This window comes from Streptomyces sp. NPDC107521, assembly GCF_055598485.1.
In genome coordinates this window covers 1-57,671 of record NZ_JBVKAT010000022.1, presented here as the reverse complement: position 1 = coordinate 57,671, position 57,671 = coordinate 1, and the positions used below count along the sequence as shown (strand labels likewise).

At 73.0% G+C, this 57,671-nt stretch carries 48 protein-coding genes, 2 tRNA genes and 1 pseudogene (1 of these 51 running past the window's edge); 27 read left to right on the top strand and 24 right to left on the bottom strand.

Annotated features, from left to right (window positions below; genetic code table 11):
* Both ACZ7LB_RS26750 and ACZ7LB_RS26745 read right to left on the bottom strand, forming a co-directional pair.
* Positions 1–190: the beginning of a 3-carboxyethylcatechol 2,3-dioxygenase gene (locus ACZ7LB_RS26750; protein WP_471471774.1), read on the bottom strand. Its footprint begins 746 nt before the window's first position; 190 of the gene's 936 nt are visible here — the first part of the coding sequence; the start codon lies at positions 188–190; the stop codon falls past the left edge of the window.
* A 37-nt stretch (positions 191–227) separates the two neighbouring features.
* On the bottom strand, positions 228–1,586 hold the full coding sequence (locus tag ACZ7LB_RS26745; protein ID WP_471471773.1) for an MFS transporter: 1,359 nt from the start codon (positions 1,584–1,586) through the stop codon (positions 228–230).
* 220 nt (positions 1,587–1,806) lie between these two features.
* Here ACZ7LB_RS26745 and ACZ7LB_RS26740 point away from each other — a divergent pair, with 220 nt between their 5' ends.
* Entirely contained in the window at positions 1,807–2,484 is a 678-nt protein-coding gene (locus ACZ7LB_RS26740; protein WP_471471772.1) for a TetR/AcrR family transcriptional regulator, read from the top strand.
* Positions 2,485–2,821: 337 nt separating this feature from the next.
* Here ACZ7LB_RS26740 and ACZ7LB_RS26735 read toward each other — a convergent pair whose 3' ends face one another.
* The gene (locus tag ACZ7LB_RS26735) at positions 2,822–3,550 is read right to left on the bottom strand and encodes a YqeB family protein (RefSeq protein ID WP_471471771.1); all 729 of its coding nucleotides are present in this window, start codon (positions 3,548–3,550) and stop codon (positions 2,822–2,824) included.
* 502 nt (positions 3,551–4,052) lie between these two features.
* Here ACZ7LB_RS26735 and ACZ7LB_RS26730 point away from each other — a divergent pair.
* From ACZ7LB_RS26730 to ACZ7LB_RS26720, 3 genes are all read left to right on the top strand, one after another.
* Entirely contained in the window at positions 4,053–4,622 is a 570-nt protein-coding gene (locus ACZ7LB_RS26730; protein WP_471471770.1) for a GNAT family N-acetyltransferase, read from the top strand.
* Positions 4,619–5,521, top strand: coding sequence for a PaaX family transcriptional regulator C-terminal domain-containing protein (locus tag ACZ7LB_RS26725; protein ID WP_471471769.1), 903 nt, complete (start codon positions 4,619–4,621; stop codon positions 5,519–5,521). Before ACZ7LB_RS26730 ends, ACZ7LB_RS26725 begins: the two co-directional genes overlap by 4 nt.
* A 233-nt stretch (positions 5,522–5,754) precedes the next feature.
* Positions 5,755–5,955: a type II toxin-antitoxin system VapB family antitoxin gene (locus ACZ7LB_RS26720; protein ID WP_471471768.1), complete on the top strand. Its 201-nt coding sequence runs from the start codon at positions 5,755–5,757 to the stop codon at positions 5,953–5,955.
* A 297-nt stretch (positions 5,956–6,252) separates the two neighbouring features.
* On the opposite strand, the gene ACZ7LB_RS26715 is transcribed toward ACZ7LB_RS26720, so the two are convergent.
* A complete protein-coding gene (locus ACZ7LB_RS26715; protein WP_471471767.1) occupies positions 6,253–7,050 on the bottom strand; it encodes a thymidylate synthase in 798 nt (265 codons plus the stop codon).
* A gap of 504 nt (positions 7,051–7,554) precedes the next feature.
* Here ACZ7LB_RS26715 and ACZ7LB_RS26710 point away from each other — a divergent pair.
* A complete protein-coding gene (locus tag ACZ7LB_RS26710; RefSeq protein ID WP_471471766.1) occupies positions 7,555–8,094 on the top strand; it encodes a GNAT family N-acetyltransferase in 540 nt (179 codons plus the stop codon).
* Between the two features lie 258 nt (positions 8,095–8,352).
* Here ACZ7LB_RS26710 and ACZ7LB_RS26705 read toward each other — a convergent pair whose 3' ends face one another.
* Positions 8,353–9,591 carry an eCIS core domain-containing protein gene (locus tag ACZ7LB_RS26705; RefSeq protein ID WP_471471765.1) on the bottom strand — a complete coding sequence of 413 codons (1,239 nt, stop codon included), beginning with the start codon at positions 9,589–9,591 and terminating at the stop codon, positions 8,353–8,355.
* Between the two features lie 1,291 nt (positions 9,592–10,882).
* Between ACZ7LB_RS26705 and ACZ7LB_RS26700 the strand changes: the two are divergent.
* The 4 genes and pseudogenes from ACZ7LB_RS26700 to ACZ7LB_RS26685 form a co-directional block, all read left to right on the top strand.
* Positions 10,883–11,413 (top strand): annotated as a pseudogene (locus tag ACZ7LB_RS26700) (carbohydrate binding domain-containing protein); the annotation flags it as partial.
* 213 nt (positions 11,414–11,626) lie between these two features.
* Positions 11,627–12,547 (top strand): chitinase, encoded by a 921-nt coding sequence (locus tag ACZ7LB_RS26695; protein ID WP_471471819.1) that lies wholly within the window; start codon positions 11,627–11,629, stop codon positions 12,545–12,547.
* 392 nt (positions 12,548–12,939) lie between these two features.
* On the top strand, positions 12,940–13,146 hold the full coding sequence (locus tag ACZ7LB_RS26690; RefSeq protein WP_471471764.1) for a hypothetical protein: 207 nt from the start codon (positions 12,940–12,942) through the stop codon (positions 13,144–13,146).
* Between the two features lie 211 nt (positions 13,147–13,357).
* A complete protein-coding gene (locus ACZ7LB_RS26685) occupies positions 13,358–13,882 on the top strand; it encodes a hypothetical protein (protein ID WP_471471763.1) in 525 nt (174 codons plus the stop codon).
* A 240-nt stretch (positions 13,883–14,122) separates the two neighbouring features.
* Here ACZ7LB_RS26685 and ACZ7LB_RS26680 read toward each other — a convergent pair whose 3' ends face one another.
* The 4 genes from ACZ7LB_RS26680 to ACZ7LB_RS26665 all read right to left on the bottom strand — a co-directional run bounded on the left by ACZ7LB_RS26680 (position 14,123) and on the right by ACZ7LB_RS26665 (position 17,754).
* Positions 14,123–14,644 carry an FBP domain-containing protein gene (locus tag ACZ7LB_RS26680; RefSeq protein WP_471471762.1) on the bottom strand — a complete coding sequence of 174 codons (522 nt, stop codon included), beginning with the start codon at positions 14,642–14,644 and terminating at the stop codon, positions 14,123–14,125.
* Between the two features lie 122 nt (positions 14,645–14,766).
* Entirely contained in the window at positions 14,767–15,189 is a 423-nt protein-coding gene (locus ACZ7LB_RS26675; protein WP_471471761.1) for an RNHCP domain-containing protein, read from the bottom strand.
* A gap of 1 nt (position 15,190) precedes the next feature.
* On the bottom strand, positions 15,191–15,598 hold the full coding sequence (locus ACZ7LB_RS26670) for an RNHCP domain-containing protein (RefSeq protein WP_471471760.1): 408 nt from the start codon (positions 15,596–15,598) through the stop codon (positions 15,191–15,193).
* A 665-nt stretch (positions 15,599–16,263) separates the two neighbouring features.
* Entirely contained in the window at positions 16,264–17,754 is a 1,491-nt protein-coding gene (locus ACZ7LB_RS26665; protein ID WP_471471759.1) for a SulP family inorganic anion transporter, read from the bottom strand.
* Positions 17,755–18,175: 421 nt separating this feature from the next.
* Between ACZ7LB_RS26665 and ACZ7LB_RS26660 the strand changes: the two genes are divergently transcribed.
* The gene (locus ACZ7LB_RS26660) at positions 18,176–18,589 is read left to right on the top strand and encodes a MerR family transcriptional regulator (protein WP_471471758.1); all 414 of its coding nucleotides are present in this window, start codon (positions 18,176–18,178) and stop codon (positions 18,587–18,589) included.
* A 429-nt stretch (positions 18,590–19,018) separates the two neighbouring features.
* Here the strand turns inward: ACZ7LB_RS26660 and ACZ7LB_RS26655 are convergent, their stop codons facing one another.
* Both ACZ7LB_RS26655 and ACZ7LB_RS26650 read right to left on the bottom strand, forming a co-directional pair.
* Positions 19,019–19,933 (bottom strand): hypothetical protein, encoded by a 915-nt coding sequence (locus ACZ7LB_RS26655; protein WP_471471757.1) that lies wholly within the window; start codon positions 19,931–19,933, stop codon positions 19,019–19,021.
* Positions 19,934–19,941: 8 nt separating this feature from the next.
* A complete protein-coding gene (locus ACZ7LB_RS26650) occupies positions 19,942–20,646 on the bottom strand; it encodes a papain-like cysteine protease family protein (protein WP_471471756.1) in 705 nt (234 codons plus the stop codon).
* Positions 20,647–21,013: 367 nt separating this feature from the next.
* On the opposite strand from ACZ7LB_RS26650, the gene ACZ7LB_RS26645 reads away from it, so the two are divergent.
* Entirely contained in the window at positions 21,014–21,973 is a 960-nt protein-coding gene (locus ACZ7LB_RS26645) for a hypothetical protein (RefSeq protein ID WP_471471755.1), read from the top strand.
* A 171-nt stretch (positions 21,974–22,144) separates the two neighbouring features.
* On the opposite strand, the gene ACZ7LB_RS26640 is transcribed toward ACZ7LB_RS26645, so the two are convergent.
* A complete protein-coding gene (locus ACZ7LB_RS26640) occupies positions 22,145–22,693 on the bottom strand; it encodes a DapH/DapD/GlmU-related protein (protein WP_471471754.1) in 549 nt (182 codons plus the stop codon).
* A gap of 189 nt (positions 22,694–22,882) precedes the next feature.
* On the opposite strand from ACZ7LB_RS26640, the gene ACZ7LB_RS26635 reads away from it, so the two are divergent.
* The 8 genes from ACZ7LB_RS26635 (at position 22,883) to ACZ7LB_RS26600 (ending at position 31,678) form a co-directional block, all read left to right on the top strand.
* Positions 22,883–23,854: a LysR family transcriptional regulator gene (locus ACZ7LB_RS26635; RefSeq protein ID WP_471471753.1), complete on the top strand. Its 972-nt coding sequence runs from the start codon at positions 22,883–22,885 to the stop codon at positions 23,852–23,854.
* Positions 23,855–24,136: 282 nt separating this feature from the next.
* Positions 24,137–24,209 (top strand) — tRNA-Arg (locus ACZ7LB_RS26630).
* 57 nt (positions 24,210–24,266) lie between these two features.
* On the top strand, positions 24,267–25,421 hold the full coding sequence (locus tag ACZ7LB_RS26625) for a leucine-rich repeat domain-containing protein (protein WP_471471752.1): 1,155 nt from the start codon (positions 24,267–24,269) through the stop codon (positions 25,419–25,421).
* Complete coding sequence (locus ACZ7LB_RS26620; protein ID WP_471471751.1) at positions 25,418–27,358, top strand: ankyrin repeat domain-containing protein; 1,941 nt, start codon at positions 25,418–25,420, stop codon at positions 27,356–27,358. The genes ACZ7LB_RS26625 and ACZ7LB_RS26620 overlap by 4 nt, the downstream gene beginning before the upstream one ends.
* Positions 27,355–28,554, top strand: coding sequence for an AAA family ATPase (locus tag ACZ7LB_RS26615; RefSeq protein ID WP_471471750.1), 1,200 nt, complete (start codon positions 27,355–27,357; stop codon positions 28,552–28,554). Before ACZ7LB_RS26620 ends, ACZ7LB_RS26615 begins: the two co-directional genes overlap by 4 nt.
* A gap of 13 nt (positions 28,555–28,567) precedes the next feature.
* The gene (locus ACZ7LB_RS26610; protein ID WP_471471749.1) at positions 28,568–29,806 is read left to right on the top strand and encodes a vWA domain-containing protein; all 1,239 of its coding nucleotides are present in this window, start codon (positions 28,568–28,570) and stop codon (positions 29,804–29,806) included.
* A 419-nt stretch (positions 29,807–30,225) separates the two neighbouring features.
* The gene (locus ACZ7LB_RS26605) at positions 30,226–31,425 is read left to right on the top strand and encodes a cytochrome P450 (RefSeq protein ID WP_471471748.1); all 1,200 of its coding nucleotides are present in this window, start codon (positions 30,226–30,228) and stop codon (positions 31,423–31,425) included.
* A gap of 49 nt (positions 31,426–31,474) precedes the next feature.
* The gene (locus ACZ7LB_RS26600) at positions 31,475–31,678 is read left to right on the top strand and encodes a ferredoxin (protein WP_471471747.1); all 204 of its coding nucleotides are present in this window, start codon (positions 31,475–31,477) and stop codon (positions 31,676–31,678) included.
* Positions 31,679–32,339: 661 nt separating this feature from the next.
* Here the strand turns inward: ACZ7LB_RS26600 and ACZ7LB_RS26595 are convergent.
* Positions 32,340–32,414 (bottom strand) — tRNA-Leu (locus tag ACZ7LB_RS26595).
* Between the two features lie 322 nt (positions 32,415–32,736).
* Between ACZ7LB_RS26595 and ACZ7LB_RS26590 the strand changes: the two genes are divergently transcribed.
* Positions 32,737–33,096: a DUF6204 family protein gene (locus ACZ7LB_RS26590; RefSeq protein ID WP_471471746.1), complete on the top strand. Its 360-nt coding sequence runs from the start codon at positions 32,737–32,739 to the stop codon at positions 33,094–33,096.
* Positions 33,097–33,250: 154 nt separating this feature from the next.
* Here ACZ7LB_RS26590 and ACZ7LB_RS26585 read toward each other — a convergent pair whose 3' ends face one another.
* The 11 genes from ACZ7LB_RS26585 to ACZ7LB_RS26535 all read right to left on the bottom strand — a co-directional run bounded on the left by ACZ7LB_RS26585 (position 33,251) and on the right by ACZ7LB_RS26535 (position 48,969).
* Positions 33,251–34,060, bottom strand: a complete 810-nt coding sequence (locus ACZ7LB_RS26585) for a hypothetical protein (RefSeq protein WP_471471745.1) — start codon at positions 34,058–34,060, stop codon at positions 33,251–33,253.
* A 728-nt stretch (positions 34,061–34,788) separates the two neighbouring features.
* On the bottom strand, positions 34,789–39,585 hold the full coding sequence (locus ACZ7LB_RS26580) for a tetratricopeptide repeat protein (protein ID WP_471471744.1): 4,797 nt from the start codon (positions 39,583–39,585) through the stop codon (positions 34,789–34,791).
* A 4-nt stretch (positions 39,586–39,589) separates the two neighbouring features.
* Positions 39,590–39,907 (bottom strand): trypco2 family protein, encoded by a 318-nt coding sequence (locus ACZ7LB_RS26575; RefSeq protein WP_471471818.1) that lies wholly within the window; start codon positions 39,905–39,907, stop codon positions 39,590–39,592.
* A gap of 362 nt (positions 39,908–40,269) precedes the next feature.
* Positions 40,270–41,670: a cellulose binding domain-containing protein gene (locus ACZ7LB_RS26570; protein WP_471471743.1), complete on the bottom strand. Its 1,401-nt coding sequence runs from the start codon at positions 41,668–41,670 to the stop codon at positions 40,270–40,272.
* 174 nt (positions 41,671–41,844) lie between these two features.
* Positions 41,845–43,122: an MFS transporter gene (locus tag ACZ7LB_RS26565; RefSeq protein WP_471471742.1), complete on the bottom strand. Its 1,278-nt coding sequence runs from the start codon at positions 43,120–43,122 to the stop codon at positions 41,845–41,847.
* Positions 43,123–43,128: 6 nt separating this feature from the next.
* Positions 43,129–43,509, bottom strand: a complete 381-nt coding sequence (locus tag ACZ7LB_RS26560) for a DUF2237 family protein (protein WP_471471741.1) — start codon at positions 43,507–43,509, stop codon at positions 43,129–43,131.
* Positions 43,506–45,047 (bottom strand): amidase family protein, encoded by a 1,542-nt coding sequence (locus tag ACZ7LB_RS26555; RefSeq protein WP_471471740.1) that lies wholly within the window; start codon positions 45,045–45,047, stop codon positions 43,506–43,508. Before ACZ7LB_RS26555 ends, ACZ7LB_RS26560 begins: the two co-directional genes overlap by 4 nt.
* Positions 45,044–46,288, bottom strand: coding sequence for a YlbE family protein (locus ACZ7LB_RS26550; protein WP_471471739.1), 1,245 nt, complete (start codon positions 46,286–46,288; stop codon positions 45,044–45,046). The genes ACZ7LB_RS26555 and ACZ7LB_RS26550 overlap by 4 nt, the downstream gene beginning before the upstream one ends.
* 248 nt (positions 46,289–46,536) lie before the next feature.
* Complete coding sequence (locus ACZ7LB_RS26545; protein ID WP_471471738.1) at positions 46,537–47,235, bottom strand: GntR family transcriptional regulator; 699 nt, start codon at positions 47,233–47,235, stop codon at positions 46,537–46,539.
* Positions 47,232–48,191: a polysaccharide deacetylase family protein gene (locus tag ACZ7LB_RS26540; protein ID WP_471471737.1), complete on the bottom strand. Its 960-nt coding sequence runs from the start codon at positions 48,189–48,191 to the stop codon at positions 47,232–47,234. Before ACZ7LB_RS26540 ends, ACZ7LB_RS26545 begins: the two co-directional genes overlap by 4 nt.
* 4 nt (positions 48,192–48,195) lie before the next feature.
* Entirely contained in the window at positions 48,196–48,969 is a 774-nt protein-coding gene (locus tag ACZ7LB_RS26535) for a maleate cis-trans isomerase family protein (protein ID WP_471471736.1), read from the bottom strand.
* Between the two features lie 290 nt (positions 48,970–49,259).
* Here ACZ7LB_RS26535 and ACZ7LB_RS26530 point away from each other — a divergent pair, with 290 nt between their 5' ends.
* The 7 genes from ACZ7LB_RS26530 to ACZ7LB_RS26500 all read left to right on the top strand — a co-directional run bounded on the left by ACZ7LB_RS26530 (position 49,260) and on the right by ACZ7LB_RS26500 (position 56,219).
* On the top strand, positions 49,260–50,747 hold the full coding sequence (locus ACZ7LB_RS26530) for a nucleobase:cation symporter-2 family protein (protein ID WP_471471735.1): 1,488 nt from the start codon (positions 49,260–49,262) through the stop codon (positions 50,745–50,747).
* A 185-nt stretch (positions 50,748–50,932) separates the two neighbouring features.
* Positions 50,933–52,138, top strand: coding sequence for an aromatic ring-hydroxylating oxygenase subunit alpha (locus ACZ7LB_RS26525; protein WP_471471734.1), 1,206 nt, complete (start codon positions 50,933–50,935; stop codon positions 52,136–52,138).
* 258 nt (positions 52,139–52,396) lie between these two features.
* Positions 52,397–52,591 (top strand): ferredoxin, encoded by a 195-nt coding sequence (locus ACZ7LB_RS26520; protein WP_471471733.1) that lies wholly within the window; start codon positions 52,397–52,399, stop codon positions 52,589–52,591.
* 6 nt (positions 52,592–52,597) lie between these two features.
* The gene (locus ACZ7LB_RS26515; RefSeq protein WP_471471732.1) at positions 52,598–53,833 is read left to right on the top strand and encodes an NAD(P)/FAD-dependent oxidoreductase; all 1,236 of its coding nucleotides are present in this window, start codon (positions 52,598–52,600) and stop codon (positions 53,831–53,833) included.
* Entirely contained in the window at positions 53,830–54,309 is a 480-nt protein-coding gene (locus tag ACZ7LB_RS26510) for a hypothetical protein (protein WP_471471731.1), read from the top strand. The genes ACZ7LB_RS26515 and ACZ7LB_RS26510 overlap by 4 nt, the downstream gene beginning before the upstream one ends.
* A 78-nt stretch (positions 54,310–54,387) precedes the next feature.
* Entirely contained in the window at positions 54,388–55,146 is a 759-nt protein-coding gene (locus tag ACZ7LB_RS26505; protein ID WP_471471730.1) for an enoyl-CoA hydratase-related protein, read from the top strand.
* A 464-nt stretch (positions 55,147–55,610) separates the two neighbouring features.
* Positions 55,611–56,219: a GNAT family N-acetyltransferase gene (locus ACZ7LB_RS26500; protein ID WP_471471729.1), complete on the top strand. Its 609-nt coding sequence runs from the start codon at positions 55,611–55,613 to the stop codon at positions 56,217–56,219.
* The last annotated feature ends 1,452 nt before the right edge of the window (positions 56,220–57,671 follow it).

Here is a 57,671-nt window from a genome sequence, read left to right as displayed (position 1 = left end):
GGGTGATCAGGGAGTAGAGCTGGCCGTTGAAGTGGTCGGGCCCGAACACCACGACCAGATCGGGGTCGTACGCGGTGACGAACCCCCTGATCTCGTCGAGGGCGGCGGTGATCTCGGCGAAGGTCTCCCCACCGGGGTCGACACTGCCGAAGGAGGGAGCGTGGGAGAGCGCGGTGACGGCCAGCGTCATGGTGCGGTTCCCCTTTCTCTGGAGTGGCGGACAGCTGCTACGCGGAGGTGTCGGCGAGCGGGGACGGGGTGGCGTCCGGCGCCTCGGAGCGGCGCAGGCGCAGGTGCAGGGCCAGGACGCACAGACCGGCGACGAGCATGGGCAGCGCGAAGACGGTGAAGGCCGTGCCCATCCCCAGGCCGGCGTCGAAGGCGGCGCCGCCGGCGATCGGCGCCGCGATGCCGCCGAACCGTCCGACGCCGATGACGACTCCGAATCCGGTCGAGCGGGCCAGCGTCGGATAGAGCGTCGGGACGATCGCGTAGAACGCGGCGGTACCGGCGCAGACGAAGAAGGACGCCGTGAACAGGGTCCACCAGGCGGTCGGCATCCCGGGGCCGGCGATGCCGAACAACGACAGCGCGGCGGTGGCCAGGACGAGGAAGACCGGGGTGAGGAGGCGGACGTTGAACCTGCCGCCGAGGAAGCCGAAGACGACGTTGCCGAGGATGCCGCCGACGCTGAAGGCGGTGACGAGCCGCGGGGCGAGCGCCGGGTCGTCGTTGGCGGTCGCGACGGTGCTCGGCGCCCAGTTGGTCATGAAGTAGAAGCTGAGCATGTAGGCGACGTACCCGAGGATCATCAGCAGTGTGGAGACGCCGGTCCGGCCGGTGAAGACGGTGCGCAGCGAGCCCTTCGCCGTGACGCCCCTGGATTCCGGCTCCGGGAGCGCGTCGAGCGCGGGGCGGCGCATCTTCCCGAGGAGGACGTTGAGCCGTCGCAGCGAGTCCGTGCGGCGGCCCTCGGAGAGCCAGACGAGCGACTCGGGCAGGAACGCGAAGGTGGCCACCGCTGCGGCGGCGCTCAGGGCGAACCCGATCCACCAGGCGAACTGCCAGCCGTGCGTGCCGAGCATCGGCCCCACGAGCAGTGAGCCGAGCAGCCCGCCGATGTTGATCGCGGCGGCGTAGACGGCCATCACCAGCGCGTACACGCGCTTGCCGGTGTACTCGGCGAGGATGACACCGACCACGGCCACCAGGGCGCCGACGCCGACGCCGGTGACGACGCGGCTCAGGACGAGCGGGCCGGTGCCGGTCTCGGGGGTCGCGAACGGGCCGATGAACATGCCGGCCGCGATCGTCACCGTGGAGACGACACCCATCCTGCGTCTGCCGATGCGGTCGGCGAGGGGCGCGACGACGATCGAGCCGATCAGCATGCCGATCAGGGCGCCCGACATCACGAGCCCGAGTTCGGCCTTGGAGACCCCGAAGTCCTTCTCGATGTACGGGGCGGCGAACGACGTGAGCGAGACGTCGTAGCCGTCGAGCACGATCAGGGCGATCGCGATGACGACGGCGCGGATCTGCAGACCGCTCATCTTCTCGTGAGCGATGTGGTCGGTGATCCTCATGAAGGTCTCCCTGTCTCGGGATAGGGCGGGCACGCGCCATCGCAGTGGCCGGCCGGGAGGAGCGGACCGCGCGCCGGGCCGCGGTCCGTCGAAAGCATCCTGGATGAGTGGTTCTAGAGCCTTGGTTCTAGAATGGGCATTACCATGACGAGCGGCCGGCGCCGGTGTCAAGAGCCGGTGCGGATTTGGTAGAACTGCAGTCCGAAGAGGAAGGGGACCGATGGCCACGAGGCGGAAGACACACCAGGCGTCCGAGGTGTCGAGGCGGGCGATTCTCGAGGCGGTGCTGTCCCGCGCGGTCGAGGCCGGGTACGAGGGGACGACGATGGCCGACGTCGCCCGCGCGTCGGGCCTGCCGATCGGATCCGTCTACTGGCACTTCCAGAACAAGGAGCAGCTCTTCGTCGCCCTGCTCGACCACTGCTTCGAGGTCTGGCGGGAGAGTTACGCGTCCGTCCGCGACATGCGCGAGTTGTTGCGACGCACCATCGGTGACTCCGCGGCGGCTTCCGGAAGCCTCGCCGACCCGGCCGCCGCGTTCTGGAGCATCGGCCTCGTCTTCGCCTTCGAGCGGAGGCTGGAGGACAACCTCGCCCGGCAGAGGTACCTCGCCATCCGCGAGGAGATGTTCCGGTTCATCGAGTCCCGGGTCCGGGCCTCCTACCCGGAGCTGGCGGAGGACGTCGCGGCGGAGCTGGCGCACGACGTGACCATCATGGGGCGTGCCCTCACCGACGGCTTCCGGGTGGCCGCGGCCGCCGGTGACGACACCGACTTCGCCCGGTACGCCGAACTGGCGGCCGACGCGTTCGAAGCCATGGTCGCGGCCCGACTGCGGAAGAACGGACGTGAGGACGATCCCGGCGGCCCGGACCCGCGGCAGCGCCCCGCCCGCTGAGCAGCCGCCCGGGCTGTCCACGCCTCGGAGCCCGTACCGGACCCGTCGGCCGCCCCGCCCCGTTCGTCTCCTCCCGTACGTCCGCCCCCCGCTCCGCCGCACACATGACCGCGTCCGCTGCCGGCGGGGCGGCCTCCGCTCCCGGAGGTCGCGGGGGCCGTGCCGCCGGGGCCCGTGGTGCCGGTGGTGAGCGGCCGCTGGACAGGGCGGCCGCAACCGGGCCGGGCGGCCCGGGTCCGCTCAGGCGCCTCGCGCCGTCGCGCGTGGTGCCCGGCCCGACGGGGCGGGAACGCGGCGTGAAGGGGCGCCGCGCCGTGCCCTCGTCGGGGCTTCGAGCTCACGGTCCGCGGCGGTCGCCCTTCCGGCCGTCCGTCTGCTGGACGAGCCGCCACCACTGCCTCTTGTCCGAGTCGCGCACGACCACGCCGAGCTTCGCCAGTTCCTCTCGCAGTTCGGCGATGTTCTTCTCGTCCCGTTTCCTCAGGGCCTCGGTCCGTGCCTTCAGGAGCGCGTTGCCGCCGACCGGCAGACCCGGCATGTCCTCGACCCATCGCCGGTAGGCGTCCCGGTAGGGATCCCCGTGCGGCAGCCACGGGTACCCGTGTGCTCGAAAGCCCTCCGCGAGCCTCACGACCGACGGCAGGTCCGCGCCCTCGTTCTTGCGCTCAACGGCCAGTTCCTCGCCCCGTTCGCCGAGCACCACCAGCTGCCTGCCGTCGGCGAACACCCCGTGGACGGCGGCTCGGGGAACCCGGTGGCCGGAGTCGCCGCGATCCGTTGTGACCTGGTCGTCCTCGATGGTGACGGTCACGTAGCCGTGCTCGGCCATGAGCACGAGGACGCCACCGGCCAGGGCGCCGATCAGCAGACTCACCAGTGTCACCGCCGGTTCGGGCGCGCTGTTGACGAGCTCGACCGGCCCCTCCCACGGAATCCAGGGCCAGGACGCGGCCGAGTTCGCCAGAAGTTTCAGCAGCCATCCCGCCGCCGCCCCCAGGACCGGAAATCCGGCCGCCACCAGAACGCGATGGGACGTCTTCTGCCGAATCACGGTCTTCGCTTCCATGCCGGGCATGGTGATGTGTCCTTCCTCTTCGGTCGGTGGACGGAAGTGACGTGCGAAGGCGTTCGCGGCCGGGTGGCCGGCCACCCGGGTCCGGCCACGCGGGCGCCACGCTGGTGTCGACGGCGCGGGCGGGGCCCACAACGGCGACTCCAGCGGGCCGTGGGCGTGGCGTCACGGGTGCCGGGTCGGTGTCCGCGAGGGCGCCACGCCGTCCGGCCGCCCTCCCTCGCCGGGCACAGGCGCCCGGGGCCCGCCGTATGTGGTGCCATGCTCGCTGCACTTCGTAAAACTATCGTATCGATAACGGTCGTTCCTGGAACGAGCGTACTATGGTCGTCGCCGAGGAGGGCGCTGACGCCGACGCCGCAGGGGCGAGGGCGGCATTCCGGCCTCGGGAGAAAGAGGGAAGGCGGACATGGGCCCATCGCGGAAATCGACGGACCAGTACGGCAGAGGCGCTCCCCGCCTGTGCCGGAGAATCCCCGAAGGGACCGAGCGGCAGGTGGCCGCCCTGTACTGGGAGGCGTTCGGGCGCAAGCTGGACACCGCACTCGGCCCGCCCGGGCGGGGACGGGCGTTCCTCGCCGCCCATCTGCACCGGGACCGCGGCATCGTCGTGCTCGACGACACCGGCGGTGTCATCGGCGTCGCCGGCTACGACCTCAAGGGCCGCGCACTCCTGGGCGGTTCGGCGCGGGACGTGCTGGCCCGCTACGGCCCCCTGCGAGGAGTGCCCAGACTCATCCTTCTCGCCCTGTTCATCCGGAAGCCGACCCGGGGCGAACTCGTGATGGACGGGATCTGCGTGGCCTCGGCGCATCGCGGCGCGGGCATCGGCGGCCTGCTGCTGCGCGAGGTCGCCGCCGTGGCCGCGGAGAGCGCCTGCTCGCGGATCCGGCTCGACGTCATCGACGTCAATCCGCGCGCCCGGGCCCTCTACGAACGCCACGGCTTCCGGGCCGTACGCACCCGACGGACGCCCTTCCTCAAGAAGCTGATGGGGTTCGGCGCGGTCACCACCATGCTCCGGCCCGTCACCCCCGATGACCTGAGTGGAGGAAGTCCCCGATGAACCGCCAACCGCAGGACCACGCGACCCGCCCGGAGATCCCCACGAGGCTGCTCGTGCACGCCCTGGTCCGCGAGGACGGGACCGTCGACGCCGGTGAGCTCTACGCGGTCGCCGGGCTCCTCGGGATGAGCGACCAGCAGGTCCGTCTGTGCGTCAAACGCCTGGTCGCCGAGGGCCGGTTCACGCAGGACGGCCGAGGACGCAGGGCGGTGCTCCGGACCGTCGGCGCCGCCACGACCGACGCCATCGCCCCCGACGCCGACCACGTCCGCCACGCCTACCGGCAGGACCATGGACTCGCCCCCTGGGACGGCACCTGGCACCTGTTCGCCTTCGCCGTACCCGAAGAGCGCCGTGCCGCTCGCAACACCTTGCGGGAGACCCTGCTGCACCTGGGCGCCGCCCCGGTCCACGGCGGTCTGTACGTCGCGGCCAACCCCATCGCCGAGGTGATCGAAAACCAGGCCCGTCATCTCGGCCTGCTCGACGCTGTCACCTTCCTCACCAGCACCGACCTGCGCATCGGGGAGATCGACGAACCTCGCCCACTGGCCGCCGCCGTCTGGCCACTGGAAGAGATCGCCCACCGGTACGAGCGCCTGACCGGCTTCGCCGAGTCCTGCGAGGGCCGGCTCTCCCACGGAGCGGACCTGTCCGGGACCGAACGGCTCACCCTGGCCGTGGAACTCGCCGCGGAGTTCGGCCGGGCCATGACCCCGGACCCGCTGCTCCCCCCGGAACTGCTGCCCCGGCCCTGGCCCGGCAGCCGTGCCCGGGGCCTCGTCCGGAAGTGCTGGGCCGGTCTCCGGGCGCTCCCCGTCGTCGGGGACGCTCCGGCACCGCTGCCTCGTCTCTTCCGCCTGTACGACGAGGCGGTCGCTCGGCCTCCCGGGCGGTGACGCGCAGAGGCGCGAGTCCGTCGCCGCTCGGCGAGACAGGCCGTGCGCCTGGCCGCGACCCGCCGAGCCGCTCGGAGGGCCCACCCGGGACCGCGAGGCAGGCGCCGGCCCCCGTGGCGGACGCGTGGCGATGATCCGGACGGACCGGGGGTCCTCACCGGGATCGGATCCTGAGCGCGAGCCACGCAACGATGAGCGGCTAGAGTGCGGAAGCGGATGCGACAGGGGGCACGGTGGCCAAGGTCAACATCAGTCTCGACGCGGAACTGGTAGTGGAAGTGATGGTCCTGGCGGGGATCGGATCACCGCAGGACGCGATCGAGGCGATCGTGCGGGACTACATCGCCCGTGGCCACCGAACGGAGGCCCGCACCGAGCTCAAGGAGCAGGGCCTGCGCGAGCTCGACGTCAAGCCGCAGGAGCCGCAAGGCTGAGCCCCGCCACGCCGTGTCGCCGCTCAAACCGCAGGCGACGCCTCCAGGCGTCCGCCGGGACGGGCGGCGAGGGGCAGGCGGTCTCGCGATCTCCACCGGGACGTCGCGGGGGAGCCGTGGGGTCGTGCGTGCGCGCCGCCGTGATCCGCTCACGTTCGGGGGGCGCATGGAAAGGCGGGAGGACCCGGTGCGGGGGTTGCCTCGCCGTGCGCCATGCCTCGGGCGGCCGTCAGCAGGGAACCGCCGTGTCCGTGCCGGTCGCGCCGTTGGCGGCCGGCGCCCGGACCGGTCCGGCGTTCACACCGCGACCGGGGCCTTGATGGCCGGGTGGTGCTGGTAGCCGAGCACCTCCACGTCGGAGTAGGCGTAGTCGAAGAGCGAGTCGGCCTGCCGCAGACGCAGCCGGGGGAACTCGAACGGGGCGCGCGAGAGCTGCTCGGCCACCTGATCGACGTGGTTGTCGTAGATGTGGCAGTCGCCGCCGGTCCAGACGAAGTCGCCGGGCTCCAGACCGGTCTGCTGCGCCACCATGTGGGTGAGCAGGGCGTAGCTGGCGATGTTGAAGGGGACACCGAGAAACAGGTCCGCGCTGCGCTGGTACAGCTGGCAGGAGAGCTTGCCGTCGGCCACGTAGAACTGGAAGAAGGCGTGGCACGGCGCGAGTGCCATCCTGGTCAGCTCGGTGACGTTCCAGGCGGAGACGATCATCCGGCGGGAGTCCGGATCGCGGCGCAGGATGTCGAGGATCCCGCTGATCTGGTCGATGTGGCCGCCGTCCGGAGTGGGCCAGGAGCGCCACTGTGCTCCGTAGACCGGGCCGAGCTCGCCGTTCGCGTCGGCCCATTCGTCCCAGATGGTGATGCCGTGCTCTTGCAGCCAGCCGACGTTCGAATCGCCGCGCAGGAACCACAGGAGCTCGTACACGACGGACCGCAGGTGGACCTTCTTGGTGGTCACCAGCGGGAACCCCTGCGAGAGGTCGTAGCGCAGTTGGTGCCCGAAGACACTCCGGGTGCCGGTGCCCGTCCGGTCGGCCTTGACCGCCCCGGAAGTGAGCACCAGCCGCAACAGGTCTTCGTACTGGGTATCCGCCACGGCCGTCGAGTCTACCGGCCGCTTGCCACGGGCACCCGGCGGCATGGCTCGCCCGTGTGCCCGGACCCGGGCGGGCGGCTGCGGCCGAACGGCGGATTCGTGTGCGGCGACGTGCCGGGCGGCGGCGGCGGCGGGACGACGGCCTCGGCCCGGTGGCGGGAGAGGCGTCACCGTGGGCGTCGGTCGTCGACGGGGCAGGCGGGGGACACGTCCGGTGCGGTGCCCGGGTACGCCTCGGCCTGTTGCCGAGGAGTGTGACGCCCGGTGGATGTACGTGGCCCGTACGGCGGTCCTCCCGGCCTACGGGTGCGCCCTTGGGGGTGGGGGAGCGGGCCGCTGGAGGGCCTGCGTGACCGGGTCACCCGCGACCCGACCCGGCCGATCACCATCACCGACCTGAGGGAGTTCGCGGAGCAACGAAAGCCCCGCCCTCATGTGAACGGCCGTAGCGGCCCAGAGGAAAAGGGATTGCCTCGGGGGCGGTGCTCACGTTGGCTGGGCAGCATGGCTGAACTGCGTACCGATCGTCTCGTGCTCCGTCGGTGGCAGGATGCCGACCTTGAACCGTGGGCGGCGATGAACGCCGATCCCGAGGTTCGGGAGCACTTGGGCGACCTGCTCACCCGTGAACGGAGCGATGCCTCCGTGGCACGGTTCCAGGCCGAGTTCGACCAGCGGGGTTATGGATGGTGGGCAGTTCAATCGCAGGCCACGGGCGAGTTCATCGGCTTCGCGGGCTTGGACCAGGTGGATGACGGCATGCCGTTCACGGGGGTCGAGATCGGTTGGAGGCTCGCTCGCTCCGCCTGGGGCCGGGGATACGCCACCGAAGCCGCCCTGGCCGCTCTGGCCTTCGGCTTCGAGACGCTGGGACTCCCCGAGATCCTTGCGGTGACGACTGCCGCGAACCTCCGCTCCCGAGCCGTGATGCGCCGCATCGGCATGACCCGCGACCCGGCTGACGATTTCGATGACCCCACCGCGCCCGAAGGGCCGCTGCGTCCGAACGTGCTGTACCGAATCGCGCGCGGCGTGAGGGACTGACGCCCTCGGCCCGGTCGCTCGGCCGGGCTGCGGCGGTGAGCGAACGTACGGCCCAGCGGATTCCCTTGTCGATGCGGATGCATGGCTCCGCGGCGAAGGCGCCTCCCGGTCCGCCGCTTCCCGGCCAGGTCGGACCATGGCGGAAGATCCGGTACCCATGCGCAATGGCATGGCAAAACGCCGCGCGTGCCGACCGGGGAATCCGCCAGTTCCAACGGCCACCGACTGTGCGGCAAGGCCCTTGCAGGCCCGTACCGGTCAGTCCCTCACCTCGAATCGGTTTGCCGAGGACGCCGGACGAACGTCGCCGGACACCGTGATGTGGCCGGTCGCCTTCATGGCCTCCACCGCCGCCTGCGAGGCATCGAGAACATCCGCCTGTGACTGGCCGGGAACAAGGGGCGCGTAGAGGCCGCGACAGATCAGCTCCAAGTCGAAGTCGTACTGGTTTCCGGCGGCCTGGAGTCCGGCGGTCACCAGACCGATCAGCTCCTCGGTGCAGCCCGTCGGCTTGTTCGACGTGGTCGGCAGCGCACCGCGGGCGGTCGATGTGCAGGGCGACTTGGTGACGTTCAGGACCAGGTGGTTCCTCTGCCCGGGCGCGAACATCCCGAGGTTTTCCCGGATCATGCGCAGCGCCACGTCCTCGGCGTGCTCGTTTCCATGTGTCTGGGACTGGTTGGACTTCGTGACAGCGAGATCGATCAGGTCGCCGTCATTGGTCTTGTACATGATGGAGAGGAAGGTGGACTGGCCCGAACTCTGCCACTGCTGGGGTGCCATGTTGTCCGTGTTGTTGACCCCGAAGCGCGTCGGCATGCGCTGAATGTTCTGGCTCGCCGAGGATTCACGTGGAGCGGCGGGACTCGCCATCGCGCTCTGCCGAGCCGGGCGGGCCATCACTCGTGTCGCGTTGGCCTCGGCCTCGCGTTCGTGGCGGTCGGTGGGGTCGGAGACCCTGAGTCCGTGGCCGTCGTCGGTTCCGGCGACGGGGCCTCGGCGCTGCTGGACGACATGGGTGAGTTCGTGGGCGAGAGTGTGCTCGTCGGCGCCGCCGTCGCCGATGACGACGTGGCTGCCGGAGGTGTAGGCGCGGGCGCCGAGTTCGGCGGCGGAGGCCCTGGCCGCGGCGTCGTCGTGGATGCGCACATCGGAGAAGTCGGCGCCCAGCCGGCTCTCCATGTCGGTGCGTGTCGCGTCGTCCAGGGGACGTCCGCCGGTGCGGAGGATGTCATGGACGGCGGAGCGCTGCACTGCGGGCTGTGCCTCCGCCGCCTGTTCGGTCCGTCCGTGACCGCAGCCGGCGCCGTGCCGGTGCTGTTCCTGGGCCCGGAGGTGGCCTGCCGCTCGGAGCATCTGGACGACGGCCGCGTTGCCCACGGTGCTCTGGAGGGCGAGGAGACCGGCAGCTCCACCACCGCTCCGAGCGGGAGCCTTGGCGGCGGCGTGGGCGGGCTCTCTGCCCTCGGGAGTACGAGCCTGGGCGTTGGCGTGCATCGCATCCTTTCGCTGGCTGCCGCTCGTGGTGCTGGGCCGCGGAGCATGGCGGGCAGGGGCTGTCGGTGCGCTCTTCAGGGTAGTGCACGAGGTTTCGGGCGGGGCCGATGTTTCCCACTCCCGGCCACCGACCATGATGCGTCCTCTGGGCCACGCCCCGGAAGGTCACGGCGTGCGGACAGTTGTACGACGCCGCCTTCGCGGAGCAAGAGCCGTGCGCGGAAGGAGCCCGAAGAACGACGATGCCCGCCTCATACAAGCTCCATGCTCTGTACGTACTTTCCTTCTTCCCTCAGTGGACTTCGGTGACGTCCTGCTCGGAGAACGCCCTGACGGAGTCCACGGGACGACCGGAACGCCGGTGGACTACCCGGGCGGTCGTCCTTTCGCCCGGGCGGACGACGAGCGGAGCGAGCTGGATCAGGTACGGGCGGTTTCGTCGGGATCACCGGGTGGTCCAGGGAAAGACGTCCGCGATGTGACGTCCGGCCAGGTGGATGGCGGCGGTCCCCGGCGGCGGGCAGCGATGCCGCCCCATGGCTTCCAGGGGTTGACGCACCGCTCGGCCGTGTCGCGCTGTTTGTTGGCCTCGCGGGCGACGGCCGGAGGTCCGCCGCCACGGCTGCCGCGTCGTCGCCGGTGACCCTGCTGGTCCGCCGGGCGGGATCACCGCCCGGATGCCGCGCTCGTACAGATGGTCACGGATCGCGCGGGGAGTGGGCGTCGTCCGCAAGGACCACGTCGGGCCTCGTGCGGGGGCGCCCGCGCTGTCGGGGTACGCGCGGACGGGCCATGACGTCCGGAAGGCGACCGCGTCGCCAGGCCGCCTCGTACAGGGGTGACCCGCGGTCGGCCGGCGATGCCGCACGTGTCGACGCCGATGGCCGGTGCGCCGTCGCCCGGCAGGGGACCGAGGGCGCTGCCGGGGATGGTGTGAATGCTGATGACCCGTCAGAACGGGCCGGGCATACGGCACGTGCGACTTCCCCATGAGCGGATGGAGTTGTCCTCCCTCCCCTTCCGTCCGGACGGCACGACGTGCTCCCGGACAGGCCGCATCCTCGCACCGGACCGGGCCCGCGTTCAAGAGATTTGCCGGGCGGTGCCCGGTCTGTCAAGTTCCGGCAAGTGGTACACCAGGCGGTAGTTCGCCTTTGGTCCAGACCTATTGACGGGCCTCGCCACCCCTTCTACGATCCCGTCGATCACCGCACTGCGTCTCTCCCGTTCATCCGGGGCCGTGCGTCCACGCCCCCCTCACGCACGCTCACGCCCACGGCACGTGGCGAGAATGGAGCACAGCATGTTCCGTCGGAGGACTCATGATCTGCCCGAGGCGGATGACGGGCATTCGGCCGCCGTCCGGAATCGGCGCGACTCGACCGTCCTGATCCGTACGCTCGCCGGGGTGAGTGCCGCCGCCGTCATCGGCGCCTGCGTCACCCTGGTCGGTTCCGGCTCGGCCGGCGCCGTCGCCGACACCAACCTGGTGACCAACTCCGGCTTCGAGAACGGCCTCTCCGGCTGGTCCTGCGCCAATGGGTCCGGCGCGGTCGTCAACAGCCCGGCGCACTCCGGCTCGTCCGCGCTGAAGGCCACTCCGTCCGGCCTGGGCAACGCCCAGTGCACCCAGACGGTCAGCGTGAAGCCCAACTCGAAGTACACGCTGAGCGCCTTCGTCCAGGGCAGTTACGTCTACCTCGGCGCCACCGGCACCGGTGCCGCCAGCGAGCCGCAGACCTGGACGCCCAACTCCGCGTCGTACAGCCAGCTGAGCGTCGGCTTCACCACCGGTGCGAACACCACGTCGGTGACGGTCTACCTGCACGGCTGGTACGGGACGCCCGCGTACTTCGCGGACGACGTGTCGCTCACCGGCCCCGGTGGCACGACGCCCCCGCCGACCTCCGAGCCGCCGACCTCGGAGCCGCCCACTTCCGAGCCGCCGACGTCGGAGCCGCCGACCTCCGAGCCGCCGACGTCGGAGCCGCCCAACGACGTCACCTGTGCCACGAAGCCCAAGCCGACCGGCAAGGTGCTTCAGGGCTACTGGGAGAACTGGGACGGCGCCTCGAACGGCGTCCACCCCGGTATGGGCTGGGTTCCGATCACCGACAGCCGGATGGCGCAGCACGGCTACAACGTCATCAACGCCGCCTTCCCGGTGATCCGCTCGGACGGAACCGTCCTGTGGGAGGACGGGATGGACGCGAATGTCAAGGTGTCGACGCCGGCGGAGATGTGTGAGGCCAAGGCCAAGGGCGCCACGATCCTGATGTCCATCGGCGGCGCGGCCGCCGGCATCGACCTGTCGTCGAGCAAGGTCGCCGACCGCTTCGTGGAGACGGTCGTCCCGATCCTCAAGAAGTACAACTTCGACGGGATCGACATCGACATCGAGACCGGTCTGTCCGGCAGCGGGAACATCAACACCCTGTCCGCCTCCCAGTCCAACCTGATCCGCATCATCGACGGCGTGCTCGCCAAGATGCCGGCGGGCTTCGGCCTGACGATGGCGCCCGAGACCGCGTACGTCACCGGCGGCAGCGTCACCTACGGGTCCATCTGGGGTTCGTACCTGCCGATCATCAAGAAGTACGTGGACAACGGCCGCCTGTGGTGGCTGAACATGCAGTACTACAACGGCAGCATGTACGGCTGCTCGGGCGACTCGTACGGGGCCGGCACCGTGGAGGGCTTCGCCGCTCAGACCACCTGCCTCAACAACGGCCTGACCATCCAGGGCACCACGATCAAGGTGCCGTACGACAAGCAGGTGCCCGGCCTGCCGGCGCAGGTCGGCGCGGGCGGCGGCTACATGGCGCCCAGCCAGGTCAGCCAGGCGTGGAACAAGTTCAACGGCTCGCTCAAGGGCCTCATGACGTGGTCCATCAACTGGGACGGCTCGAAGGGCTGGTCCTTCGGCGACAACGTCAAGGCCCTGCAGAACCGCTGATCCCGATGCGTCCGGCCCGCCAAGGGCCGGACGCATCAACCTGACGCATCCTGACCGGAGTTGTCCGTCGCCGCGAGGCGGCCGGGCAACTCCGGAGGCGCGTCCGGGCCACCGCGGCCCCGCCCCGGCCCGATCCGAACGAAGGGCCCAGGGCGACCGTCCACCACCAAGCGCCCGGACTCCTCCATCACGTCACCCCACGGATCGGCCCGACGACGGCCACGACTCCGGCCCCAACCGCGTGAACGCGCGAACGCCGGATCCCGCCCGCGATCTCCCGCAGGGGCGCCCGGACACCAAGGGCCCGGCGTGATCCAAACGAGAGGCCCTACGTCGACGCCGGATCGGAGGAGCCTCCGTCCGAGCGCATCGCGGCCTGTGTCGCGGCACTGGTGGAGCGGTGGTGCGACATCACCGAGGACGAGGGCGACACCTCGCCCTGGTCGACCGGCCCGTTGATCGGCGAGGCCGTCGGACCGCTGGTCCACGTCCCGCTCGGGCCGAGCACGGCCGAGGAGGAGTCGGCCCACGCCGCGGCTCTCGCGGAGTCCATGGGGCTGGTCTGTTCCGACGTCCAGCAGGACCGGCTCAGGCCCTGAGAGGGATCGCCGGCCGAGGACGGCCGGTGGGTGTCCGGTCGCGCCGACGAGACCGGGGCCCCGCGCGGCCCGCGATCCGCAACGGTGCCGCGGCGGTCGGCGGTTGACAGCCCGGGGGAGGGTTCCGCCCCCGGCTCGTCGCTCGGTCCGGGAAGCGGGCGGGCTGTTCCGGACCGGCCCTCACGGGGGGCGGTACAGGCACCATGGGGGAATGGGAGCATCGGAAGCGCCGTCGGACATCGAGTTCTCCACGCGGACGGGTCGCACCACGCAGGGCGAGGTGGCGTGTCGCCATCGGGCGCACGAGATCCACCCGGAGGACCTGCCGATGATCGCGGCCGAGGCGCTCGCGGCCGGACTGGACACTCCCGCGCTGTGCGAACTGGCCGGTCTGCCCCGTGACGCGGACCCCCGCGACCTGCGCGACACCTTCGAGCGGGCGCTCGCCGAGGCGGCGATCGAACTGCCCGCCCCGGGTCTGGCACGGCGGCACGCGCTGCGGCGATTGGCGACCGGGCTGGTCGAGGGGGACGTCGCTCCCGCGGATCTGGTGAGCGACGACTGGTGGGAGGTGGAGGTCGAAACCGCCGAGGAGGAGTCGTTCGTCGCGCTGATCCCGCAGTGCGAGTGCTGTGTCGAGTACACGCTGGGACTCGACCAGCCCTCGTGGGCACGGGAGTTGCGGATCGCGGCGCTCGCCCTGACGTCGTCCCCGCCGATCGGCCCCGGCTGCTGACGCCGACCGGACGGCATGCCTCGTCGGCACGCTCCGGTGCCCCGGGCCCGGGCCCCGGGACGTCGGCGGACGGACGTCCCGGGCGGCCCCGGGTTCTGGCGGGCCCGGGGCGCCCCCCTGCCCCGGTCCCCGCTGCCGGGCGGCTGCGGACCGCTGCCGCAGGGAGGGGCCCAGGAAGCTCCCCCCGGCCCCTGGCGCGGGACCGGGAGGGGAAGCGCACCGCCTCCGGCGGACCTGCCGCTACCTTTCGCGTCGCGGGCCCGGTCGGCCTTCGGAGACCGAACGGATGAAGGTGATCGCGCGCGAACGCAGACCTTCGCGCCGCGCCGCGGTGACGTCACCGGTGGGAGGGCCGAAGCCCTGGCGGATCGACGTGGAGTTCACCTTGACCGCGCAGTCGAGGTCGGTGCACAGGAGGAGGCCCACCGCGTTGAGACGCTCGCGCTTGTCACGGGACGGGCGCTGGGCGGTGAACAGCGAGACCTCGTTGAACCGGCGGCTGGAACGGCACAGATCGCACATCACCGCGCGGGAGCCGAGGGCGGCCTCGTTCGGCGCCTGCCGCAGCAGCACTCCCAGCGCCCGGCCGTCGGCCTCGGCGACGAGATAGGCCCGCCTCGGGGCGCGCAGATCCCGCCATCCGAGGTAGTCGATGCGGTGCCACCGGACGTCGTCGAACCAGGCCGGCAGGCGGAGTCGCTTTTCGGCGGGGTCCGGGTTCACGATCGCGTCGCGAACCTCTTCCCTGGACAAGGGGCGCATGGCTGCTCCTGACAGGTCGTGCACGGGTGTGCCCGTGCGGCGAGAAGGAGGAAGGGAAAGGGAGAAGGGCGTGGGAAGGCGTCGGGCGCGCTGTCACCCGACGCCGGGAGGCACGGCCCGGGTCACGCGGGCAGCGAGTGACGACCTGCCCATGTGTCCCGCAGCGGCTTGAGGGCCAGCCGGACCAGGGCCAGAGCGTTGTCGTCACCCGCGATGCGGTTGGCGCCCAGCGCCCCGCACGACAGGCACCGGTGGATGATCAGCCATTCGCCGTCGGGCCGTACCGACATGCTCAGGGCCTCCATCCGGCCGTGGCAGTCCGCGGCGCGGTCGCCCGGGACGCGCCCGTCGACGTGCAGGCTGACGAGGCAGTTCGGGCAGTGGTTGCGGTGCGCGGTGCCGGGCGCGTCGAGTGGCACGTCGAGGCGGCAGCCCACGCAGCGGAAGTCGCGGGCGCGGTGGCCGCCGCGCCCGTGCAGGACGTCCTTCCGCCGTTGCGGTCTGCGGGCACCCGGTACCCGTCCGCGTACGTTCTTGCGCGGCACGTCAGCTCCCCGTCTGTCCGGAGCGGCGGACGGGGCCGAACGCTTCGAGGGGGAAAGGGGGTTGCGCGAGGGGCCGCACGGCCACGTGCATCAGGACGAGCTGGTTGTCGTCCGGGTGGACGGGGCTGGAGGTCAGCTCGGCGCAGCGCGCGCAGCGGTGGATGACCATCCAGTCGCCGGCGCGCGGCACGGCGACGGAGATCGGCGACATCCGGCCGCGGCAGTCGCGGGCACCGTTCCCGACGGGGTCGAGGACGTGCCGGGCGTGCAGGCACGACGGGCAGTGGCGGCGCGGTGTGCCGTCATCGGCGACGGCGGACGCCGTCAGGCCGCACCACGGGCAGGCGAAGGTGCCGGCGCGGAGGATGTTCTGAGGGGTGCTCGATGAAGGGTTGCTGCGGGTGGACACCCGGGATGCTCCTTGCTGAGAGGTCGTGATGACAGCAAGAGCAGGCCGAGCGGCCTCGACGAGAGGACGACCAACTCCACACACGCCCGGGCAGGGCCTTGGGCGCGGAAGGCGGAGACTGGGTCAGGGCACCGGAGACGCACGTCCGGTCACCGTCCGGAGGGGACGGCTCTGAGGGACGGGTGTTACGCGGTGTGGCGAGGCGCACTCGGCGCGGGCCGGGTCACAAAATCTCTTTTCCAGGGCACACAGCCCCAAGCAGACCGAAGGAACGCCGCCACCGTAACAACGGCTCCGGAGCGGGCGCCAATGAATTACCGACGCGGGCCCGTCGGGACGGAGCCGCCCCGGGCCGCGGGCTATCCGGCCCCCGATGGCCGTCCCGCCCCCGCCGGTGCCCGTATCCCGGCGGCGGAGGGCTCTCACCGGCCCTCGGCGCACCGGGCCGGGCGCGTCCTGACGGCGCGTACGCCTCGCCGGAGGCGCACCGGCGCCGCCGAGGAGCCCCCGCCGTGCCCCGCCGCGCCCCGGCGAAAGCACCGACGCGGCCACGGCGTCGCGGCACCGCCCGCCAACGAGGGCCACCGTGCGGGGTCACCGCCGTAGGGGAGCCCCCCGTACGGGAGGAGCCGGTCCCGGAGCGGGGCGCCGGACCGTTCCCGGAGTCAGTGGCCTCCGGTGAGTTCGCCCGTGAGCCTGCCGTGGAGGTCGGCGCTGGGGTCGTTGAGCCCGGTGATCTCGACGGTCTTGCCGCGCCGGCGGTACTTGGCCTCGACGGCGTCGAGGGCGGCGACGGAGGACGCGTCCCACATGTGGGCGGCGGAGAGGTCGATGACGACCCGGTCGGGGTCGGTGGCGTAACGGAACTGGCCGACGAGGTCGTTGGAGGAGGCGAAGAACAGCTCTCCCGTGACCCGGTAGACGACCGTGGTGCCGTCGGGGTCGGTCACGGAGGTGACCCGGGTGAGGTGGGCGACCCGCTTGGCGAAGACCACCATGGCGGTGACGGAGCCGACGACGACGCCGATGGCGAGGTTGTGGGTGGCCACGACGCAGACGACCGTGATCACCATGACGGTGATCTCACCGGCGGGCATCCGTCTGAGGGTCGCGGGAGCGAGGGAGTGCCAGTCGAAGGTCGCGAACGACACCATGACCATGACGCCGACGAGCGCGGCCATGGGGATGTCGGAGACGACCGGGCCGAAGACGATGCACAGCACCATCAGGAAGGCGCCCGCCAGGAAGGTGGACAGGCGGGTGCGGGCGCCGGAGACCTTCACATTGATCATCGTCTGGCCGATCATGGCGCAGCCGCCCATGCCGCCGAAGAATCCGGTGACGATGTTGGCGATGCCCTGGCCGATGGACTCCCGGGTCTTGTCGGAGTGCGTGTCGGTGATGTCGTCGACGAGCTTGGCGGTCATCAGCGACTCCATCAGGCCGACCAGCGCCATCGCGAGCGCGTAGGGGGCGATCGTCGTCAGCGTGTCCAGGGTGAACGGCACGTCGGGGAGGTGCGGGACGGGCAGGGCGGACGGGAGTTGGCCCTTGTCGCCCACGGTCGGGACCGCGATCCCGGCCGCCACGGTGATGGCGGTGAGGATGACGATGGAGACGAGCGGCGCCGGGACCGCGGTGGTGATCCTCGGGAAGAGCACCATGAGTGCCAGGCCGCCGACGACCAGCGGATAGACGGGCCACGGGACGTTCCGCAGCTCGGGGACCTGGGCCATGAAGATCAGGACGGCGAGGGAGTTGACGAAGCCGACCATCACCGAGCGCGGGACGAAGCGCATCAGCTTCGCCACCCCGACCGCGCCGAGGACGATCTGGAGGACGCCGGCCAGGATGACGGTGGCGATCAGGTGCCCCAGGCCGTACTCGCGCTGGAGCGGGGCGATGACGAGGGCGACGGCACCGGTCGCGGCGGAGATCATCGCCCGGCGTCCGCCGACGACCGAGATGACCACGGCCATGGTGAAGGAGGCGAACAGGCCGACCGCCGGGTCGACCCCGGCGATGATCGAGAAGGAGATCGCCTCCGGGATCAGGGCCAGGGCGACGACCAGGCCCCCCAGGATCTCGGTGCGCCAGACCTTCGGATCGTTGAGCCAGTCGGGCCGGAGGCCGCGCAGGCGCGCGGCGGGAGTCACAGCGGCAGAAGACAAGGGGATGGGTACCTGTCGTGCTCGGGCACGTCCCCCTGGGGCGGGCCGGGGCGTGCGGGAAGGGCTCGCGGGGCCGGACCGGCACCTCGCGAACGGCCCGCGGACCGGGCCGGAAGGCGGAGGAGGGGACCGCGAGGACGGCGGAGCCGGGTCCGGCCCGCCCCGCGCGGTTCACATAGGGGTGTGCGAGGTCACGGCGGACCGACGGCGCCGACCGGCGTCATGGGCTCGCGCACGCGCTCTCCTGCGAGAATCGGATCTTCACCGGGGGCGCCATCGGCCCCGGAACGGCGGCAGCGAGGCGACCGTCCTCACCGCCCCGCGACCCTACCCTAACGTTAGGGTAGGGATGGGGAGCGCGGCGAGGACGGTCGCCGGCCAAAGGAGAAGGGCCGGGAACACGGGCGTGCACGGCAGGCACATGCAGATCGGCGAGGTCGCCGCGCGGACGGAGCTGTCCCTGCGCACCATCCGGCACTACGAGGAGACCGGCCTGGTCATCCCCTCCGCCCGGTCCCGGGGCGGCTTCCGGCTCTACGACGAGACCGACGTTGCCCGCCTCATGGTCATCCGCCGGATGAAGCCGCTGGGCTTCACCCTGGACCAGATGCGCGACCTGCTGGACGCCACCGACCGGCTCGACGACGGCGACGCCCTCGACGACGGCGAGCGGGAAGCGCTGCTGGAACGGGTGCGGACCTATCAGCGGGCCGCGGTCGAGCAGGTGACCAGGCTCCGGGTCCAGTTGGAACGCGCCGAGGACTTCGCCGCCACCCTGGGGGCCCGCCTGGAGCGGAACGCTCCGGACGGCCCGGTCTAGTGACCTGAGTCAGAGATTCTTCGTCAGATCGCGGCCATCAGCCGGATGCCGTGCGGCCGGCAGGTCCGGCCCGGCCTGCTGACATCCGGCCTCCGGCACGCCGGGCAGCTCGCGAGAACCACCCGAACATCTCTGACTCAGGTCACCAGGGCCTCTCGTTCGGATCAGGCCGGAGGGTCCGCCACCCGGCCGCCGAAGGCCCGGACCCGTGCCCGCGCGGGGCCTTCGGCGGCCTCTCCCCGCACGGCACGGTCCGTCACCCGCCCGCTCCCACTCGCCGCGCCGCGCGCTCCGGTCGCCGGGGAGGCACGGGCCCGTCCTCGCGCAGCGGCGGGACGGATCCGCAGGTGGCCGGGGCGGCCCCGGGCGACGAGGGCCGCCGCGAGGCGGGGAGGAGGGTGAGCGGCGCCCGGGTCCCGGGCCCCGCCGTCAGCGCACGGTGAGACGTCGGCGGCGGGCCAGCAGACCGCCCGCCAGGGCCGCCGCCGCGAGGGCTCCCGCCCCGGCGGCGAGGGGCGCGGCGCCGGGGCTCGCCGCGGCCCGCCCGGCGGTGCCCCCGCTCGCCGTCCCGGCCGGGGTGCCCGGTTCCGCTCCGGGGCCGAAGCCCCCGGCGTATCCGGCCCTGTCGTACCCGGACCCCGGCATCTTGTCGGCGTACCGCTGGTGGACCAGGCGCTGGTAGGCCGCCAGGCCGGTGCCCCGGGCGCCGACGGAGGCGCGGGCCTCGGCGTTCAGCGGGAGGACCCGGCCGTCGGCCACCCGGTACCAGGCGTTGAGCTGGGGCTCGCGGAACACCACCGCACCGGAGCCGGCGCGGGCCGCGTAGTCGGTCTCGTCGCTGCCGGAGGCGATGTTGACCACCTGCCACCGCCCGTCGACCCGCGCCGTCCACACCGAGGCCGTGTCGCCGTCGGCGTCGACCGCCTTGGACGCGGCGAACTCCATCGCCGCCACCGGTACCCGGTCCGCCGTCGTCGCGGTGACGAACGCCGGGTTGAGCGAGTACACGGGGACGGCGTCGCCGACCAGGCGCGGGTCGGCCGCCGCTGCCGCCCCGGCCTCCCGGGCGGGGTCGAGCGCGCCCTTCCGGCCGGGCGGGACGCCGTCCCGGGCGAAGAAGGTCGCCAGCACCTTGAGGGTGGCGCCGGAACCGGCGGCGCGGTGGGCGGCGGAGAGCTGTGCCGGGCTCGGGGCGCCCGCCACGGGGGAGGGGGCCGGTTCGGCCGCGGCGGGTGTCGCCGTGACCAGCAGACCCAGGCCGAGGAGGGCCGCGCCCGGAAGCGCGATCAGTGACGCGGTGCGGCGCCGGGCGGGTCCGGAGGTGTGCCGGTGATGCTGTCGCATGGGGGGACTCACGCTCCGATGCCGTAGAGGGAGTGGGTCCAGAGGAACGACCCGTTGCTGACGTAGTAGCTGTAGGACGCCCAGTTGTAGCGGTTGCTCGACGGCCAGGGGTCGCCCCAGTACACCCGGTTGTCGCTGACGTCGTAGCCGTAGACGGTCAGCATGTGGCCACCGCCGGACTGCCACTGGACGCGCGACATCACCGGGCGGTCGGCGTCTATCTCCTGGGTGAGGGTGGAGTAGCCGAGGTAGCCGTTGACGTACCGGCCGGGGCTGATGCCCATGCGGCCGAACGCCTGCTGGTCGTTGGCGAGGGTGGCCTGCGAGTTGGGGCAGGAGCTGTTCACCGCCCGGCCGAAGGCGAGGTTGCAGAACTGGTTCTGCGAGTAGTCGCGGCCGTAGTACTCGGCGATGGTGTCGCCGACCGCTGCCCAGCACCAGTTGGTCATCTGCTGGGCCTGCATGGTGATGCCGAGCCGGCGCCAGGTCCACTGGGCGGTGGGCCGCGCGTCGGCGGCCGGACCGGCCGCGGGGCCGCCGACGGCCGGCCGGACCGCGGCGGCCGCCGGGGCGACGGCGGACGGCTCGGCCGCCGCCGACACCGCCGGGGGGACGAGCAGGACGGTGCTCGCGGCCAGCGCGAGGGCGGCGGCCCGGTGCCGCCGACTCCGTGGCGACCGGGACCGTGTCCGTGGGGACCGGGAGAAGCGCATGGGGTGGCCTCCTTCTCGGGGGGAGCGGTGGGCGGCCGGGCACGACCGGCCGCCCACCCGATGACCCGCCGTCCGGAGCGGGGGTTCGCGGGGAGCCGCAGCGGCCGGCGGGTGGCGGGATCGAGGATCGGGTCTCGGCGCCGCACCGCTCAAGGGGGCGGAACGCCCGCTCGGAGCGGTGGTGAACGAGGTGTGAACGGCTGTGGACGCCCCGCGGGGACGGTCCGGCTCGCCGCCCGGCCGCTCCCGGCCCCGCGCGGCCGGCATCGTCCGGGAATCATGGTGTCCGAGGCGGTGCCTTCGGCCACCAGGTGTGTGAATATCCACTCCTGACACATGGACGGGCCAACGGTGGAGGTGGTGCGTGATGCGTGCCGACGCGCGCCGACTCGGCGCGGTGGACGGTGACTCACCCGACGAGGCCCTGGCCGAGGCGCTGCGCAGCGGCCCCTTCCACCTGGCGCTGCGGACGGCGGTCCGGCGGCGCGGGCTCGCCCTGCACCGCATCCGGCACCGTCTGGCCGAGCGGGGCCTCCAGGTCAGCGTGACCAGTCTCAGCTACTGGCAGCGCGGCGAACGGGTGCCCGCCAAGGCCGAGTCGGTCCAGGTGGTCAGGGCACTGGAACAGATCCTGGACGTCGCCCCCGGGGGCCTGGTCCGGCTGCTGGAGCCCACGAGGGCCGGTGCCACCGGCGGCGGCCGGGCGGCCCGCCGCTACCAGGAGCTGATCGGCCCGGCCTCCGCCATGCTCCGCCTGCTCGAACAGCTCGACTGCCCCACCGAGGACCGGCTGCACACGGTCAGCCAGGTCGAACAGGTCCGCCTCGGCCCCGACCGCGAGCTGCGGCAGCGCGAGGTCCAGCAGTTCGTCCGGGCGCACCGGGGCAACGTCGACCGGTACGTCTCCCTCTACGAGGGCGACGCCGGCTGCGATGTCACCCGGGTCCGGATCGAACCGCTCGACAACTGCCGCCTGGGCCGGGTGCGTCGGGATCCGGAGGCGTCCCTGCTCGCGGTGGAGCTGGTCTTCGACCGGACACTGGCACTGGGGGAGACCCAGCCCTTCCGCTACCGCTTCACCGACGGCACGGGCGGCGAGTGCACCGAGTACTCCCGTGGCTTCCGCTACCCGGTGAGCCACTACCTGCTCCAGGTGTACTTCGCCCGGCCGACGCTCCCCGTCCGCTGCTATCGGTTCAGCCGCCGGGCCGTCAGCGCCCCCCGCCGCCGGGTGCTCCAGGTCCCGCTCAACGGCTACCACACCGCCCATGTGGCGGAACAGGAGTTCAGCCCGGGCATCGTCGGCCTCGGCTGGGAGTGGGACTGACCGGGGGCCGGGCGGTGCGCGGCAAGGTGGCCGTGGGTCGGGGAACGGTCGTCGGGTGCGGAGGGGCGGCGCGGGCGCGGGGGCGCGAGGGCCGGGTTCCGTCGGCCGCCACCGCCACCGCCACCGCCGCCGCCGCTGCTCGCGCGCCGCCGCCCCGGACGGGCCCGGCGCTCAGTCGCGCCACTGCCTGCGGGGGAAGGCGGCCGGTCCCGTGACCAGCGTGTCCGGGGGAACGTCCTTCGTGACGACGGCGCCCGCGCCGACCACCGCGCCCTCCCCGATCGTGACTCCGGGGAGCACGGTCACCGCCGCGCCGAGCCAGGCACCGGCCCCGATCGTGATGGGCGCCCGGGTGAGGAACTCGGCGCGCTGGGACGCCGGAAGAGGATGGCCGGAGGAGATCAGACTGGTCTTCGGGCCGATCAGGACGCCGTCGCCCAGCCGGATGCCGCCCTGGTCCAGGAAGGTGCACCCCTGGTTGACGAACACCCGCTCGCCGAACGAGATGCGCAGCCCGTGGTCGGTGTAGAAGGGCGGATGGACGGTGACGGAGGCGTGGACGGGCGCGCCGACGATCTCCGCGAGCAGGGCCGCGCGGCCGGCCCTGTCGTCGAACGGGAGGACGTTGAGCCGTGACGTCAACGTCGTCACCCGCTCGATCCGTTCGGCCACCCTCGCGAACTCGGCGGTGCGGACGTAGAGGCGGTCCTGATCGGGCACGGGCATTCCTCACGCTCGGGGCGTCGCGACCGCGGCCGTCGGACGGCACCGTCTGCGGGCACCCGTCGGACACGGCACGCGAACAACCATGGGTTGACCCGGCCCATCAAAGCGATCCCGGCACGCCGGAATCAAACAAAAATTCCCGCACCCGTGAACAACTCCTGGTTGTCCACGTAGGGTGTCCGGATGGATGTCATGGCCGTGCGCACCGTCGTCGCCGTCGCGGACACGGGACAGTTCCAGGAGGCCGCCGCCGTGCTGTCGGTCACGCCCCAGGCCGTGTCCAAACGTGTCGCCGCGCTGGAGCGGGAACTCGGCGTCCAGCTCTTCCACCGCGACGCGCGGGGGGCCAGACCCACCATCGACGGGCAGGCGTTCCTGCCCCACGCCCGCGCCTTCCTGGACTCCGCCGAGCGCGCCGTCGCCTCCGTGCGGCCCGGGCACCGGGCCCTGCGCGTCGACGTGGTCGGCCGCCGGCTCGCCCCGGCGGGGCTGCTGCGCGACTTCCACCGCGCGCACCCCGACATCGAGTTGGACGTCGTGACGCTGTCCGACTCCGGCACGGCCGTCGCCGCGGTTCTGGACGGGACCATCGACGCGACGTTCCGCGCGGTGACCGCGCCCGGCAGCCGACTGCCCCGCGAAGTGGGGTCCGCCGCCGTCTTCGACGAGCCGCTGCACCTGTTCACCGGACCGCGACACGAGTTCGCCGACGCCCCCGCACTCACCCCGGCCCAGCTCGCCGGACGGCGCCTGTGGATGCCCGGCAATCTGCCCGGCGCCGAGTGGACCGCCTACTACGACGAACTCGCCGCGGCCTTCGGGCTCACCATCGACACGGTCGGCCCCGACTTCGGCATCGAGCCCCTGCTCGACACCATCGCGGACTCCACGACACTGGCCACGTTCGTCAGCGAGCGGACCCCCCTGGTCTGGCCCGCCGGTCACGACCTGCGCCGCATCCCCCTCAAGGACCCGGTCCCGCTCTACCCCCACTCACTGCTCTGGCGCACCGGCAACCCCCACCCCTCGCTGGCCGCCCTGCGCGGCCGTCTCACCGCCGCGTACCCCGGCCGTCCCGCCGACGGCACCTGGACACCGGAGTGGACCCGGCCCGCGCCGCCGGAGCCCTTCGGAGCGGCAACGAGCAGGGAGTGAAACGGAATCGGGTCCATGCGATCCCGGGAAAGGACCGGCGGCGGCCCTGCCCGGCCCCCGCGGCGCGCGGCCCGGTGAACCCGGCCCTGCCGCCCCGCCACCGATGCCCCTCACCCCGAGGAACCCGCCTCCCGCGCCCCCCGCCCGGGGCCTCACCCCCACTCCGTGATCCGCCCCACGGCGAACTCCGGTGTCCGGGACGCGCCCCCGCGCCCGGTCCTCACCCCGTATCGGACCGTTGATCGAAACCGGGGCACTTTTGCGACTATGATCGTCCGCAGCAAGGCCGTAGCGCAGAGGTCGTCGCGCCCAAGCATCGAGCTGGAGGACGTCGGTTCGAATCCGACCGGTCTTGCGCCTCCTTGATGTCGACGCGGACGCCGGGCCCCGGCGGAGGACCGGTGGAGTGGTGATGGACCAGCCGACAACGCCCGTACGCTGCCCCGCGATCGAGCACCCCGACCGGCCGCTCGCCGATCCCGCGCTGCTCGCGCCGCTGACGTCCCGCCTCGCCGACGCCCGGCCCGTCGCCGGGGACGAGGCGTTCCCGCTCGGCACCCTCCGCGCCGACGGCCGGGTGGACCTGTGCAAGCAGGGACTCGGCCCCGGGGGCGCGGCCCGGCTGCTGCCCGCGGCCTTCGGCTCCCCGCACGCCGCGCACCTGCTGCTCGGCACCAACTCCCTCGGCGACGAGGGCGCCCGGACCGTCGCCGACACCCTGACCGCCGCACGGGACGCCGGGACCGCGCACGGCATCCGCACCCTGTACCTCGGCTGCAACCGCATCGGCCCCGACGGCGTGACCGCCCTCGCCGACGCGCTCGCCGGGGACACCGCGGTGCGCGCCCTCTGGCTCAAGCGGAACCCGGTCATGGCGACCGGCGCCCGCACCCTCGCCGACCTGCTCCGCCGCAACGACGCGCTGCGCACCCTGGACCTCGTCAACTCCGGCATCGGCCCCGAGGGCGTACGGGTCCTCCTCGACGCCCTCCTGGACCGCGGGGCCCCGCTCGAACGGCTCTTCCTCGGGGGCAACGGCCTGACCGCCGCCGACGCCCCGCTGCTGGCCGCCCTCGTCCGGGACGCCGGGGTCCGCGAGCTGTACCTGCCGGCCAACCACCTCGGCGACGAGGGCACCGCCGTCCTGGCCGCCGCCACCGACCCCGCCCGGCCCGTACGGCTCGGCCTGGGCGGCAACGGCATCGGCCCCCGGGGCGCCCGCGCCCTCGCCGACGCCCTCGACGGCGTCGAGGCCCTCGACCTCGGCCGCGCCCTGTCCGAACGGAGCCTCGGCTCACCCGGCAACACCACCGGCGACGACGGCGCCCGCGTCCTCGCCGCCGCCCTGCCCGGCAGCCCGCTGCGCCGCCTCGAACTGCGCCACACCGGCATCACCGGCCGCGGCGCCAGGAGCCTGCTCGCCGCGCTCCCCGAAGGACACCGGCTGGAATGCGTGGGCCTCGGCCCCGGCACGCCCCGCCGCCTCAAGCGGTCCCTCACCGAGAGGATGCGGCCCGCCCCGCCGACCCACCCCGACCTGCGCGCCATCGGGAGCGTGTACCGGTGACCACGCGCCCGGTCCCGCCCGGCGGCCTCTCCCCGGAGGACGCCTCCGCCTGGGCCCGCGTCCGCCGCTACGCCGTGCCCCGCTGGATGATCGAACGCGCCACGGAGGCCCGGGAGTCCGGCGACTGGCGCGCGGCCTGCGCCGCCGCCGCCGTGGACGTGCCCGACGCCCTCGACCCCGGGCGGATCGCCGACCGGTACGGCGCCGAGGTGGCCGCCCGCGTCGCCGACGACCTGCGGCACCTGGCACCCGACCTGCTGCGCTGGCACCTCCCGCGCACCCTCGGCGGTCACACCACCCTCGCCTGCTGCCACCGCGTCGTCCTCGCCGCGTACGGCGGCTCCGGCCCCGTCCTGTCCCTGACGAACACCCCGATGCTGGCCGGACCCCAGCGGCTCGCGCTGAACCTCGGCCCGGCCGTCGCGCCCGAGGACGACAGGCTCCACGGACTGCGGTACGTCACGGAGGACTGGACCGCCGCCCGCCGCTTCTGGGACGCCCGCCGCACCGGCGAACTGCGCCGGAGCGCGGGCGACCCCGGCACACCGGGCGGTCCCCCCGGCCGGCTGCCGTTCCTGCGCCCCGACGGCACCCCCCTCACCCCGGCGGAGCTGCCGGACGAGCACCCCGGTGACTCCGACCCGGCCGCCCTCGCGGAATGGGTCGCGGTCCTGCAGGCTCGCGGCGAGCACACCGAGGCGTACGCCGCCGCCGGACTCGACCTGGACCTCACCCCGCCGCCGCGCGGACCGCGCACCCTCCGGCAGCTCGACGTCGCCGTCCTCGCCGCGCAGACCGCTCCCGACCTGACCCGCCTCGTCCCCGAGATACGCCTGCTCGCCCGGGCGGGACGGGGCTCCCGCTTCCGTCTCGCCCCGCAGTGGCGCGGCCATCTCAGGGTCGAACCCCACCCGGCCGCCCCCGACGGGAGCACCCTGCGCCTCACCGGCCACGACCGGGGCATGGAGGACGGCGTACCGCGCCTGCCCTCCTACGTCTGGCAGCGGCTCCCCGACATCGGCCTGCTCCGGGCCGGCCGGATCCGGCCCGGGGAACTGCATCCGCTGGTCGCGGCCGCCCTGTTTCCGGAGAATGGGCCCGTGGCGGGTCCGCCCGCCCCGCGGACGCCCGAGCCCGTCCGGGTCCGCTGCGGCGGCGACTGGCACCGGGTCGTCCCGCGCGACGGCGTCCTGGAGGGCCCGCACACCGGGGCGGAGCGGCAGCGCGAACTGGCGCTGCGCGCCTTCGGCGGCACCATCAGCGGCTGCTTCGCCGTGCAGGCCGCCTGGACCAGCGGCGAGGGACGGCTGCCGCGGGCCCTGACGGAGCAGCGCAACGCGCTGTTCCTGCACGCCCAGCACGGCGACGCGCCCGCGGTCCTCGCCCTGCTCGACGCCGGCACCGACCCGCACGTCCGCGACCGCAGGGGACGCGGTCTGCTGCACGTCCTCCACCTCCTCGACCACCGGGAACTGCTGCCGCGGCTGCTGGCCGCCGGGCTGGACCTGGAGGCGCGGGACGCCTCGCACCTCACCCCGCTCCAGAGCGCCGTCCACCGGGGCGGCTCCGCCGCCCTCGTCCGGGACCTGCTCGCCGCCGGTGCCCGGACCGACGTCACCGACGAGATGGAGCTGTCCCTCGCACAGGTGATCCGCCGCTACGAACGCGCCGACCTGATGTTCCTGCGCCGCAGCGTGCTGCGGGACCACCCGGGCCTCGGCTCCGAGTGGTTCGACCAGGCCATGGACGAGCGGGACTCCTCGCCGGAGTGGGACGCGGCGGAGGAACCGGCGGAGGACGGCACCGGAGAACCGGACCCGGCCGGGACCGCGGAGCCCTACGAGGACCCGCCCGGGGCCGGACCGGCCCACGACCCCTCCGGAACGCCGCCCGGGACCGGCCGCGCCCCCGCACGGGAGGAGGGCACCCGCCCATGACCGCCCCCGCGTCCGCCCTCCCCCCGGCGCTGGCCGCCGCCGACGCCCTCAACGCACGCCTCGGCACCACGAGGACCGAACCGGCCGCCGACCCGCAACTGGAGGCCCTGGCCCTCACGGTGACGGCCAACCAGCCCGTCCTGCTGTGGGGCGAGCCCGGTATCGGCAAGTCGGCCGGCATGCAGCAGCTCGCCGCCGCCCTCGGCGTTCACCTGGAGACCGTCGTCGCCAGCGTCCACGAACCCTCCGACTTCGCCGGACTCCCCGTCGTCGGCGACGACCCGGCCACGTCGGGCGTGCCCATGGCGCCACCGGACTGGGCCGTCCGGCTCGCCCGCACCGGACACGGACTCCTCTTCCTCGACGAACTGTCCTCGGCGCCGCCGGCCGTGCAGGCCGCGCTGCTGCGCGTGGTCCTCGAACGCCGCGTCGGCAGCCTCGAACTCCCCGCGCCCGTGCGCATCGTCGCCGCCGCCAACCCGCCCGCCAGCGCCGCCGACGGCTGGCACCTCAGCCCGCCCCTCGCCAACCGCTTCGTCCACCTGGACTGGACGCACGACCCCCGCACCGTCGCCCGCGGCATGTCCGGCACCTGGCCCGAGACCGCCCTGCCGACGGTGGAACCGGGACGCGTGCCCGGCGCGGTCGCCCGCGCCCGGGGCGTCATCAGCGGCTTCCTGACCGCCCGCCCCGGTCTCGTCCACCACATGCCGAAGGAGGCCGAGGGCCGCGGCCGCGCCTGGCCCTCCCCCCGCACCTGGGAGATGGCCCTGCGGCTGCTGGCCACCGGATACGCCTCGGGCACCGGACCCGAGGCACGGGCCGCCGCCCTGATGGGCGCCGTCGGCGAGGCGGCCGGACTGGAACTCCTCGCGTACCTGGAGAACCTGGACCTGCCCGACCCGGACCGGGTGCTCGCCGACCCGTCGGCCTTCGCGCTGCCCGCGCGCGGCGACCGCCAACTGGCCTTCCTCATCGCCGTGGTCGCCGCCGTGCAGAGCGACCCCACCCGCCCGCGCTGGGAAGCGGGCTGGGAGGTGCTCGCCAAGGCCGTCGACGCCGGAGTCCCCGACGTGGCGGCCCGGGCCGCCCGCGACCTCGCCGCGATGCGCCGTCCGGAATGGCCCATCCCGCCCGGCATCGACGCCTTCCTCGAACTGCTCCAGCTCGCCGGCGCGCTGCCGGGCGCGCGCTGACCGGCGGCCCTCCGTGCCCTCCGACGCCGCGCCCGGCGACCGACTCGACCGCGCCAAACTGCTCGCCGCGCGCTACAGGGCGGCCGAATCACGCCCGTACCTCGCCTCCGCCCTCTACGCCCTGACCGTCGTTCCGTCGCGGCGGGTGCGCACCATGGCCGTGGACCGGTACTGGCGCTGCTACGTCGCACCCGCCTTCGTCGACGCGACCGGCGTCGAGGAACTGGCCGGGGTGTGGATCCACGAGGCGGCCCACCTGCTGCGCGACCACCACGGTCGCGCCGACCGGCTGCCCGCCGCCGACCAGCGCGACCCCCTCCGGATCAACATCGCCCAGGACTGCGAGATCAACGACGACCTGGTGGCCGACGGACTGCGGTTGCCCCCGGGAGCCCTGGAACCCCGGCTGTTCGGACTGCCGCAGGGCCTGCTCTTCGAGCAGTACCTCCCGGACATCCCGGCCTCGTGCCTCCATCGACCCGACTGCGGCTCCGGGGCACACGGCACCCCCGCCCCCTGGGACCTCGGCGAAGGCGGGGGACAGGGCGGACACGACGCGGAGGGCGGCGCCGGCACGACCGGTCTCGGCCCGGCGGAGGCCGAGGCGCTGCGCCGCCGCACCGCCCAGGCCATCCGGGCGCACCCCCGCTCCCGGGGCACGGTCCCGGCGGGCTGGCGGCGCTGGGCCGAGCGGGTCCTGGAACCCACCGTCGACTGGCGCACCGCGCTCACCGGGGCCGTCCGCGAGGCCGCGGCCTGGGCGGGCGGCGCCGTCGACTACACCTACCGCCGCCCCTCGCGCCGCACCCCGGCCCTCGGCGGCAGGGTGGTGCTGCCCAGCCTGCGCCGCCCCCTGCCCCGCGTCGCCGTCGTCGTCGACACCTCCGGCTCCATGGGCGAGGACGACCTCGCGGCGGCCCTCGCCGAGGTCTCGGGCGTCCTGCGCGAGGTGGGCGTCGGCGGCAACCGGGTCACCGTCCTCGCCTGCGACGCGGACGTGCACGCGGTCGCCCGGATCACGGCCGTGGACCAGGTCGAACTCGCCGGTGGCGGCGGCACCGACATGACCGTGGGCATCCGTAGGGCGCTCACCGCCCAGGACCCGCCGAACATCGTCGTCGTCCTCACCGACGGATACACCCCCTGGCCCCCGGAACCCGTCTCCGCCCGTCTGATCGCCGCCCTCATCGGCGAGGACGCCCCGCAGCCGCCACCGTGGGCGGAGACCGTACGGATTCCCGCGACCCGCTGACGGGCGGCCGCCCGCACGCCGGGGCCCGGCGGCCCGACGGCCCGGACACGGCGGCGGCCCCGGACCCGTGGCGGTCCGGACCGGCGGACGGCGGCCCCGCACCCGCACGGCCGGGCGCGGTCCCCGGCGGAGGGCGGATCCGTCGGGGAGACGCCCGGAACCCCGCGCGGCGCCGCGACCGGCTCCCGCCCGCGATACGGCGTGGCGCCGGGGAACGCGGCGGGCGGACCGGTCGGGTCCGGGAGCGTGACCCGGCCGGAGGAGCCCGGGCGGCACGGACAGGGACGGGAACGGTGCCCGGCTTCACCCGTTGCGGTGGTTTGGCCGAACTCCGTGTAGACCAAATAGATGCCTGAGGCATGTAGTGGGCTACGGAGCCAACGCCCGAGCCGATGATCCACCGTCTGCGAGGTGTTCCGATGACGACCACCGGAGAAGCCGTAGCCTTCCCTCAGAGCCGCTCCTGTCCCTACCATCCCCCGGCCGCCTACGACCCCCTGCGCGAGGAGCGCCCCCTGTCCCGCGTCACCCTGTGGGACGGGCGGGAGGTGTGGCTGGTCTCCGGGCACCGCACCGCCCGCGAACTGCTCGCCGACCCGCGGCTGTCCACCGACTCCACCCGGCCCGACTTCCCGCTCCCCACCGAACGCGCCGTCGCCGTGCGCCGCAGGCGACGCTCCGCGCTGCTCGGCCGGGACGACCCCGAGCACAACGCCCAGCGCAGGCTGCTGATCCCGAGCTTCTCCCTGAAGCACGTGGACGGGATGCGGCCGCGGATCCAGGCGACGGTGGACCGGCTGCTCGACGCCATGGAGGCCGCGGGGCCACCGGCCGAGCTGGTGAGCGCCTTCGCGCTGCCCGTGCCGTCGATCGTCATCTGCGACCTGCTGGGAGTCCCGTACGGGGACCACGCCTTCTTCGAGGAGCAGTCCCGGCGGCTGCTGCGCGGCCCGACCGCCGAGGACACCCTGGAGGCGCTCACCCGGCTGGAGGACTACCTCGGCGCGCTGATCGACGGCAAGCACGCGAACCCCGGTGAGGGCGTCCTGGACGCGCTGGTCGCACGCCGGTCGCGGGACGGCGGCCCCGACCGCGAGGAACTGGTGCAGCTGGCGACCATCCTGCTCGTCGCCGGGCACGAGACCACCGCGAACATGATCTCCCTGGGCACGTACACCCTGCTGCGCCACCCCGGGCGCCTGGCCGAGCTGCGGGCGGACCCCGCGCTGCTGCCGAAGGCCGTCGAGGAGCTGCTCCGTTTCCTGTCCATCGCGGACGGCATGCTGCGCGTCGCCCGCGAGGACGTCGAGGTCGACGGCACGGTCATCCGCGCGGGTGACGGAGTGGTGTTCTCCACCTCGCTCATCAACCGCGACGGCACCGTCTACGCCGACCCCGACGCGCTCGACTGGGAACGGTCCGCCCGGCACCACGTCGCCTTCGGCTTCGGCATCCACCAGTGCCTCGGGCAGAACCTGGCCCGAACGGAGCTGGAGATCGCCCTCGGGACGCTCCTGCGCCGACTGCCCGGGCTGCGCCTCGCGGTGCCGGCGGAGGAGATCCCCTTCAAGCCGGGCGACACGATCCAGGGGATGCTCGAACTCCCCGTCACCTGGTGAGGACCCGATGGTGCCCGTGCCCGGTCGAGGAGAGAGGGGGAGCCCGCCCGTGAGCGTCTCCATCGACAAGGACGTCTGCATCGGAGCCGGGCAGTGCGCCCTGGTCGCTCCCGATGTCTTCACCCAGGACGACGACGGCTTCGGCAGCGTCGTCCCCGGACGCGAGGACGGCGGGCGCGGAACACTGCTCCGTGAGGCGGCCCGGGCCTGCCCCGTACGGGCCGTCAGTCTGGGGGATGCGTCCGGCCCGTGAGGGCCGCCGGGGTCCGGGCGGGCAGGCGGTGGCTCCGCGCCGACGCCTGCCCGCCCGCTCCGCCGCATGCGCGACCGTCCGCGCTGCCCTGCCCCGCACAGCCCTTCGCCCGCCGCGCCGGATCCTTCCGGAGGACTTCCGGGCGTGCGGCACCGGGCCGTTCACGCCAGGCCCCCCGCGCGACGGAACGATCCGGCCGCCGAGGCGCCGCCGGTGACGGGGGAGGGCGCCGCGAAGCCGTGCGAGGGGTGCGGTACCGGCCTTCGGACCGGGAACCGGCGCGTTGGGCGGACGGCGAGGGCGGAGACCGTATGAGCCTGCGGCTCCGTCCGGGCCGTTGCCCGGGGCCCGGCATCCAGGGCGGCGCCGGGCACGTACGGGCTGACGGCGCCCCGTGGCGCTGCGGTGGGAGACCGTGAACCGGCCACCGCCGAAGCGGTGGCCGCCGTTCGGCCCCGGCGACATCCTGGAGGAGCGGATCGCCGGCACCGAGGAGGGCCGGGGCCGAGGGGACCGCGATCGAGGAGGGCCGGGACCGATGAGCGCACGGAGCTGCTGGACGAGTGGGGTAGGCCCTCCCTCCGCATCCGATGGCCGGCCCGCGCACCGCCCGGTCGCGGATGTGCGCCCGGCGGCGGGGACGGGCGGACCGTCCCGTCCGTGCCCGGGGTGGGAGTCGAACCCACACGAGAACCGCTTTTAAGGCGGGCGCGTCTGCCTGTTGCGCCACCCGGGCCAGGGGCGATCGACGGGACCCGTCGGACGGGGCCGTCGGCGGTCGGTGCCGCGCGGCCAGCGTCTCGCAGAAGGGTCCGGAAGGCAGAGGTGGGAGCCCGCTCTCTGTCAGGTCGGACGGCGGGGGCCGTGCTGACGGCCGGGCGGGAGACCGCCGGGCGGCATCCGCCGGGTGCGAGTCCGTGCGAGTGCGTGCGGGAGCGGGACGGGGAGAGGACGGGCCGGTCCCTCCGCCGTGACGGGCGTCGGTGTGTTCCGGGGCAGGGCCCGGGTCCGCCGGAAAACACATGGAGTCCGGCGGCCGGGCTGCCTAGGGTCGGAGGATGAGTACTCGTACCTTCCGCATCATGGTCCGCGGTGTCTTCGACGGCCTGGACGCCGACCAGCGTGCCGAACTCCTGGCCCGCGCCCCCGAGCACGACGTGCTGCGCGCCGCCTTCACCCCCGAGGGGCACCTCAGCTACGACCTGTCCGCGCGGTCCGCGTTCACCTTCCGCTTCCGGGACTCCGGGGAGGAAGAGGAGGACATCCTGGAGGCGACCGAGCGGGCCGAGGAGGCGGCGAGGGCGTGGCTGGGCGAACGCGGCTACGGGTACAAGAACCTCAGGTCCCAGGCCGAGGACCTGTCCCAGGCGCCCTTGGGGAAGCGGCAGCGTCGCGCCGCGGCTCGCAGGACATCCTGACGCCGGGCACGGGGGGTACGCGCCCGGTCGCGCGGACCGGGAGCGGTCCGGCGCCTGCCCCCGCCCGTCGCCGCGGGCGGGCTCGTGCCGTCCGCCGTGCCCTCACCGCGACCGCGTCCCGGTGAGGGCATCGCCGTGCTCCGCCGGTCCGGGCCTACGGGCAGGAGGCGAGGACGACGGAGAGGACGGCGCAGGTGGCCGTGGCGCTGTCGTTGGCCGGGTTCGGATCGCCGGGGGTGGAAGCGGTGCGGGCCGCGGTGACGTCGACATGGCCCAGGGTGAGCAGGCTCGTCGGCAGCCGGAACGTGGACACGGCCTCGCCCCCGTCGGCGACGGCCCCGAGGAGACAGGTCACGCGGCCCGGGCCGGAGGTGCAGCCGGGGGACAGATGGGTCGCGGTCCGCCCGGCGGGCAGGTCCACGCTCAGGGTGGCGGACGTGGCCGCGTCGGGACCGGTGTTGCGGACGGTGGCGGTGTAGGACAGGTGGGACACCAGGATCCCCGGGCGCGGTTTGGCGGTCAGGCTCACGCCGAGGTCGGAGGACGGCACCGTGACGGTGATGACGGGACCGTTCTGGGTGGCCTCGCCGCCCTGGGTGTTGCTGTAGAGCTGGTAGCGCAGGACGAACGTGCCGGCCGGGGTGTCGGGCCCGACGCGCAGGGTGATCGACCCCCCGAACGCCTCGCCCGCGCTCAGATCGCCGAGCGGGGCCCTCGGTCCGAGGGACGGCTGGTTGACGCACGGACCGGTGTTCCCGCTGCACGACTCGACTGTGGTGAACGAGTCGAGCGTGCCGAGGTTCGTGGAGCCCGAGTAGAGGTTGAAACCGGCGTCCCGGCGCGCGGTCTGCGCGGAGCCGGTGAAGCGGACGGTGAAGGTGTCCCCGGCGACGACGGTGGTCGCGGAGACGTCGATGGAGGACGCGGCCCGTGCGGGTATCGCGGTGAACAGCACACCCGTCACCGCGAGCAGGAAGGCGGAGCCCAGGACCCGCAGTCGGCCGGCCCACCCGTTCCGGCACCGTGGGGCGAACCCGGCCGAGGGGCGTCTCGGGCCACGCCGGCGCGGCAGCACGCGCAGGGGGGCGGGGGGATGCGTGAAGTGGCGCATGGGACCTCTTCGTGATCGGGGCCCGAGACCCCGGTGACCCGGGGCGGCCCGTACGGCTGGGAGCGGCCGGGAACCAGGAGATGGGAGCGAGCGCACCGCACCTCGCGTCCACCTGCGGCCCGATGGGCCGCGCGACACCTGGACCTGCCGGGACGATGCCCTGACGGTCGCCGGGCCTTCCGGTCACGTCCGCCTGCTCCTCTGCAGGCGGATTCCGCGAGGTGAAGTGGTGCACCGACGACCACTCGGCGATCTCCTCACCGAGGCTAGGCAGAGAGGGCAACGGGCAGAACGGTCTCGTCGCTTTATAACTCGATCGAGTGAAGCGGACCGTGACTGCCCGCGCGGGTCCCGTCGTGCTGCCTTGGACGGCTGCTGCCCATGCCCGGTCATCCGGTGAGGTCGGGTGGCAGCCTCTCGGCCGGCGGTACCACGATGCGTATGCACGTTCCGACATGTGAAACGGGCGCCGGCCCTGGGCAGGTGTCGCGGTGGCACGCCCCGTCAGGGCGACCCGGGCTGGGTCTTTCGTTTGGATCAGGCCAGACCCCGTGAGCCCGGCATGATCCAAACGAGAGGCCCTACGACGGTTCGCGGTGTGTCGGGGCGGAACCGCCCGGAACACTCAGCTGTACCGCATTGAGTTCATCACGCAATTCGTGTGCCTTGCGCAGGGTGCGCCCGATGAAGACGGGCGAGGCGTCGGTGATCTGCTCCAGCAGGGTGATGGCCTCCGTGACCTCGGTGACGGCCTCGGCACGACCGGAGCCGACCCGTGCTCTGGTTCTGGCCCGGTCGAACAGAACGACCGACACGGCGAACCGGTCGGCGATGGTCCTCGGAGAGCCGATCCTTCGTACGGCGGCGACGGCGTCGGCGGTGAGGGTGAGTGCCTCGGCGCCGAGACCGTTCTGGGACCGGCACAGCCCGAGAGTGGCCAGCGCGACCGCCGCACGTGTGTCCGCCGTGACGTCGGGCAGCCGTCCGTAGATCTCCACCGCCTTCTCGGCATCCGCCATGGCCTCGGGGTGGGGCGGCTCAGCGCGCGCACGTTCCGCCGCTCTGGTGGCGAATGCGGCGGCGACGATGTCCTCGTGCGCCCCCTGCTCCCCGTCGGCAATCGACCGGGCGGCGGTGACCGCCCGGTCCAGGTGTGGCAGGCCCGCCTCCGGTCCGTCGGCCTCGGCCACCACGGCACCGAGAACGGTCAGGGCCAGGGCAAGTCCCGCACGGCGGGCAGGCGTGTCGTCGGGCACTCGCTCAAACGCGTCAGCCGTGTCCCGGGCAGCCTCCAGGGAGTGCGGAACGTCACCAACCATCCACAACGCCCTGGCGTACGAGAGCGAGGCAAGGGCCGGGAAGGGCATGGCATCCTCTCGTTCCGACTGCGGTGCCGTCGCCCACAACTCGACCGCCTCCGTCGCGTAGCCGACGGCGTCCCGGTGACGGTCCAACTCCAGCAGCAGGTCGCCGACGCCGGTCAGCGCCGTGGCGACTTCGGCCCGGTGGGCAGGGGTCCGCCGTCGCTTCCAGTCGAGGCGGCGCAGTTCCAGCAGCTCGATGGCGAGCGGGAGGGCATCCCGGTGCATCCCCGCGGAGGCCAGTTGCCGGCAGAACAGCTTGAGTGACTTCAACAGGTCGGACCTGTGGCGCTCGGGGTCGAGCCGCGCCAGATCGCGCCGCGCGTCAACCACCAGCCGCATCGCGGCCCGCGCTGCTTCAGGCCGGTGGGTCTGGCCCAGCAGTCTGCTGAGAATGGCCAGGTTGTCGGCCGAGTCCGGTTCGGCGGCAGTGGGCGCGGCCGCCTCGACGCCCGCCTCGGCGACCGGAGGGATCTCGTCCAAGCGGCCCGCGAGGTGCAGGCACAGGGCCTGGCTGGTGCGCAGCCGGGCCAGCAGGCGGTTGAACGCCCCGGGAGCCGTGTCGGCGAGCGTTCGGCTGATCTCGACGCCCTCCTCGCATGCCGTGAGCGCCTCCACGGCTCGGCCGGCGGTCCGGTGCAGCACCGCGATGTTGTTGAGGCAGCGCGCGAGGTCGGCCCGAACAGCGGTGGGCTGAGGTTCAGGGATTGCCCGGTAGATCCGGGCGGACTGTTCGAGTCTGGTGATCCCTTCCTCACCTTGACCGATGTCGTCGAGATGTAGCCCCAAGGTGCCAAGCGCCATCGCGTGGTCGGCCGCGAAGACTTCGGGATAGGTCTCGCACACGCCGGCGTAGATGTCGACAGCACGTCTCGCTGCCCGGACCGCTTCCTCGGCCTTGCCCGCAGCGCTGAGTTCATTGGCCTGGGTGTTCAGGGTCATGGCCAGAGGCTCGCGGTATGCCGTCGGATGTTCCTTCGCCAGGCCCTCGTAGAGCTCGACGGCCTCTTGGACGGCACTGAGGGCCTCACTGCCCTGTCCGACCTGACTCAGGAGAATGGCCAGTGAGTTGAGGCTGCGGGCCAGATCGCCGCTGTAGGCCGCTGGGCGCCCGATGGCGAGCCTGCGCCGCTGGGCGACGGCCTCCTGGGCGGCGGTCACGGCCTCGGCGACCCGTCCCATGTCGCCGAGGATGTTCGACAGGGTGCCCAGCAGAGACGCCAGCAGGGGCCGGTGGGCGTCGGGCCGCCGTTCTGCCAAGGGGCGCAACAGCGCGACGGCTTCCTGGCTGCTGGCCAAACCCTTCGCGCTGTGACCCCAGTCATGTTGTCGGATGGCCAGGTTGTTCAGGGCGAGGGCGAGGGCCACCGAGGTCTCCTCCGTGCCGTCGGCCGCCAGGTCCCGTCGGCGCTCGACCACGGCTGTCCAGTCCGCCATCGCGCGTGCGGGGTCGCCGAGGTTGCCGTAGGCGTTGGCACGAGTGCCCAGCGCGGTCAGCAGGTGCTCGGGCTGGTCGAGTGAGGAGTGCCGCTCGATCGACGCGAAGTGGCGCACGGAGTCGTCGGCCGATTTGAGGGCCCGATGCCAGTGCCCCAGCACGGTGTGGAAGACCGCCTTGTTGTTGAGGCAGCTCGCCAGCGTCTTCCTGAGAGCCGCTCCGTGCGGGGTGTCGGGGCCGTGCTCCGACACGGCGGGCGTCAGCAGGCCGATGACCTCGGACGCCGCTTTCAGAGCCCGTGTGTACTCCCCGATCCCGGCGTACTGCTTGGACAAGTGGCATTGGGTGCGAGTGCGGATCACCAGATCCGATGGATCCTCGTCGGGCCTGCCACCACGTAGTTCCACCAGCCGTTCGAGGAGTCGCACGGCCCAGGGGCCGAGGTTGTACGACGTGTCGGGCAGCGTCTCGGCCCACGCGTCGAGCTGCGCGAGGCCGGTCTCCGGCGCGTCGACCAGCATGGCGAGAGCGTCGAGCAGCGGCGCCGGCTGCTCGACCCGGGTGGCGGCCGTGATGGCGGGCAGCGCGAGGGTGTCGGCGGAGGCCGTGCACAGCCGGATGATCTCGGGTCCGAGCTCGGCGCGGAGCGGGCGGTGGTGCGCGGCCCGGGCGAGGACGGTGAGCAACTGCTGTGCGTCCGTCTCGGCGATGTCGGAGCTCAGCGCGGGCAGCAGATGGCGGCGGGCCAGGACACGTCGGCCCGCGAAGCGTTCGGCGATCCGGTCCGGCTGGACGGATCCCCAGGGCGCGGTCCCGGGACCGGTGGGTGGATAGACGGTGGACAGCCAGTCCTCCACCGCGTGGCGCAGCCGGTCGTCGGACAGACCACGGACCCGCCGCAGGACGCTGTCGGCGTGTGCGTGGTCGCGGGGGTCCAGGAGCGTCACTGCGGCGAGCGCGTCCCGGAAGGCGTTCGCCTCCGGTGACGCGTCGTCGCATCCGCTGTTCGCGAGGACGCCGTTCCAGTGGCGTGCCTCGTGCAGGAGCAGGCGGTCCTCCGCGTCATCCGGATCGCCGGGGCTGGTGATCAGCCCGGTGCGGGAGGGCCGCCCGGGCGCGGAAGCGTGATCACCCCTGTCCAGCAGGTCCGCCAGCGCGGTCATGTGCAGGGTGAGCGGATTGGCGAAGTCCGCGTGTTCCAGATCGCGTGGAAGCAGGCCGGCGGCCTTCTCCGCCCAGGAAGTGTGCCGGTGGCCGTCCAGCAGACTCAGCTGCTCGGCGAAGGCCTCCACCGCCTGCCGGTACAACGCCGGACGCTCCGTGACCTCCACGGCCAGCGCGGGCAGCGCCACCCGTGCGGCCCGCCGCAGTGTGTCCCCGACCCGGTCGCTGTGCTCTCTGGCCCGCTCGTACCACTGCCCGTCGGTCCGCGCGATGAGAATCGTCTTGAACGGCAGGTCGCGGCCGGGAACCGACTCGATCAGCCCCACCACCTGGTCGGTGCGCTGCTCCGCGTAGTCGATCACCGTCAGTACCCGGTGCTCCGCCCCGGCCAGGGCCTTGAGGTCCCGGCCGGGCGCGGCGCGGTCCGGCCACACGGCCGTCCACCGGCCACGGCCGGTTCCGGAGGTGAGTCGTTCGGCGAGTTCGCGCACCAGGCGGGTCTTTCCCTGACCGGCCGGTCCGTGCACCAGCAGTGTGTCCGTGCCGGGTTGCGCACACCAGTCGAGCAGGTCGTTCAGCAGTTCCTCCCGGCCGTGGAAGCCGACCACCTCCCACTCGGGTCGCAGGAGTGCGGACGGCGACGCACCGGACCGGTCCGGGACGGCGGAGCCGCGGTCGATCAGAGGGGCGAACTCCACGGGCTCCAACCGGAGGGAGTCGGCCTCGTAGCGCCTGAGCGCGGTACGGAACGATTCGTTCCGATGGAGCTTGTACGTGGGTACGGCATCGAGCGCGCCGTGTCCGGAGAACGGAGTCTCGGCCAGGAGTACGCCCACCACGAAACCACCCGACATCAACGCCGCCCCGGAGAGACCGCCCCAGGGCAGTTCCCCATGAGGCCAGTCCGACGGGGCTCGGTCGAGAGCGAACACGTATCTGCCGCCGACACGGGCACTGCCGGGATTGACCGAGCCGCTGACGTGTTCCTGCTCCGTGAAGGGCTTGTGGTCCTGTGCGGAATCGTGGTGCATGCCCTGCAACTGGGCCAGGTTCGGTACGCCCAGGGCCGCGCAGCGCTGATCCGCGCGCATGGTGACGAACTCGCCCCAGCGCGCGGCGGCCGACCTGGGGGGCTCCCACGCGGCGTCATTGACGTACAGCAGAGCGGCGTCGAGCGGTGCGGCATCCCCGCCCAGGTCCTGGCCGCCGTGCCACACCACGGAGGCCCGGAACACTCCCTGCCTGCCGGCCCGGTACAACGTGAGCGTCGGAGAGTCCCCGACGACGTGGGCCGAGGTCAGCACCAGCCTGGAGCCGACCAGGTGGCCCGTGCCCCGGCACTGGGGGCTGGCGACGACCACCACCCGGTCCTCGGGCACGGTGTCCTCGACGTCCGTGCTGTTCCGCGGGGACACGGGCTCAGTCCGTGCGGTAGCTGCCGGGCCCGGACACGCCGTGGTCCGTGCCGGATATGTTCAGTGTGCCGTTGCCTTCCGCCCGCTTGGGCGTCAGAGTGACGGCGACCCGGTGGGTGGTTCCCCGTGACACGCTCGTTCCGGCCTCGGCCGACACCGCCCAGACCCGGAACTTGCCCGCCGCGTTCGCGTCCGCCCGGAGTTCGACCTCGAACTCCATTTCCACCGGTCCGACCTCGAACACGATCGCCTGCCCGTTCCCTCGGGCCTGGGCCTGCAGGAGCTCGTCCCGCACAGCCGCCACCGCGTCCGCCAGCCTCATGTCCAACCCGACCACTCCTCAAGCGAGTTGATGCATTGCCGGTCAGATTAGACGAATCGGGAAGCACGGCACAGGCATGCGCGGGACCGGGTTCATCCGGTCCGGCGTGCGGCCGGGGCGGGGAGGAATCGCCAGGGGCATCGCGCGTTCGCGGAGCCGTCGGTTCCGTCCCCCCGCCCCGACCGGGGGATTCGGTGGCCCGCCCGCACGCGCAGGGGCGCCCGCTCATCGTCGGCCCCGGTCGGCGCCCAGGGGCCACCCCCGGGTCCTGTCGTCGGAGGTGGTGGCGCGGGACCGGCCGGGGGTGGTGGCCGGGCCCGCCGCACGGCCGGTGCTCCCCGGTGGGGGAGGCGGCGGTGCCGTCAGAGCGCGGGGACGGTGTCCTCGAAGGTGCGGCCCGCCGCGCGGTACGCCGCGACCCGGTCGGCGACCTGGGCCGGGGTCAGGACCTGGTCCTGGACGTGCAGGACGTAGTCGACCGCCTGCTCGTAGGCGCGGGGCGTGGTGGTGTCGGGCTGTCCCGCGAGGCTGGTGAGCCACTGGTTGAAGGCGATCAGCATGCCCCGCTCGGGCAGGTAGTCGGTGCCGTGGGTGGCGAAGAGCCGGCCGTCGACGTAGTAGCGGATGCCGCTGTCGTCAAGGGTGAGGACGAGGTCGTGCCAGCCGTCGTAGCCCGCCCGGTCGGCGGTGTGGGTGTTCACCGGCGGCTCGACGCCGGTCGAGTCGTAGGTGTCCCAGGAGGTGGTGTACAGGGTGCTCCCGGTCTCGCCCCAGCCCCCGTTGGGCAGGTACTCGAAGTCGTACTCGGAGTAGTCCCGCGCCATGGGGGCCTTGAGGTCGTTGATCGCGAAGAAGGTCTGGATGACCTGGTCCCCGTCCGGCCCGTACACCGGGGTGTCGCTGAACTTGACCCGGGCCGCGTAGGTGCCCTCGCGGAACTTCATCGTCGTGGTGGAGATCTCCGCCTGGCGGGTGGTCGCGGCGGTGCCCGTGGTCTCGGTGCGCAGCTTCATCACCGACGCGCCGTTGTCGGTGCCGAAGGAGATGTTCCCCGGCGACCAGGTGGCCCCGGGCACGCCCGGACCGCCGTTCCAGCTCCGAACCATCCAGCCGTTGGCGCCGAGCCGCGGGTCGTCGTGGGCGGTGTAGGCGAAGTCGTCGAACAGGGCCCGCGCGGGCGGCGGTTCCACCGGACCGGGCACGGTGCCCCAGACCGTGGCGCCACCGAGGTGGGCCGTCACCCGGGTCCAGTCGGCGTACGAGGTGCGGTCCGCGGAGAACGAGTGGTCGTCGCTCTGCCGCAGCTGGCTCCAGTCGGCGCGGTGGAAGCGCAGCTGGAGGTCGCCGCTGGTCGCGCCGGGCGCGAGGGAGCCCGCGCCCGCGGTGAAGCCGATCTCCAGGTAGCGGTCGGCGGTGGCCGTACCGGGGGAGAGCGTCCCGAAGGCGCCGGTGACGTTGGCGCAGCCGCGCACCGCCCAGTCGCAGGCGAAGCGGTACGAGGCGTTCGGCGCGTCGGCGCTGAAGTAGTAGCGCAGGGTGACGTCCGCGAGCCGGACCGGGGCGGAGCCGGTGTTGCGGACGGTCAGCCAGGGCGCGGACTGGCCCGCGGTGGCGCCGGTGTTCCCGGTGCGGTACTGCACGGTGAGCGGCGCCGCGTCGGCGTGTGCCGCGGTCGGCGTCGCGGCGAGGCCGAGCGCGGCCAGCCCTGTGGCGAGGACGCCGGTCAGGGCGTCGCGCAGCCGGTGGCGGGTGGTTCTTCGCATGGTGCTGTCTCTCCCGGATGAGGTTCCGCGCGGTGTGCGGTGTGTGGACAGGGGCACAACGGACCGACAGGTATAGACCTGTTGATCATGCAGAACCTACTGAACCCACCGGGATTCCGACAGATGGAGGTGCCAACTCATCGGAAAGGCCGTGTGCTTGGTGCGGGAGTCAGGTCAACGGAGGCTGCCCTCCGCCTCGTCCGGGACCGCCGGTGCCACGGGCTGCCGCAGGGAGCGGAGTCGGCCCTGGGCGAGGGCGGTGAGGACCGTGCCGGTGGCCGCCGCGCCGAGGGCGGTGAGGAAGGCGGGCAGGGGGCCGAGGCGGTCGGCGAGGCTGCCCGAGAGAATCGCGCCGATCGCGTAGCCGATCACCACCGACGAGGAGAGCACGGTCATGATCCAGGAGATCCTCCGCGCCGGAACGGTCGCCTCCGCGAGGGTGTAGGCGGTGACCAGGACCGGTGCGATCGGGATGCCGGGCAGCGCGATCAGCAGCCCCAGCGTCCCGAGCCCGCCGATCTGGAGGCCTCCGGTGAGGACGAGGGGCACGCTGAGCACGGCGAGCAGCGCGTACCCCGTGAGCAGGCGGCGGGCGAGGGTGAAGGCGGCGGGCAGCATCGGGACGAGGGCCCCGGCCATGGCGCTGCTCAGCCCCAGCACCGCGTAGATGAGCCCGGCGCTGCCGGCGGCCCCCGCGTCGGCGGCGCGCCAGGTGATGGCGGCCTGTACGGAGCCGAAGTAGCAGCCGAGGCAGACCAGCGCGAGGGACAGGAAGGCGATCGGGGCCGGGCGGACCGGGGCGTCACCGCCCTCCGGCCGCTCGCCCTGCCCGCGGGCGACCAGGCGGGCCGTGGGATGCAGGGCGAAGGCGACGCAGACGGTGAGGGTGAGCGCCGCAGCGGTCAGCAGGGCGGCGCGGGGCGAGGAGGCCGCCGCGATGACACCGACGAGGGCGGGACCGAGGACGAAGGCGAGTTCGTCCGAGGTGCCCTCGAAGCTCATCGCGGTCGGGAAGCGGCCGGCGGCCAGCCGCCGCGCGTGCGCGAGGGCGGTCCAGCGGGCGCGGGAGAGCGGCCCGACCTGGGGGACGGAGCATCCGGCCGCGGCGGAGGCGGCCAGCACGGTGTACACGGGCGCGCCGTGGTCGGCGCACAGCACCAGCGCGACCAGGGAGGCGGTGTGCGCCACCGCCGCGGCCAGGCCCGTCGGCCGGTGGCCGCGGCGGTCGGCCAGACGGCCGACGACCGGGCCGCCGGCCGCCTGGCCGACCGCGAAGGCGGAGGCGGCGGCCCCGCCCAGCGCGAGGGAGCCGGTGCTCCCGCTGACCAGCAGCAGGGAGCCCAACTGCCCCATCGTGGCCGGGATCCGGCCGATCAGGGTGACGGCCAGGAACCAGTAGCCCGCCGAGGCGGGCAGCGCGGAGTAGGACCGCAGCGCCTTCCAGTGGCTCACGTCGGCTCAGTCCCCGCCGCCGCTGGAGCCGTACTCCATCAGCACCTCGCGCGGGATCACGTCCAGTGCCGCGGCGTTGGTGGCGGCCAGGTCGAGGGGACAGGCGCATCCGGCCAGGTACGCCTCGTACCACTTGGACGCGATGACGCACCAGCGGTCGCCCGGGACCAGTCCCGGGAAGTCGAGGTCGGGCCGGGGGGTGGCGATGTCGTTGCCGACCGTGGACTGGAACGCGATGAACCGTTCGTTCACGATCGCGCACACGGTGTGCCCCTTCGGGTTGTCGGGGCCCGTGTAGCAGTACCCGTCCCGACGGTACCCGGTGACCGGATCGAAGCCGCAGGCCAGGAGCGGTTCTCCCAGGACGTTCAGTGTCTGCTCGGTCATCGTGCGTTCCTCGCTGTGCGGTGGTCGGGGGGTCCAGGGCAGCGGAAGACCCGGTCGCCGAACTCGGCGGCGATCCGGGCCAGCCGGGCGTCCTCGCCGTGGCGGCCGATCAGCAGCATGCCGACCGGCAGGCCGTCCACCAGGCCGCACGGGACGCTGAGCGCGGGGTGGCCGGTGAGGTTGAACACGCAGTTGTTGTCGTGCATCTCGAACGGCAGGTCGGTGGTGATGACGGCTTCGCGGGGGTCGGCGGGCAGGAGGTGCGGGAGCATCGGGACGGCGGGCATCACCAGGACGTCGTTCTCCCGCAGCGCCTCGTCGACCTGACGGCGCAGCACCCGACGCAGTTGCTGGGCGTGGGCCGTGACCCGGCTGTGGGTGGCGTCGCGGAGCACGCTCGCCCCGGTCAGCGCCAGCACCCCGCCGACCGCCAGGTCCTCCGGCCGCCGGGCCAGTGCCTCGCCGAACGCGGTGGCGAACCCGGGATGGTACGGGCCGGTGTGGTTGTCGCCCTGGAGCCGGGACCCGAAGACGGTGGTGAGCCCGCCCTCCAGGGAGATGGGCAGGTGGAGGTCGCGGCCGTTCCGGTGCAGCGGGACGGAGGCGTCCCCCACGGCCATGCCGAGGCGTCCCAGGGCGTGGGCCGACTCGCGGACCAGGGCGTCCACACGGGGGTCGGAGCGCCCGGGCCAGCCGAAGCCCTCGGCCACGATCCCGGCCCGCAGCCCGGTGACGCCGCGCGCGAACGCGGTCGCGTACGGCTCGCCGTCCGGCGGGTCGGCGGCCGCGTCGAGGAAGGCGGGGAGGGAGGAGGCGTCGCGGGTCAGGACGCCGATGTGGTCCAGGGTGCGTTCGGTGGGCATGGCGCCGTCGTAGTCCACCGCGCCGTAGGTCGGTTTGAGGCCGAGGACCCCGCACCAGGCGGCGGGATTGCGCACCGATCCGCCGTGGTCGGTGCCGATGCCGAAGTCGGCTGCCCCGGTCGCCACGAGGACCGCGGCGCCGCTGCTGGAGCCCCCGGCCGCCCTCGTCGGGTCCCAGGGGTTGGTCACCGGCCCGTGGACGGAGGTGAAGCTGGAGCCCGAGTAGCACAGGTCCTCGCATACGGAGGTGCCGAGGACGACGGCACCGGCGGCCCGGACCCGGCCGACCACGGCCGCGTCGGAGGCGGGGACGAAGCCGGCCATGAGGCGGCTGCCCAGGGGCATGGGGACGCCGCGCACCGCCACGGACTCCTTGACGGTCACGGTGCGGCCCGCCAGGGGTCCCGGTCCGCGCGGTCCCGAACCGTCGGGCGCGGGGTCGTCCACCCGGTAGAGCCAGGCCCCGTGGGGATCATCCGGGCCCCGGTTGGCGAACGTCGAGGCCACCGGCGGGGCGTGCGGGGCGGGATCCTCGCCCGCCAGCGCGTACACCCGCTCGTAGGTCTCCCGCATCCGGTCGATGGCGGGGCGCAGCCGTCCGACCAGGGCGGGATCCAGGCCCCAGCGGTCGGCGACGGCGGCGAGGTCGGCGTCGGTGAAGTCGGCGATGCTCATGCGCGGGCCCCGCGCTCGAGGGCCAGGCTGGCCTCCGCGAACGGCGCGACGGGGATGGGGGTGATCCCGGCGCCGACGCGTCCCCGACCGGGCGTGCGGTGGGCGAGGCCGTTGTTGATGACCGGCTCGATACCGGTGGCGCGGACCTTGTGGACGTCGATGCCGAGCGGCGTGCCCCGGAAGTCCTCGCCGGGTATGAGGAAGCGGGTGCTGGTGCCCGTGGTGATCTCCCGCATCCGGGCGGTGAGGTCACGGGCGTACGCGGCGTCGCCGCCGACGAAGGACATGATGGCGGGGGCCGCGGTCATGGCGAAGGCGCCGAACCCCGCCGTCTCCGCGGTCATCGAGTCGCCCATGGTGGGGGTGGCGTCGTCAAGGGTGGCGCCGTCGAGGAGGACGGGGGTGCCCAGGGGCGACGGCACGGTGAACCAGCGGTCGCCGAGGCCGCTGACCCGGATGCCGAACTCCCTGCCGTTGCCCGCCATGGTGGTGACGACCGAGCTGCCGTCGAACCCGGAGGCGGCCAGGGTCATCGCCTTGGCGGCGGAGATGGCGAAGGGCAGCGCGAAGTGCCCGTTGCGGGACATGACGGTGGTGATCCGGGCGATGTCCTCCCGGTCGGCGGAGCCGCGCAGCAGGCCGGGCAGGAGGGTGGCGAGCAGGGCCGCGCTGGTCGCGACGAGACGGTTGTGGCAGTCGTCCCCGCGGCGCAGCCCCTCGGCCACCAGGGCGGCCAGGTCCACCGGCTCGGACGCGCGGACCGCCTCGTCCAGCGCGGGGGCGAGCACGTCGCCGAGCCAGCGGAGCCGTTCGACGGTGGCGTCGTCGAACGAGCCGTAGCGGACCGCCCCCTGGACGCCCTCGTTGAGGGGGGAGAAGGTGCGGGTGTCACCGGCCGCGGCGACCACGACCGGTGTGCTGGGGGTGATGATCCCGGCCATGGCGCCGACCGCGCCCTCGTCGTGGCACGGGCTGATGCTCACCCCGCCGGCGTCGATGATCGCCTCGGCCTCGGCGGCCGACCGGGCCTCGCGCTCCAGCAGGAGGCCGCCGATGACCGCCCCGCGCATGGGGCCGGGGATGTCGGCGAGTTCGATGGGCGGTCCGGCGTGCAGGAAGTGACGGCCGGTCACCCGGTCGGTCACCTCGGCGGCCTTGCACACGCGGTGCAGCCGTACGTCGGTGGTGTTCAGTGCGTCGACGGATCTCTGCGTTCCGGCAGCCGTCGTGTTCTCGGGCATGCTGATGTGCTCCTGGGACGGTGGGGCGGTGGGACGGAGAAGAGCGGAAGGAGAAGGGGCGGGGAGGGAACGGGGGACGGGGAAGCGGCGAGGAGGGGGAAGAGGGGACAAGGGGACGGGTGGGGAAGTGAAAGGGGACGGGGTGAAGGGATGGAGGGGTGCGGGCTCCGCCCCCCGCGCCGGGGGCCGGTGGCGGCGGCCGGCGCCGGGGGACCGGCGGGTGGCCGGCCCCGGCGGGCGGCGCGGGGTCAGGCGGAGGGCGCTTCCCGGTTCCGTTCCGCGAGGAGACGGCGCACGATCTCCCGGTTCAGCCGGGTGTGCTCGCGTGCGCACGCCGCCGCGCGGTCGGGTTCGCCCGAGGCGATCGCCTCGAACAGCCGGGTGTGCTCCTCGACCAGCTCGTGGGGGTCGCCCGTCTGCCGCAGCAGCCAGTGCAGCCGCCCGTGCAGGGGCTTGAGGACGCCCTGCAGCAGGGTGTTGTGGGAGAGCTTCAGGATTTCGTCGTGGAACGCCTCGTTCGCGTGGCCGAGGGCGACGGGGTCCTCCGCGTCCAGCGCCCTGCGGGCCTGGGCCAGGCAGGCGCGCACCCGGCGCAGGTCGGCCCTGGTCGCGCGCTGCGCCGCCTGCTGGCTGGCCAGGACCTCCAGCGCCTCGCGCACGTCGAACAGTTCCTCGACGTCCTGCTCGGACAGCTCCACGACGACCGTGCCCCGGCGGGGGACGGTCTCCACGAACCCCTCGCTCTCCAGGGCCCGCATCGCCTCGCGCACCGGGACCCGGGACACCCCGAGACGCGCCGCGAGATCGGTCTCGATGAGCCGGGTGCCGGGCGGGTACACCCCGTCGATGATGCGCTGGCGCAGCTCGTCGCGGACCCGTTCGCGCAGCGGCTGGTACCCGGCGTCGATGTCGAACGGCTCCGGGCCGTCGGACCGCTGGGCGCTCACCGGGCCCCCTTCCGGGCCGCGCCGCCGCCGGGAGCCGTCGCGGTGCCGCCGGTGCCGACGGGGGAGGGCCGCTCGGCGCCCGCGAACGGGTAGCGCAGCCGGAAGTCGTCGGCCGCGTCCTCGAAGGTGGTGAACTCGACACCGGGCATGTCGAGCCAGCTCTCGAACAGCCGCTCCAGCATCAGCAGCACCTGGGGCCGTCCGGACACGTCGGGGTGCAGCGTCACCGGGAACACCGCGTAGTCCAACTCGCGGTGGACCCAGTCGAACTGGTCGCGCCAGAGCTGCTCGACGTCCCTCGGGCTGACGAACCCGTGGCTGTTGGGGGACTGCTTGACGAACATCATCGGCGGCAGGTCGTCCACGTACCAGTTCCCGCAGAACTCGACGAGGTCGACCTCGCCGCCGTGCCGCAGCGGCTTCATCCAGTCCTCGGCGCGCTTCCCGAAGTCGATCTTCGTCCACTCGTCGCCGACGCGGGCGTAGAAGGGGTGGAAGTCGTTGTAGTTCTGGGAGTGGTCGTAGGAGAAGCCGTACTCCTGGAGGAGGCCGGCGGTGTGCCGGCTCATCTCCCACCAGGGGGCGACATAGCCGCGCGGCGGGCGCCCGGTGAGCCCGGTGATCAGGTCGACGCAGCGTTCCAGGACGTCGCGCTCCTGCTGGGGCGTCATCTGCACCGGGTTCTCGTGGGAGTAGCCGTGCGCCCCGATCTCGTGCCCCCGCTCCACGACCGCCGCCATCTGCCCGGGGAAGGTCTCGATGGAGTGGCCCGGCACGAACCACGTCGTGCGCAGCCCGTACCGCTCGAAGAGCTGGAGCAGGCGGGGCGTGCCCACCTCGCCCGCGAAGACGCCGCGCTGGATGTCGTTGGGGGAGTCCTCACCCCCGTAGGAGCCGAGCCAGCCGGCGACCGCGTCGACGTCCACCCCGATCAGGATCTTGATGTTCTTGGCCATCTGCTCACTCACTCTCTGCGCGGCTGCGGACGGGGAAGGGGGCGGGGGACGGGCCGTGCCCGGCGAGCAGCCGGCCGTACCCGGTGAGCGGCGCGGAGGCCCCCGCGCGCCGCAGTGCGTGCCACAGGGTGGCGGCGACGCTGTCGATCACGGTGACGCCGGTCCGGCGCTCCCACTCCCCGGCGAGGTGCGCGGCCCGGAGGTTGGTGCACACGACGGCGACGGCGTCGCAGCCCTCCGCCGCGAGCCCCTGGAACGCGGTGTCCAGCTCCTCGTCGGTGGTGAGGGCGAAGTCGAAGTTGGTGGTGCGCCGGAAGTGCCGGGACGCGTGCACCGGGAAACCGCGGGCGGCGTAGGTGGCGGCGATGGCGTCGGCGATGTCGTCGGTGTACGGGGTGATCACGCCGAGGCGGGTGACCTCGCACTCCTCCAGGGCGGCCAGGACCGCGAGCGTCGAGGTGGTGGCGGGGCGGCCGGTGGCCTCCTCGACCGCCCCGCACACCCGCGCGTCGTACTCCGGGCCGAGCCAGGAGCCGGACGTCCCGTTCCAGACGGTCACGTCCACTCCGGCGTCGGCCAGCAGCCGGGCGGCCTGGACGAACGCCTCCTGACTGAACTGGTCGACATCCGGTCCGTCAAGGCTGATACGCGTCACTCTCAGCCGGGTGAAATGCACTGACAAGTCCGGCACTCCTCGTGCCAGTTCGATGGTCACGGGTTCCAGGACCGTGTTCGACGAGGGGGTGATCATGCCGAGCCGGCGGGCGGCCGATTGCATGGAGCCTCCGTCCCATGAGACCGAATCGGGGATACGGTATACAAGAGACTAGAGAGATCGGGCCCCGGGAATCAAGGGGTGACTTGCCGTTGACAGTGACCTGGGCCACGCCTAATCTCCGTGTACCGGATCCCGGTTGACAGCGGCCCCCGGCGCGTCACCATCCGGACGCTGCCCAGCGTTTTCCCTGCTCGCAGCAGGTACCCCGACTCTGCCCATAGCTCCGGATCATGGTTGGTGATCACCCCGGAGGGACCAGGGCACGATCGTCTTAGCACCAGGAGACCCTCGTGTCACCTACCAACCGTGCGCCCGCCCCGGAGGCTTCCGACCGCCACCCGGTGGACGAAGTCCTCCCCGCTTCGCAGCTCTTCTTCTTCGGCCTGCAGCACATGCTGATCATGTACGCGGGCTGTGTGGCCGTTCCGCTCGTCCTCGGTGCCGTGCTCGGGCTCGACACCCATACGATCGCCATGATCGTCAACGCCGACCTCCTCGTGGCCGGAATCGCCACCATCATCCAGAGCGTCGGTCTCACCCGCTTCTTCGGCATCCGGCTCCCCGTCGTCGCGGGCGCCTCGTTCACCTTCCTCACCCCGATGATGCTGATCGGGTCCGAGTACGGCATGCCGACGATGTACGGCTCGATGATCGCCGCGGGCGTCTTCGGCATCGTCCTGGCCCGCCCGTTCTCCAAGGTCCTGCGGTTCTTCCCGACCCTGGTCACCGGCTGCGTCATCACCATCATCGGCCTGTCCCTGATCGGCGTCGCCGCCAACCTCATCACCGGCGACGACCCGAAGGACAAGGACTACGCCGGCGTCGGGCACATCCTGCTGGCCTTCGGCGTGATCCTGGTCATCGTCCTGGTGAACCGCCTCTTCACCGGCTTCGTCCGCAACATCGCCGTCCTCGTCGGGCTCGCGGCCGGGGCGGTCGCCGCCTGGGCCATGGGCATGGCCGACTTCTCCTCGGTGGGCGCGGCCAAGTGGATCGGCTTCTCCACCCCGCTGCACTTCGGCGCACCCGAGTTCCGGGTCGTCCCGATCATCGCCATGTGCGTCGCCATGATCGTGGTCTTCAGCGAGATGACCGCCTGCGTCCTCGCCATCGGCGACGCCGTCGGCAAGAAGGTCACCGACAAGGACATGGCCCGCGGTCTGGCCACCGACGGCCTCGCCGCCCTCCTCGCCGGCTTCATGAACTCCGTCCCCGACTCCACCTTCGGCCAGAACGTCGGCCTGATCAGCCTCACCAAGGTCAAGAGCCGCTGGGTCATCACCGTCACCGGAGTCCTGCTGGTCGCCATGGGCGCCATCCCCAAGCTGGGCGAACTCGCGGCCAGCCTCCCGGGACCCGCCATCGGGGGCGCGGGACTGGTCATGTTCGCCATGACGGCCGCCGTCGGCATCCAGATGCTCCAGAAGGTCGACTACGAGGGCAACAACAACCTGCTCATCGTGGCCGTGTCCCTCGGCCTCGGCATGCTGCCCGTCGCGGTGCCCGCGATCTACCAGAAATTCCACCGCGACGCCCAGTTCATCATGGGCAGCGCCATCACCGCGACCGTGCTGGTGGCGTTCCTCCTCAACCTCCTCTTCAACCACCTCCTCGTCCGTGAGGGCACCCCGGCCCCGGCCGGCCCGGAGGACGGGGCGGACACCGGGGGAGGGGACGGTGCCGGCGCCGCGGCCGGTACCGGGGCGGGGGACGGCACCGGGGTCCCGGTGCTGCACAAGGACAGCACGGCCGTACCGGAAGCGCCCGCCGCCTCCTGACACCGGGTACCGCCGCGCCCCGAAGGGCGCCCGCACACCCGCACGGCCGGGCGGCCTCCCGCCGCCCTCCCTCCCCGCACCGCTGCCGCCGGCGTGCTCCGGCGGCAGCCCCCACCACCCGGGCGACGACCGGGTCCGGACACACGGACCCCGTACGCCCGCGAGCAGAAGGAGCACTGGCACTCATGGGCCAGCAGACCATCTCAGAGAACATCAAGCGCATCCTGCGGACCATCGAGGACGGGTCCCACGACATGGCCACCGGGTGGAACCTCCCCCGCGAGTGCTACGTGGACCCCGAGTTCTACGCCTTCGAGACCGAGGCCCTCTTCATGCGGCAGTGGCTCTGCCTGGGCCGCGAGGACGAGATCCCCAAGCCCGGCGACTTCGTCCGCGTCGACATGGGCGACGAACCCCTCATGATGGTGCGCGGCAGGGACATGGAGATCCGCGTCCTCTCACCGATCTGCGCCCACCGCGCCCACCTCGTGTGCGAGGGCGCCGGAAACACCGGACGGCTGTTCCGCTGCCCCTTCCACGCCTGGACGTACGGCCTGGACGGCAACCTCATCGCGGCGCCCTCCATGAACGACACGGTCGGCCTCAAGAACCTCAAGGGCGAGGCCTACCTGCCCTCGCACAAGGTCGAGATCTGGAACGGCTTCGTCTTCACCAACCTCGACCCCGACGCCGAACCGCTGGCGCCCACGCTCACCAAGCTCACGGCCGAGCTGGAGAACTACCACATCGCCGACATGGTGAGCATGCCCGTGGCCGAGCTGCGCGACAACAACTGGAACTGGAAGTCCCAGCTCGAGAACGGCATCGAGCCCTACCACAGCGCGTATCTGCACGGCATGCTCCACGACTTCGCGCACGTCCGGCTCACCAGCTTCGTGGACATCGACCCGGACGAGGGAGCCATCTACCACCCGACCGGCTTCTATCACCCCGACGCCGGCTTCAACCCGACGACCAAGGCGCTGCTCCCGGTCATCCCGACCCTCGGTGAGAAGGAGCGCAACCAGGTCATCTTCGCCTCCATCCCGCCCAACCTCGGCTTCGGGGCGGTGCCCGAGGGGCTCTTCTACTACCTGGTGCTGCCCGCCGGACCGGAGCACATGAACCTGCGCATCGGCCACCTCTACCCGGAGGAGAGCACCCGGCACCCCCGGTTCGAACAGCTCTACAAGATCGCGCAGGACGGCCTGGTCCTCTTCCACCAGCAGGACGCCAGCTCCGACCACTCGCTCCAGAAGGGCATGCGCTCCCGCTTCCGCCGCCCCGGCCGCTACTCCTACCAGGAGGAGTCGCTGCTCCAGTTCAACCAGTGGCTGCTCAAGCGCTACAAGGACTACGCGGCCGAGGTCACCGCCGCGGAGACCGTCTGACCACGGCGTCCGCGCCCCGCGGCCCGTCCCCGGGGCCGGTCCCCGGACACCCTCCGGCCGGCCCCGGCGCACCGGGCCCGAACCCGGCACGGCCCCGCCGCTCGCGGCTTCGTCCCGCCCGGCTCCGTGCCGTCACCCCCGTTCCCCGTCACCCCCGTCATGCCGTTCCGGTCCCGTGGACCCCGGCCCGGCGGACCCGGTCCGGCCCGGTCCCCGGGACCCGGCCGGCAGAACACCCGAACCAGTGAGGACAACGCAATGAAAGTCACTGTCGACCGCGACCTGTGCGACGGCAACGGCGTGTGCATGGGCATCGCGCCCGAGATATACGACATCGACGACGACCTCCGCCTGCACATCGCCGAGGACATCCCCGCCGACCCCGAGGTCCGGGCCCGCGTGAGGCAGAGCGTCACCTCCTGCCCCATCCTCGCCCTCACCCTGTCGGAATGACCGGTCATGGTCTGTGACACCCCGCAGACCGTCGTGGTGGCCGGCGGATCCCTCGCCGGCCACACGGTGGTCACCGAACTCGACCGTCGCGGCTTCACCGGAGAAGTCGTCTGGGTCACCGGCGCCGAAGGCGTCGCCCCCTACTCCAAACCCGCGCTGTCCAAGGAGTACATGCAGGAGAAGGTCACCCTCGACACCATCTGCCTGCCCCCGGTCCCCACGGACGGCATCCGGCTGCGCCGTGTCGACCGCGCCGTCTGCGAACGGCTCGACCCCGACGCCGACCGGGTCCTGGTCGACGGCGAATGGATCCCCTTCGACGCCCTGTTCGTCTGCACCGGCATGCGCCCCCGGGTCCCCGCCGAGTTCGCCGGACTGCCCGGCGTGCACCCCCTGCGCACCCTGGCCGACGCCCGCGCCGTCCGGGACCGGCTCGCCGGCCGGCCCAGGACCGTCGTGATCGGCGCGGGCCTGATCGGCTGCGAGACCGCCGCCTCACTGCGCTCCCTCGGCCTCCCGGTGGAACTCGTCGTGCAGACCGGGCTGCCGCTGGAACCCCTCCTGGGCGAGGAACTGGGCCGGTTCTGCCTGGACCAGCACCGGACCCGGGGCGTCACCACCCGGCTCTCGGCCACCGTGACCGCGCTGACCCCGGACGGACCCGGTGGCGCCGTCACCGTGGACCTCGACGACGGCACCTCGACCACCGGGGACCTCGTGATCCTCGGCCTCGGAGCCGTCCCCGCCCTCGACTGGCTCCAGGACTCCGGCCTCGACCTCACCGACGGCCTGATCTGCGACGCGGGCCTGCGCACCTCCCGCCGCAACGTCTACGCCGCCGGGGACATCGCCAACTGGCCCCACCCCCTCTTCGGCCGCCGCCTGCGCGTCGAGCACTGGAGCAACGCCTCGGCCCAGGCCCGGCACGCGGTCGGCACCTGGGCCGCGGACCGGGAGGGCGGCCCCCACCGGGAGTTCGCCGACATCCCCTACTTCTGGTCCGACCAGTACGGGCTGAAGTACCAGATGCTCGGCCACGCCCGCGGACACGACGAGGTCCGCGTCGACACCGCCGGACCCGGCGGCCACCCGTTCGTCACCTACTACCGCGAGGGCCGCCTCGTCGCCGCCGCCGGGGTCAACGCCACCCGCGCGGTGATGGGGATGCGCGCCGCGATCCAGACCGGGGCCGGCCCCGGACCCCTGCCGGCCGGCACCGCACCACGGAGGGAGACGGCATGAACGACGACACGGAACTGTTCCGCTCCGTGCGCGACAGCATGTGGAGGCTGCTGAGCGACCGCTACCGCACCAACCGCCGCGCACGCGGCACCCAGAGCGAGGACGAGTACCTCCACGAGCGGCCCTTCTGGCCCGAGTTCACCTTCGACGACGTGGCGCACGAGGTCCAGGACGGCACCGACATGCTCCTGGTCACCTTCCACGCGAGCGACGACCCCCGTACCCCGCTCGGGTTCCGGATCGCCCTGGTCAAGGCCATGGAGGAGTGGTCCCGCAGGGTCGGCGGCCGCGACCCCCGGCAGCACCCCGAGATGTTCGCCGCCGAACTGATCTGGTTCATGGTCTGCTTCATCGGCGTCGCCGAACTCGACACCGGCGCCACCGGGCCGGGCCCGCGCTGGATCAACGACGGCTCCGAGATCTTCGGCAAGCTCAGGAACAACCCCAACATGGACGCCTTCGCGTCCCACCACTGACCCGCCGCGCCCCGGCACCCCCGCACCCACCGCTGGAGCACCGCCTCCCGGCCCCCGCCCACCGAAAGGCCCCGACCCATGGCAGTCGTCGACATCGACCACCCCCAGGACGGCGTCGCGATCATCCGGCTCAACCGGCCGGAGGTCCGCAACGCGCTGAACACCGAGGTACGCGAACTCCTCGCCGCCGCCGTCGAGTCGCTCAACGCCGACGACAGTGTCGGCGCGATCGTCCTCACCGGCGGCGACAGCGTCTTCGCCGTCGGCGCGGACCTCGCCGAACAGGCCGACCGCGACGTCGTCGGCGCCATCCGCGCCTACACCCACCACGCCTTCTGGTACAGCGGCAAGCCCGTCATCGCCGCCGTGAACGGCGACGCCTTCGGCGGCGGCAACGAGTTCATCCTCCAGTGCGACTTCGTGGTCGCCTCCGAATCGGCCCGCTTCGCCCAGACCGAGGTCACCATCGGCCTGGTCCCCGGCGGCGGCGCGACCCAGCGCCTGCCCCGCGCCATCGGACGGCAGAACGCCCTGTACGCCCTGCTCACCGGCCTGCCCCTGTCGGCCCGGGACGCCCACCGCCTCGGCTACGTCTCCGAGGTCGTCGAAGGGGACGCCGTCGAACGGGCGGTGGAGCTGGCCGCGCTGATCGCCTCCCGCCCGAGGCTCGCCGTACGCCAGATCAAGGAGGTCGTACGCCTCGGCCTCGACACCTCCACCGAGGCGGGCATCGCCCTGGAACGCCGCGGCTACCAGCTCATGTTCGGCACCCGGGACCTGCGCGAGGGCTTCGCGTCCGTCAAGGAGGGCCGCGCGCCCCGGTTCACGGGCGACTGACCCCTTCCGGGGCCCGTGCCTTCGACGGGCCGTCCGGTCGCGGGGTGATTCCGTCCGGCCGGTGACCACGGATGAGACCGGGACCGGACCGAGCCGCTGACGTCGGCCGGTCCGGTCCGCGGTTTCGGCGATGGACCGGTCACCGCCTGCCTCTGGAGGTCCTCGCGCGGAGGTGTCGCGGCGGCCGGCCCCGGCGGAACCGCCGGGCGGGCCCGGCCCCTTCCGGACCGCTTACGACAGTCATCGGGCGGGCCGTGGACAGCACCCGGGCGTGCCCCCTGCCGCCGGAACTCGGCGGCTCCGCGCACCACCGGCCGCGACGCACCGGCCCCGGGGCGTGGGCCCTGGCCCACCGGCTTCGGATCATGCCGTCGGGGCCGGGCCACGGCTTCGGCCCGGCCCCGACGGCCGGCCCCGGCCAAAACGTGTTGCCGGTGCCGCCGGGGTGCTGCCAAGATCACTGGGTGACTGAGCAGCCCCGGCGGAGCGCCCCGCGCGTACGCCCCCTCGCCGACGCCGACGTCCCCACCGCGGTCGACACCCTCGCCCGTGCCTTCGCCGGAGAGCCCTTCATCCGCCACGTCATCGCCGCGGACGACCACGAGGAACGGGTCCGCCGGTACCAGGAGCTGTGCCTGACCCGGATCGGCATGGTGTACGGCCGGGTCTGGGTCGCCGACGGGGGCCGCGCCGTGGCCGCCTGGGCCGTGCCCGGCGAGGACCCCTCGCCCGCGTTCGCCGAGCTCGCCCCGGTCCTCGCCGGTCTCAGCGGCGACCGGGCCGCCGCGGCCGGGGCCGCGGAGGAGGCCCTCGCCCCGTACCGCCCCCAGGAGCCGGGATGGTTCCTCAACACCGTGGCGACCGCGCCCGAGGCCCAGGGCCAGGGGCTGGGCGCCGCGGTGCTGGCCCCCGGCCTCCAGGAGGCCGCGGGTGCCGGGTACCCGGCCTTCCTGGAGACATCCGGTGAGGCGAACCTCCGCTTCTACGAGCGCCTCGGTTTCACCGTCACGGCCGACGTCCCGCTCCCCGACGGCGGCCCCCGCACATGGTGCATGCGCAGGGACCCGAGCTGATCCTCCGACGCCCCGGCCCCCTCGTCCCTCCCGCTCCGCTCGGCCCGATGCGCGGCACCGCGGGGGAGGGGAGAGCGCCGGGGCGTCGTGTTCCGTGACGGCGACGGTGTCCTCCTCGCCGGGGGTGCGTGGGCACTCGTGGGAGGTGTTCCCTCGCTGAGCGTGCCCCCGTCGTCCACGTGTGCCCCCGGTGCGGTGTGCGTCATGGGCGGCGCGGCGGGTTGATGAAGAACGCGTGCGCTGAGGTGTCCGCAAGGGGCGCACACCTCTGACGGTGTGCCCGGCGCGGGTGGTGACGTGCCGTGGAGCGCGGCTGTCACCCTCCTGCACCGTCGGCACGGTCGCCCCGGGGGTCTTCGCTCTCATCCGTACGGGTGCGAGCCGCTCCGCCCCCTGCCGTCCGGGTCCGCCTCCGGGCCCGGCCCGTTCCGTCAGGCCGCGTTGCCCCTCGGCCGCCAATGCCGGCACGCCCGCCCGTGCTCGGCCCCGGCCGTCGCCGCCCAGGCGTCGCAACACCACCCCGCCAGCGCGACGGCCACCACGGCGTCACTCGCATCAGTCACGCCACGGCCCCCACTCCGCTCCCGTACGACCTCGCGCCGCAGCGCGTCCTCCAGCATCCCCTCCCGCACCACAGCGACCATCACCAACCCCGAACCGGCGACGAACACCCCGCACACCCCCAACGCCCCGTTCCGCGCCGACATCACGGCGCACCAGGCAAGCCACCCGAACAGCACTCCGTACCCCACATACAGAGCCCGGTGGATATATCTCATAACAAACGCACCATTCCGTAAGGGTCGCGACATGTCGCGCACCAACGCGCCACACCTCCACGCGTCGCTCCCCGTACGTGTCCTTCAGGGCCGCGTGAGCCGGGGCGGGCGGCGGATCACCTGGGAAGGGAGCTTTGTCTGCGGGTGGTTGTGGGTTGGTTTTGTGTGGTGGGTTGGGGTGTGGGTGGGTGATTTATCGTTTCTTCGATTTGGGGGTGGGGGTGGTTGGCGGGGTGGTGAGGGGTGTGTAGGGGGCGGGTTGGCGGTTCTGGTTGTCCTGGCCGTCGTGGTCGCTTTGGCCGTTCTGGGTGGTGCGGTTGTTGTTGTTTTGGTTGTTGTTGTTTGGGGGGCATGTGTGGGGGTGGTGGGGGCGGTTGCAGGGGTGGCAGGGTCTGCCGTTGCCGTTGCCGTTGCCGTTGCCGTTGCCGGGGGGTCTGCATTCGCCGGTTGGTGTCGGTGTCGGTGTGGGGGTGGGTCCCTGGGTGGGTGTGGGTGTGGGTGTGAGGGTCGGTTCCGGTGTGGGCGTCGGTGTGGGTGTGGGCGTCGGCGTCGGTTCCGGTGTGGGTGTGGGTTCTGGGGTGGGTGTTGGCGTCAGCCCTGGTGTCGGCGTCGGTTCCGGCGTGGGTGTGGGCTCCGGTGTCGGCGTCGGTTCGGGTGTGGGGGTTGGGGTGGG

Coding starts and splice junctions, on each gene's coding strand:
- ACZ7LB_RS26745 (WP_471471773.1), bottom strand. CDS start 1,586: ATGAGGATCACCGACCACATCGCTCACGAGAAGATGAGCGGTCTGCAG.
- ACZ7LB_RS26740 (WP_471471772.1), top strand. CDS start 1,807: ATGGCCACGAGGCGGAAGACACACCAGGCGTCCGAGGTGTCGAGGCGG.
- ACZ7LB_RS26735 (WP_471471771.1), bottom strand. CDS start 3,550: ATGGAAGCGAAGACCGTGATTCGGCAGAAGACGTCCCATCGCGTTCTG.
- ACZ7LB_RS26725 (WP_471471769.1), top strand. CDS start 4,619: ATGAACCGCCAACCGCAGGACCACGCGACCCGCCCGGAGATCCCCACG.
- ACZ7LB_RS26710 (WP_471471766.1), top strand. CDS start 7,555: ATGGCTGAACTGCGTACCGATCGTCTCGTGCTCCGTCGGTGGCAGGAT.
- ACZ7LB_RS26705 (WP_471471765.1), bottom strand. CDS start 9,591: ATGCACGCCAACGCCCAGGCTCGTACTCCCGAGGGCAGAGAGCCCGCC.
- ACZ7LB_RS26685 (WP_471471763.1), top strand. CDS start 13,358: ATGGGAGCATCGGAAGCGCCGTCGGACATCGAGTTCTCCACGCGGACG.
- ACZ7LB_RS26680 (WP_471471762.1), bottom strand. CDS start 14,644: ATGCGCCCCTTGTCCAGGGAAGAGGTTCGCGACGCGATCGTGAACCCG.
- ACZ7LB_RS26655 (WP_471471757.1), bottom strand. CDS start 19,933: ATGCGACAGCATCACCGGCACACCTCCGGACCCGCCCGGCGCCGCACC.
- ACZ7LB_RS26650 (WP_471471756.1), bottom strand. CDS start 20,646: ATGCGCTTCTCCCGGTCCCCACGGACACGGTCCCGGTCGCCACGGAGT.
- ACZ7LB_RS26645 (WP_471471755.1), top strand. CDS start 21,014: ATGCGTGCCGACGCGCGCCGACTCGGCGCGGTGGACGGTGACTCACCC.
- ACZ7LB_RS26635 (WP_471471753.1), top strand. CDS start 22,883: ATGGATGTCATGGCCGTGCGCACCGTCGTCGCCGTCGCGGACACGGGA.
- ACZ7LB_RS26625 (WP_471471752.1), top strand. CDS start 24,267: ATGGACCAGCCGACAACGCCCGTACGCTGCCCCGCGATCGAGCACCCC.
- ACZ7LB_RS26615 (WP_471471750.1), top strand. CDS start 27,355: ATGACCGCCCCCGCGTCCGCCCTCCCCCCGGCGCTGGCCGCCGCCGAC.
- ACZ7LB_RS26605 (WP_471471748.1), top strand. CDS start 30,226: ATGACGACCACCGGAGAAGCCGTAGCCTTCCCTCAGAGCCGCTCCTGT.
- ACZ7LB_RS26590 (WP_471471746.1), top strand. CDS start 32,737: ATGAGTACTCGTACCTTCCGCATCATGGTCCGCGGTGTCTTCGACGGC.
- ACZ7LB_RS26575 (WP_471471818.1), bottom strand. CDS start 39,907: ATGAGGCTGGCGGACGCGGTGGCGGCTGTGCGGGACGAGCTCCTGCAG.
- ACZ7LB_RS26570 (WP_471471743.1), bottom strand. CDS start 41,670: ATGCGAAGAACCACCCGCCACCGGCTGCGCGACGCCCTGACCGGCGTC.
- ACZ7LB_RS26560 (WP_471471741.1), bottom strand. CDS start 43,509: ATGACCGAGCAGACACTGAACGTCCTGGGAGAACCGCTCCTGGCCTGC.
- ACZ7LB_RS26555 (WP_471471740.1), bottom strand. CDS start 45,047: ATGAGCATCGCCGACTTCACCGACGCCGACCTCGCCGCCGTCGCCGAC.
- ACZ7LB_RS26550 (WP_471471739.1), bottom strand. CDS start 46,288: ATGCCCGAGAACACGACGGCTGCCGGAACGCAGAGATCCGTCGACGCA.
- ACZ7LB_RS26540 (WP_471471737.1), bottom strand. CDS start 48,191: ATGGCCAAGAACATCAAGATCCTGATCGGGGTGGACGTCGACGCGGTC.
- ACZ7LB_RS26535 (WP_471471736.1), bottom strand. CDS start 48,969: ATGCAATCGGCCGCCCGCCGGCTCGGCATGATCACCCCCTCGTCGAAC.
- ACZ7LB_RS26525 (WP_471471734.1), top strand. CDS start 50,933: ATGGGCCAGCAGACCATCTCAGAGAACATCAAGCGCATCCTGCGGACC.
- ACZ7LB_RS26520 (WP_471471733.1), top strand. CDS start 52,397: ATGAAAGTCACTGTCGACCGCGACCTGTGCGACGGCAACGGCGTGTGC.
- ACZ7LB_RS26515 (WP_471471732.1), top strand. CDS start 52,598: ATGGTCTGTGACACCCCGCAGACCGTCGTGGTGGCCGGCGGATCCCTC.
- ACZ7LB_RS26510 (WP_471471731.1), top strand. CDS start 53,830: ATGAACGACGACACGGAACTGTTCCGCTCCGTGCGCGACAGCATGTGG.
- ACZ7LB_RS26505 (WP_471471730.1), top strand. CDS start 54,388: ATGGCAGTCGTCGACATCGACCACCCCCAGGACGGCGTCGCGATCATC.